The 55682-nt window shown below is 72.2% G+C and carries 52 protein-coding genes (1 of these 52 running past the window's edge); 26 read left to right on the top strand and 26 right to left on the bottom strand.

Translation table 11 applies throughout. From position 1 onward, the window contains the following. Nucleotides 1-129: 129 nt before the first annotated feature. A complete protein-coding gene (locus tag RISW2_RS16115) occupies nucleotides 130-1269 on the bottom strand; it encodes an alpha-D-ribose 1-methylphosphonate 5-triphosphate diphosphatase (protein ID WP_043773151.1) in 1140 nt (379 codons plus the stop codon). Between the two features lie 76 nt (nucleotides 1270-1345). On the opposite strand from RISW2_RS16115, the gene RISW2_RS16120 reads away from it, so the two are divergent. After that, the gene (locus tag RISW2_RS16120; protein ID WP_043773152.1) at nucleotides 1346-2035 is read left to right on the top strand and encodes a DUF1045 domain-containing protein; all 690 of its coding nucleotides are present in this window, start codon (nucleotides 1346-1348) and stop codon (nucleotides 2033-2035) included. Here the strand turns inward: RISW2_RS16120 and phnN are convergent. From phnN to phnG, 7 genes are all read right to left on the bottom strand, one after another. Further along, nucleotides 2017-2559, bottom strand: coding sequence for a phosphonate metabolism protein/1,5-bisphosphokinase (PRPP-forming) PhnN (gene phnN / locus RISW2_RS16125; protein ID WP_043773154.1), 543 nt, complete (start codon nucleotides 2557-2559; stop codon nucleotides 2017-2019). The two genes, RISW2_RS16120 and phnN, sit on opposite strands and share 19 nt — an antisense overlap. Further along, nucleotides 2556-3239, bottom strand: coding sequence for a phosphonate C-P lyase system protein PhnL (gene phnL / locus RISW2_RS16130; protein ID WP_043773155.1), 684 nt, complete (start codon nucleotides 3237-3239; stop codon nucleotides 2556-2558). The genes phnN and phnL overlap by 4 nt, the downstream gene beginning before the upstream one ends. 91 nt (nucleotides 3240-3330) lie before the next feature. Then, nucleotides 3331-4152, bottom strand: a complete 822-nt coding sequence (gene phnK / locus RISW2_RS16135; RefSeq protein ID WP_051492105.1) for a phosphonate C-P lyase system protein PhnK — start codon at nucleotides 4150-4152, stop codon at nucleotides 3331-3333. After that, nucleotides 4149-5027: an alpha-D-ribose 1-methylphosphonate 5-phosphate C-P-lyase PhnJ gene (locus RISW2_RS16140; protein WP_043773157.1), complete on the bottom strand. Its 879-nt coding sequence runs from the start codon at nucleotides 5025-5027 to the stop codon at nucleotides 4149-4151. The genes phnK and RISW2_RS16140 overlap by 4 nt, the downstream gene beginning before the upstream one ends. A 33-nt stretch (nucleotides 5028-5060) precedes the next feature. Next, entirely contained in the window at nucleotides 5061-6164 is a 1104-nt protein-coding gene (locus tag RISW2_RS16145) for a carbon-phosphorus lyase complex subunit (RefSeq protein WP_043773159.1), read from the bottom strand. Next, complete coding sequence (gene phnH / locus RISW2_RS16150) at nucleotides 6164-6733, bottom strand: phosphonate C-P lyase system protein PhnH (RefSeq protein WP_043773161.1); 570 nt, start codon at nucleotides 6731-6733, stop codon at nucleotides 6164-6166. Before phnH ends, RISW2_RS16145 begins: the two co-directional genes overlap by 1 nt. Further along, nucleotides 6733-7194 carry a phosphonate C-P lyase system protein PhnG gene (gene phnG / locus RISW2_RS16155; RefSeq protein WP_043773163.1) on the bottom strand — a complete coding sequence of 154 codons (462 nt, stop codon included), beginning with the start codon at nucleotides 7192-7194 and terminating at the stop codon, nucleotides 6733-6735. The genes phnH and phnG overlap by 1 nt, the downstream gene beginning before the upstream one ends. A gap of 96 nt (nucleotides 7195-7290) precedes the next feature. Between phnG and phnF the strand changes: the two genes are divergently transcribed. Further along, nucleotides 7291-8037 carry a phosphonate metabolism transcriptional regulator PhnF gene (gene phnF / locus RISW2_RS16160; RefSeq protein ID WP_043773164.1) on the top strand — a complete coding sequence of 249 codons (747 nt, stop codon included), beginning with the start codon at nucleotides 7291-7293 and terminating at the stop codon, nucleotides 8035-8037. A gap of 7 nt (nucleotides 8038-8044) precedes the next feature. Here the strand turns inward: phnF and RISW2_RS16165 are convergent, their stop codons facing one another. From RISW2_RS16165 to RISW2_RS16205, 9 genes are all read right to left on the bottom strand, one after another. Then, entirely contained in the window at nucleotides 8045-8662 is a 618-nt protein-coding gene (locus tag RISW2_RS16165; RefSeq protein ID WP_043773166.1) for an LbetaH domain-containing protein, read from the bottom strand. Beyond that, nucleotides 8662-9987 (bottom strand): phosphonate ABC transporter, permease protein PhnE, encoded by a 1326-nt coding sequence (gene phnE / locus RISW2_RS16170; RefSeq protein ID WP_051492106.1) that lies wholly within the window; start codon nucleotides 9985-9987, stop codon nucleotides 8662-8664. The genes RISW2_RS16165 and phnE (RISW2_RS16170) overlap by 1 nt, the downstream gene beginning before the upstream one ends. Next, entirely contained in the window at nucleotides 9984-10856 is an 873-nt protein-coding gene (phnE, locus tag RISW2_RS16175; protein ID WP_043773168.1) for a phosphonate ABC transporter, permease protein PhnE, read from the bottom strand. Before phnE (RISW2_RS16175) ends, phnE (RISW2_RS16170) begins: the two co-directional genes overlap by 4 nt. 63 nt (nucleotides 10857-10919) lie before the next feature. Next, nucleotides 10920-11816, bottom strand: a complete 897-nt coding sequence (phnD, locus tag RISW2_RS16180; protein ID WP_043773170.1) for a phosphonate ABC transporter substrate-binding protein — start codon at nucleotides 11814-11816, stop codon at nucleotides 10920-10922. 67 nt (nucleotides 11817-11883) lie between these two features. After that, complete coding sequence (gene phnC, locus RISW2_RS16185) at nucleotides 11884-12702, bottom strand: phosphonate ABC transporter ATP-binding protein (protein ID WP_043773171.1); 819 nt, start codon at nucleotides 12700-12702, stop codon at nucleotides 11884-11886. A gap of 106 nt (nucleotides 12703-12808) precedes the next feature. Continuing rightward, the gene (locus RISW2_RS16190) at nucleotides 12809-13954 is read right to left on the bottom strand and encodes a WD40/YVTN/BNR-like repeat-containing protein (RefSeq protein WP_043773173.1); all 1146 of its coding nucleotides are present in this window, start codon (nucleotides 13952-13954) and stop codon (nucleotides 12809-12811) included. A gap of 79 nt (nucleotides 13955-14033) precedes the next feature. Further along, nucleotides 14034-14408: a hypothetical protein gene (locus tag RISW2_RS16195; RefSeq protein WP_051492107.1), complete on the bottom strand. Its 375-nt coding sequence runs from the start codon at nucleotides 14406-14408 to the stop codon at nucleotides 14034-14036. A 28-nt stretch (nucleotides 14409-14436) separates the two neighbouring features. After that, nucleotides 14437-15186: a DUF599 domain-containing protein gene (locus RISW2_RS16200; RefSeq protein ID WP_051492108.1), complete on the bottom strand. Its 750-nt coding sequence runs from the start codon at nucleotides 15184-15186 to the stop codon at nucleotides 14437-14439. Between the two features lie 16 nt (nucleotides 15187-15202). After that, on the bottom strand, nucleotides 15203-15613 hold the full coding sequence (locus tag RISW2_RS16205) for a CopD family protein (protein ID WP_043773175.1): 411 nt from the start codon (nucleotides 15611-15613) through the stop codon (nucleotides 15203-15205). A gap of 218 nt (nucleotides 15614-15831) precedes the next feature. Between RISW2_RS16205 and RISW2_RS16210 the strand changes: the two genes are divergently transcribed. The 5 genes from RISW2_RS16210 (at nucleotide 15832) to RISW2_RS16230 (ending at nucleotide 21478) form a co-directional block, all read left to right on the top strand. Continuing rightward, nucleotides 15832-17286, top strand: a complete 1455-nt coding sequence (locus RISW2_RS16210; RefSeq protein WP_043773176.1) for an FAD-linked oxidase C-terminal domain-containing protein — start codon at nucleotides 15832-15834, stop codon at nucleotides 17284-17286. A gap of 133 nt (nucleotides 17287-17419) precedes the next feature. Next, nucleotides 17420-18535 (top strand): FAD-binding protein, encoded by a 1116-nt coding sequence (locus tag RISW2_RS16215; protein ID WP_043773178.1) that lies wholly within the window; start codon nucleotides 17420-17422, stop codon nucleotides 18533-18535. A gap of 42 nt (nucleotides 18536-18577) precedes the next feature. After that, a complete protein-coding gene (gene glcF, locus RISW2_RS16220) occupies nucleotides 18578-19951 on the top strand; it encodes a glycolate oxidase subunit GlcF (RefSeq protein ID WP_043773179.1) in 1374 nt (457 codons plus the stop codon). Nucleotides 19952-20058: 107 nt separating this feature from the next. Then, nucleotides 20059-20859 (top strand): trypsin-like serine peptidase, encoded by an 801-nt coding sequence (locus tag RISW2_RS16225; RefSeq protein WP_043773180.1) that lies wholly within the window; start codon nucleotides 20059-20061, stop codon nucleotides 20857-20859. Between the two features lie 145 nt (nucleotides 20860-21004). Further along, nucleotides 21005-21478, top strand: coding sequence for an Hsp20 family protein (locus RISW2_RS16230; protein ID WP_043773181.1), 474 nt, complete (start codon nucleotides 21005-21007; stop codon nucleotides 21476-21478). Nucleotides 21479-21553: 75 nt separating this feature from the next. On the opposite strand, the gene RISW2_RS16235 is transcribed toward RISW2_RS16230, so the two are convergent. The 3 genes from RISW2_RS16235 to RISW2_RS16245 form a co-directional block, all read right to left on the bottom strand. Then, on the bottom strand, nucleotides 21554-22621 hold the full coding sequence (locus RISW2_RS16235) for a DUF3616 domain-containing protein (RefSeq protein WP_043773182.1): 1068 nt from the start codon (nucleotides 22619-22621) through the stop codon (nucleotides 21554-21556). Between the two features lie 108 nt (nucleotides 22622-22729). Next, complete coding sequence (locus RISW2_RS16240) at nucleotides 22730-24895, bottom strand: esterase-like activity of phytase family protein (protein WP_043773183.1); 2166 nt, start codon at nucleotides 24893-24895, stop codon at nucleotides 22730-22732. Between the two features lie 175 nt (nucleotides 24896-25070). Then, nucleotides 25071-26549: an NAD-dependent succinate-semialdehyde dehydrogenase gene (locus RISW2_RS16245; RefSeq protein WP_043773184.1), complete on the bottom strand. Its 1479-nt coding sequence runs from the start codon at nucleotides 26547-26549 to the stop codon at nucleotides 25071-25073. Nucleotides 26550-26632: 83 nt separating this feature from the next. Between RISW2_RS16245 and RISW2_RS16250 the strand changes: the two genes are divergently transcribed. Next, complete coding sequence (locus RISW2_RS16250; protein WP_043773185.1) at nucleotides 26633-27424, top strand: alpha/beta hydrolase; 792 nt, start codon at nucleotides 26633-26635, stop codon at nucleotides 27422-27424. A gap of 187 nt (nucleotides 27425-27611) precedes the next feature. Then, the gene (locus RISW2_RS16255) at nucleotides 27612-28817 is read left to right on the top strand and encodes an aminopeptidase P family protein (RefSeq protein ID WP_043773187.1); all 1206 of its coding nucleotides are present in this window, start codon (nucleotides 27612-27614) and stop codon (nucleotides 28815-28817) included. A gap of 75 nt (nucleotides 28818-28892) precedes the next feature. Here the strand turns inward: RISW2_RS16255 and RISW2_RS16260 are convergent, their stop codons facing one another. Continuing rightward, nucleotides 28893-29450: a hypothetical protein gene (locus RISW2_RS16260; protein WP_043773188.1), complete on the bottom strand. Its 558-nt coding sequence runs from the start codon at nucleotides 29448-29450 to the stop codon at nucleotides 28893-28895. 273 nt (nucleotides 29451-29723) lie between these two features. On the opposite strand from RISW2_RS16260, the gene RISW2_RS16265 reads away from it, so the two are divergent. From RISW2_RS16265 to RISW2_RS16280, 4 genes are all read left to right on the top strand, one after another. Then, nucleotides 29724-30038 carry a hypothetical protein gene (locus RISW2_RS16265; protein WP_043773189.1) on the top strand — a complete coding sequence of 105 codons (315 nt, stop codon included), beginning with the start codon at nucleotides 29724-29726 and terminating at the stop codon, nucleotides 30036-30038. 82 nt (nucleotides 30039-30120) lie between these two features. Next, nucleotides 30121-30762 carry a DUF1523 family protein gene (locus RISW2_RS16270; protein ID WP_043773232.1) on the top strand — a complete coding sequence of 214 codons (642 nt, stop codon included), beginning with the start codon at nucleotides 30121-30123 and terminating at the stop codon, nucleotides 30760-30762. A gap of 166 nt (nucleotides 30763-30928) precedes the next feature. After that, the gene (locus RISW2_RS16275) at nucleotides 30929-32323 is read left to right on the top strand and encodes a membrane protein (protein ID WP_043773190.1); all 1395 of its coding nucleotides are present in this window, start codon (nucleotides 30929-30931) and stop codon (nucleotides 32321-32323) included. Then, nucleotides 32320-33609: a glycosyltransferase family 4 protein gene (locus RISW2_RS16280; RefSeq protein WP_043773191.1), complete on the top strand. Its 1290-nt coding sequence runs from the start codon at nucleotides 32320-32322 to the stop codon at nucleotides 33607-33609. Before RISW2_RS16275 ends, RISW2_RS16280 begins: the two co-directional genes overlap by 4 nt. A gap of 4 nt (nucleotides 33610-33613) precedes the next feature. Here RISW2_RS16280 and RISW2_RS16285 read toward each other — a convergent pair whose 3' ends face one another. Then, complete coding sequence (locus RISW2_RS16285; RefSeq protein ID WP_051492110.1) at nucleotides 33614-34411, bottom strand: WecB/TagA/CpsF family glycosyltransferase; 798 nt, start codon at nucleotides 34409-34411, stop codon at nucleotides 33614-33616. A gap of 278 nt (nucleotides 34412-34689) precedes the next feature. On the opposite strand from RISW2_RS16285, the gene RISW2_RS16290 reads away from it, so the two are divergent. From RISW2_RS16290 to RISW2_RS16315, 6 genes are all read left to right on the top strand, one after another. Beyond that, a complete protein-coding gene (locus RISW2_RS16290; RefSeq protein ID WP_043773192.1) occupies nucleotides 34690-35823 on the top strand; it encodes a Gfo/Idh/MocA family protein in 1134 nt (377 codons plus the stop codon). Further along, nucleotides 35811-36794, top strand: a complete 984-nt coding sequence (locus tag RISW2_RS16295; RefSeq protein ID WP_043773194.1) for an NAD-dependent epimerase/dehydratase family protein — start codon at nucleotides 35811-35813, stop codon at nucleotides 36792-36794. The genes RISW2_RS16290 and RISW2_RS16295 overlap by 13 nt, the downstream gene beginning before the upstream one ends. Next, nucleotides 36791-38032 (top strand): glycosyltransferase, encoded by a 1242-nt coding sequence (locus tag RISW2_RS16300; RefSeq protein ID WP_043773195.1) that lies wholly within the window; start codon nucleotides 36791-36793, stop codon nucleotides 38030-38032. The genes RISW2_RS16295 and RISW2_RS16300 overlap by 4 nt, the downstream gene beginning before the upstream one ends. Next, nucleotides 38029-39009 (top strand): glycosyltransferase family 2 protein, encoded by a 981-nt coding sequence (locus RISW2_RS16305; RefSeq protein WP_043773196.1) that lies wholly within the window; start codon nucleotides 38029-38031, stop codon nucleotides 39007-39009. The genes RISW2_RS16300 and RISW2_RS16305 overlap by 4 nt, the downstream gene beginning before the upstream one ends. A 10-nt stretch (nucleotides 39010-39019) precedes the next feature. Continuing rightward, nucleotides 39020-41113 (top strand): NAD-dependent epimerase/dehydratase family protein, encoded by a 2094-nt coding sequence (locus RISW2_RS16310; protein ID WP_043773197.1) that lies wholly within the window; start codon nucleotides 39020-39022, stop codon nucleotides 41111-41113. 171 nt (nucleotides 41114-41284) lie between these two features. After that, a complete protein-coding gene (locus RISW2_RS16315; protein ID WP_244437601.1) occupies nucleotides 41285-42427 on the top strand; it encodes a CpsD/CapB family tyrosine-protein kinase in 1143 nt (380 codons plus the stop codon). Between the two features lie 15 nt (nucleotides 42428-42442). Here the strand turns inward: RISW2_RS16315 and RISW2_RS16320 are convergent, their stop codons facing one another. Together RISW2_RS16320 and RISW2_RS16325 are read right to left on the bottom strand one after the other, a co-directional pair. Next, nucleotides 42443-43765: a Wzz/FepE/Etk N-terminal domain-containing protein gene (locus tag RISW2_RS16320; protein WP_043773198.1), complete on the bottom strand. Its 1323-nt coding sequence runs from the start codon at nucleotides 43763-43765 to the stop codon at nucleotides 42443-42445. Between the two features lie 192 nt (nucleotides 43766-43957). Beyond that, nucleotides 43958-45292 carry an amidase gene (locus tag RISW2_RS16325; RefSeq protein ID WP_043773199.1) on the bottom strand — a complete coding sequence of 445 codons (1335 nt, stop codon included), beginning with the start codon at nucleotides 45290-45292 and terminating at the stop codon, nucleotides 43958-43960. A 91-nt stretch (nucleotides 45293-45383) separates the two neighbouring features. On the opposite strand from RISW2_RS16325, the gene RISW2_RS16330 reads away from it, so the two are divergent. Then, the gene (locus RISW2_RS16330) at nucleotides 45384-46631 is read left to right on the top strand and encodes a UbiH/UbiF/VisC/COQ6 family ubiquinone biosynthesis hydroxylase (RefSeq protein WP_051492111.1); all 1248 of its coding nucleotides are present in this window, start codon (nucleotides 45384-45386) and stop codon (nucleotides 46629-46631) included. A 10-nt stretch (nucleotides 46632-46641) separates the two neighbouring features. On the opposite strand, the gene RISW2_RS16335 is transcribed toward RISW2_RS16330, so the two are convergent. Continuing rightward, nucleotides 46642-48198, bottom strand: coding sequence for a DUF2125 domain-containing protein (locus tag RISW2_RS16335; RefSeq protein WP_043773202.1), 1557 nt, complete (start codon nucleotides 48196-48198; stop codon nucleotides 46642-46644). Nucleotides 48199-48353: 155 nt separating this feature from the next. On the opposite strand from RISW2_RS16335, the gene RISW2_RS16340 reads away from it, so the two are divergent. The 6 genes from RISW2_RS16340 to infB all read left to right on the top strand — a co-directional run bounded on the left by RISW2_RS16340 (nucleotide 48354) and on the right by infB (nucleotide 55454). Further along, nucleotides 48354-49103, top strand: a complete 750-nt coding sequence (locus RISW2_RS16340) for an SDR family oxidoreductase (protein ID WP_043773204.1) — start codon at nucleotides 48354-48356, stop codon at nucleotides 49101-49103. Beyond that, complete coding sequence (locus RISW2_RS16345) at nucleotides 49100-49714, top strand: enoyl-CoA hydratase/isomerase family protein (RefSeq protein WP_043773205.1); 615 nt, start codon at nucleotides 49100-49102, stop codon at nucleotides 49712-49714. Before RISW2_RS16340 ends, RISW2_RS16345 begins: the two co-directional genes overlap by 4 nt. Nucleotides 49715-49904: 190 nt before the next feature. Continuing rightward, complete coding sequence (gene rimP, locus RISW2_RS16350) at nucleotides 49905-50492, top strand: ribosome maturation factor RimP (RefSeq protein WP_043773207.1); 588 nt, start codon at nucleotides 49905-49907, stop codon at nucleotides 50490-50492. A 5-nt stretch (nucleotides 50493-50497) separates the two neighbouring features. Further along, on the top strand, nucleotides 50498-52276 hold the full coding sequence (nusA, locus tag RISW2_RS16355; RefSeq protein ID WP_043773208.1) for a transcription termination factor NusA: 1779 nt from the start codon (nucleotides 50498-50500) through the stop codon (nucleotides 52274-52276). 7 nt (nucleotides 52277-52283) lie between these two features. Beyond that, nucleotides 52284-52931, top strand: coding sequence for an RNA-binding protein (locus RISW2_RS16360; RefSeq protein ID WP_043773209.1), 648 nt, complete (start codon nucleotides 52284-52286; stop codon nucleotides 52929-52931). Between the two features lie 9 nt (nucleotides 52932-52940). Next, a complete protein-coding gene (infB, locus tag RISW2_RS16365; protein WP_043773210.1) occupies nucleotides 52941-55454 on the top strand; it encodes a translation initiation factor IF-2 in 2514 nt (837 codons plus the stop codon). A gap of 96 nt (nucleotides 55455-55550) precedes the next feature. On the opposite strand, the gene RISW2_RS25400 is transcribed toward infB, so the two are convergent. Beyond that, nucleotides 55551-55682 carry the 3' portion of a hypothetical protein gene (locus RISW2_RS25400; RefSeq protein WP_043773211.1) on the bottom strand. It continues 6 nt past the right edge of the window, so the window shows 132 of its 138 coding nt (coding positions 7-138); its start codon lies off the right edge, out of view; the stop codon is at nucleotides 55551-55553.

Below are 55682 nucleotides of genomic sequence, written 5' to 3' on the forward strand. Positions count from 1 at the left end.
GGCGCGACTGCGGCGCGCCGACGGCCTTCGGCTCCGACCCTAGCCCAGGACGGGCGCCGCCGACAGCACCGGGCGGATGGAATCGCGCCCCCGCCCGCGCCACCCGGCCTCACCCGTTCGGGCGGGGCCTCAGCCCACCTGCCGGCCCTGCGCCCAGACCCCGCGCACCATCGGCGTGTCGTCGAGCCTGCCCACGCGCACCACGTCGGCGCGCGCGCCGGCGGCGATGGTGCCGCGATCCGTCAGGCCCGCCGCGGCTGCGGGCGCCGCGGTCACCGTGCGGATGCCGCGCGGCAGGTCGCCCCAGAGCGCGCCCAGCCGGAACGCCCCCAGCATGAGCGAGGAGGGGATGTAGTCCGAGGACAGGATGTCGAGCCGGTCCGCCTTCGCCAGCGCCTCGGCCGCCACGTTGCCGGAATGCGAGCCGCCGCGGATCAGGTTCGGCGCGCCCATCATCACCCGGATGCCGTTCTCGTGGCAGGCATGGGCGGCCTCCTCGGTGGTCGGGAACTCGGCCAGCTGCACGCCGTAGCCCGCGCTGACCGCGACCTGTTCGGCGGTGGTGTCGTCGTGGCTCGCCAGCACCGCGCCGAGCCGGCCCGCCGCCGCCACCGCGCCCGCCTCGTGCGCCTGCCCGAAGCGCGCCTGAAGCCCGCGGAGGGTCGCGAGGTGCACCTGGAACTCCTCCTCGCCGAGCCCCTTCTTGCCCATCACGTAGGCGCGCAGCTGGTCCTCGTCGCGGAACTGCCGCTGGCCCGGGGTGTGGTCCATGAGCGACAGGATGCCGACACGGTCCTCGGGGCCGAACTCGTCGAGCTCCTCGAGCAGTGTCTCGGAACAGATCTCCGCCCGCAGGTGCAGGAAGTGGCTGATGCGCAGGGCGCCGCGGTCGCGCAGGTCGAGAAGCTCGCGCGAAACGGGGCGGGCGTACCTGCGGTAATCTGTCCGGTCGCCCGACACCACCGAGCCCACGCGCATGGCGTCGAACACGGTGGTGATGCCGGCGCTGGCGAGCTCGCCGTCATGGGCGAGGATCGCGGTCGCGTGCGGCCAGTCGACCTTGGGCCGCGGCTCGATGTGCCGCTCGAGATTGTCGGTGTGCAGCTCGATCAGGCCGGGAATCAGGTGGTCGCCGTCGCAATCGATCGCGCCCGCCACCGAGGAGGTGCCGCCGATCTCGGCGATGCGGCCGTCCTCGAGGCGCAGCGACCCGTGGATCACCTCGTCGTCCAGCACGATGCGCGCGTTGCTCAGAATGGTCTCGGTCATCTTGCTCTCTTTCCCGCGTCCTGCTTCATGGGACCCTGACACCGGAACGTGACAGAGGACCGTCAGTCTCGCCCCCATGACAGGCTTCGAACGATACGCCCTCTACTATGCGCCCGAACCCGGCGCACTGGCCGATTTCGGCGCCTCCTGGCTCGGCTGGGACGCCGGCGCGGGCATGTCCCGTCCGCATCCCGACCTGCCCGCCCTGCCGGTGCCCGTGGCGGACCTGACCGCCACGCCGCGCAAGTACGGCTTCCACGGCACGCTGAAACCGCCCTTCCGCCTCGCCCCCGGCAGCACGCCCGCGGCGCTGCACGCGGACGCCGCGGCGCTCTGCGCGACGCTCGCGCCGGTCACGCTCGGCGCCCTGCGGCTCGCGCGGATCGGCCGGTTCCTCGCCCTCGTCCCCGAGGGCGGGGAGGAGGGGCTCGCGGCGCTCGCAGCGGCGCTGGTGCGCGGGCTCGACGCCCATCGCGCGCCACCCACCGAGGCCGAGAGCGCCCGGCGCCGCGCCGCGCGCCTCTCGCCGCGGCAGGAGGCCCTCCTCGCGCGCTGGGGCTATCCCTACGTGATGGAGGAGTTCCGCTTCCACCTGACGCTGACCGGGCCGCTCGATCCTGCGACGCGCGACGCGACCGAGGCGGCGCTCGGCCCGGTGCTCGCGCCGCTCCTGCCGCGCCCGTTCCGGATCGGGTCGGCCTGCCTCTTCGGAGAGGCGCCGGACGGCCGCTTCCACCTCGTGCATCGCTACGCGCTCACCGGCTGAAGGGCGGCGAGGAAGGCCGCGATGCCCGCCTCGACCGATCCCGAATTGTCGACCACCGCCACCGGCAGCCCGGCCGGTAGCCCCGCATCCGCGCGGGCAAGCCGCGCCGCGATGTCCGCGGGGTCCTCGCGCCCGCGCGCCGCGAGCCGCGCCGCCAGCACCTCGGGCCGGGCGGTGACCAGCACGGCGCGGAGGCCCGGCAGGCGCTCCCGGGCCTCGCCCAGCGCCTGGCGCGAGCCGTTGAAGAGGACGAGCCGCCCCGCTCGCGCCGCGTCGAGCGGCGCGGCCGGGATGCCGTAGCGCAGCCCGTGCGCCCGCCAGTGGAGCGCGAAATCCCCCGCGCGCACCCGCGCCTCGAAGGCCTCGGGCGTCAGCGCCTCGATGTCCTCGCCGCCCGCGCCGGGCGCGCGGGTCACCACGCGGCGCACCAGCACGATGCCGGGCCGCCGCGCCGCGGCCGCCGCCATCAGCGTGTCCTTGCCCGCGCCCGAGGGCCCGACGACGGCGATGACGCCCCCCCTCATGCCGCGCGGGCCGGTGCGAAGGCGGTCACGTCGACCTCGCGGTCGGCCACGCGGGCCCGCGCCTCCGCGTCGTGGAAGATGCCGATGATGGCCGCGCCCGACGCCTTCGCCTCGTCGATCAGGTCGAGCACGACGGCGCGGTTCACCGGGTCGAGACTCGCGGTCGGCTCGTCGAGAAGGAGCGCGGGGCAGGTGCGCGCGAAGCCGCGCGCGATGTTGACCCGCTGCTGCTCGCCGCCCGAGAAGGTCGTGGGCGACAGCTGCCAGAGCGGCTCGGGCACGTTCAGCCGCGCCAGCAGCTCCTCGGCGCGCGCGAACGCGGCGGCGCGGTCCAGACCGGTGGCAAGGCAGGGCTCGGCCACCACCTCGCGCGTCGGCACCCGCGGCACCACCCGCAGGAACTGGCTCACGTAGCCGAGCGTCGCGCGCCGCAGCGCCAGCACCTCGCGCGGCTCCGCCGAGGCGACGTCGACGCCGTCCACGAGGATCTGCCCCGACGCGGCGCGGTAATTGCCGTAGATCATGCGCATCAGCGTCGACTTGCCCGACCCCGAGGCGCCGGTCAGCGCCACGCACTCGCCGGGCGCCACGCTCAGGGTGGCTCCGCTCATCACCCGCAGCACCGCGCCGCCCTGGTTGTGCAGCGTGAAGGTTTTCGACACGTCCCGTAGCTCGATCATCCCGGTTCCCTTCGCGGGGCGCCGCGGCCCCTGCTTCTTCTTGGCCAAAATATCCCGGGAGCGCGAGGGCAGCGCCCTCGCTCCCCCGCTCTCAGACCTGCAGCACGCTCGAGACGAGGAGCTGCGTGTAGCCGTGCTGCGGGTCGTCCAGGACCTGGTCGGTCAGGCCCGCCTCGACCACGCGGCCGTCCTTCATCACCATGAGCCGGTCGGCAAGCAGCCGCACCACCGCGAGGTCATGGGTCACCACCAGCGCCGACAGGCCCATCTCGCGCACGAGGCCGCGCAGGAGGTCGAGGAGCCGCGCCTGCACGCTGACGTCGAGGCCCCCGGTCGGCTCGTCCATGAAGACGAGGCGCGGCCCGGTCACGAGGTTGCGCGCGATCTGCAGCCGCTGCTGCATGCCGCCCGAGAACGCGCGCGGACGGTCGTCGATGCGGTCCGCAGCGATCTCGACCCGGCCGAGCCAGTCGCTCGCCGTCTCGCGGATGCGCCCGTAATGCCGCGCGCCCACCGCCATCAGCCGTTCGCCCACGTTGCCGCCGGCGCTCACGCCCATGCGCAACCCGTCCCGCGGGTTCTGGTGCACGAAGGCCCAGTCGGTGCGGCCGAGCATGCGGCGCTCGGGTTCGGACAGGCGCAGGACGTCGACGGGCCCGCGGTCGCGGGTGTCGAAGATCACCTCGCCCGCATCGGGCACGAGGTGCCCCGCAAGGCAGTTCAGGAGCGTGGACTTGCCCGATCCGCTCTCGCCGACGATGCCCATGACCTCGCCCGGCCAGAGGTCGAAGCCCACGTCCGTGCAGCCGATCCGCGTGCCGTAGCGCCGCCCGAGGCCGCGCACGGAGAGGAGGGGGGCCGGCGCGGGCACGGCCGTGTCCGCGGGGATGCCGATGTCGGGATGTCCTGTCATGCGCTGTCTCCCGTCTCGCTCGCCTCGCGGCGCGTGGCGCAGTAATCCGTGTCCGAGCAGACGAACATCCGCCCGCCGGTATCGTCGGTGACCACCTCGTCGAGGTAGCTGTCGGTCGCGCCGCAGAGCGCGCAGGCGGCGTCCGCCTTCGTCGCCTCGAACGGGTGGTCCTCGAAATCGAGGCTCACGACCCGCGTGTGGGGCGGGATCGCGTAGATGCGCTGCTCCCGGCCCGCGCCAAAGAGCTGCAGCGCGGCGGTCTCGAGCTTTGGATTGTCGAATTTCGGGATCGGCGAGGGATCCATCACGTAGCGGCCCTCGACCTTCACCGGGTAGGCGTAGGAGGTGGCGATGTGGCCGTGCCGCGCGATGTCCTCGTAGAGCTTCACGTGCATGAGCCCGTATTCCTCGAGCGCGTGCATGCGCCGCGTCTCGGTCTCGCGCGGCTCGAGGAACCGCAGCGGTTCCGGGATCGGCACCTGGTAGACGAGGATCTGCCCGTCGCGGAGCGGCGTCTCGGGAACGCGGTGCCGGGTCTGGATCACCGTCGCCTCGGTCGTGCGCTCGGTGGTCGCGACCCCGGCCATGCGGGCGAAGAAGCGGCGGATCGACACCGCGTTCGTGGTGTCGTCGGCGCCCTGGTCGATGACCTTGAGCGTGTCGTCGGGCGTCAGGCAGGCGGCGGTCACCTGCACGCCGCCGGTGCCCCAGCCGTAGGGCATCGGCATCTCGCGGCTGGCGAAGGGCACCTGATAGCCCGGGATCGCCACCGCCTTGAGCAGCGCGCGGCGGATCATCCGCTTGGTCTGCTCGTCGAGATAGGCGAAGTTGTAGCCCGCGCCGGAGCGGGCGTCGTCGTCCTGAAGGTCACGCATGGCGGCCCCCTTTCGCGGTGTCTCGGTTCCGGGTCATTCCGCGGCCTCCTGTCGGGCGGGGCCCGCCGCGGCCTCGGCCTCGCGGCGCAGCCGGCGCACCAGTTCCAGCTCGGACTGGAAATCGACGTAATGCGGCAGCTTGATGTGCTCGAGGAACCCCGTCGCCTGGATGTTGTCGGCATGGGCCAGCACGAATTCAGCGTCCTGCGCCGGCGCGCCCGTGTCCTCCTCGCCGAGTTCCTGCCAGCGCAGGGCGCGGTCGACGAGCGCCATCGAGATCGCCTTGCGCTCGGTCTGCCCGAAGCTCAGCCCGTAGCCGCGGGTGAACTGCGCGGGCTCGGTGCGCGAGCCCGCGAACTGGTTCACGGTCTCGCATTCGGTGACGACGATCTCGCCGATCTCGACGGCGAAGCCCAGCTCGGGCAGCTCCATCTCGACCGCGACGGTGCCGATGCGCAATTCCCCCACGAAGGGATGGTTGCGCCCGTAGCCGCGCTGCGTCGAATAGGCCATGCCCAGCACGAACCCCTCGTCGCCGCGCGCCAGTGCCTGCAGCCGCAGGGCCCGGTCGGCGGGAAACTCCATCGGCGTGCGCGTCATGTCGGTCGGCGTTTCGTCCGAGGCCGGCTCCTGCTGGATCAGCCCGTCCCGGCCGAGCGTCGCGGTGATGCGGGGCATCGGCGTCCCGGAGGCCTGCGCGGTGGCGGCAGGCTCGGGCGGCGGGACATCCTCTGCCGCCAGCGCGAAATCGAGCAGCCGGTGCGTGTAGTCGAAGGTCGGCCCCAGCACCTGCCCGCCCGGCGCGTCCTTGAACGTCGCGCTGATGCGGCGGTCGCAGGCCATGGCGCCGGTATCGACGGGTTCGGACGCGCCGATGCGCGGCAAAGTGGTGCGGTAGGCCCGGACGAGGAAGATCGCCTCGATCAGGTCGCCCCGCGCCTGCTTGATCGCGAGCGCCGCGAGGTCGGGGTCGTAGAGCGATCCCTCCGCCATCACGCGGTTCACGGCGAGGCTCATCTGCTCGCGGATCTGCGCGACACCCAGCTCGGGCACCTCCGCGTCGCCGCGGCGTTCCTCCGCGAGCCAGCGATGGGCGTTGTCGATGGCGCGTTCGCCGCCTTTGACCGCCACGTACATCAGGACACCTCCAGCCGGGTCGAACGGGGGAGCGCCGCGAGCCGGTCGCCCGCGGTCAGGAACAGGTCGACCCCGAGCGGGAAGCGCGCGGCATTGGCGGCGAGCGCCGCGGGGTCGGGCAGGTCGAGATGCGCGGCGCCGTCGATCCCCGGACCCGTCAGGCGGGTGCCCGAGGCCGAGAGGCCGTCGCGCTCGACGATCAGCGTCGCCGAACGGTCGGGATAGTCGGGCGTGCCGACAGGGAAGGCGTCGAGCGGGCCGAGCGCCTCCCACGTGCCGAGGGCGAAGTGCGCCTCGCCGCGCGGCACCAGCGGGCAGCCGAGGTGGAAGGCCACCCACCTTCGCAGCGCCGGCCCGTCATGGCCGGGCGCGAGGAAGAGCGGCGTCTCGGCGTCGCAGCAGGTCAGCATCAGCGCGGCGGCCGCCGGCGAGAGCGGCGCGGGCCCCCGGGCGCCGGTCACCTGCACGATGCGTCCGGGCCGCGACATGGCGTCGAGCGCGGCGCGGAAGACCAGCGCCGCCTCGCGCGGCGGATCGGCGAAACCGCCGGAAAGCGCGTCTTGCCGCATCAGTCCTCTCCCCTCGCGAGCGTGAAGAAATCGACCTTGGTGGCCGCGGCCTTGCCGGCGCGGGAGGCGCGGCGGTCCGCTTCGGCCCCGGCCAGCGGGTCCAGCACGACGCGGCGCACCTCGTCGGCGCGGCCGCCCTGCAACAGCGCGTCGCACAGGGCCGCGCGCCGGGCATGGGCACGGTCGCGCCCCTGCACGCAGGCATGGCCCACCTCGCCGGTCGCGAGACGCAGCGCGCAACGCGTCACGGTCATCTCGCCGAGGTTGAAGGGCGCGCCGGTGCCGCCCATCCGGCCGCGCACCATGACGGCGCCGGTCTCGGGCGGGCGCAGCCAGTCGGCCTGCGGCATCTCGCCGAGCGCCGCCGCGCAGGCGGCAAGCGCGTCGGGCCGGGCGCGCGCAAGAAGGCCCATCCAGGCCCTGCGGTCCGCCGTCGCGGTGATGTCTTCGGTGCCGTCCATGCCGCTCCTTGCCGTCCCTTGCGATTGCCTATACAACTAGACAAGTCGATACGCCCGGGCACCGAGTCGGGCAAGCCCCTACCGCGTGAAGATTTCATGACGACGCACGACCAAGCGACGCCCGGCACGGCGCGGACACCGATCTGGAAGGCGATCGCCGACCGGCTCGAGGCCGAGATCGCGCAGGGGCTCTATCCCCCCGGCGCGCAGCTGCCGACCGAGGCGGTCCTGTCCGCGCGGTTCGGGGTCAACCGCCACACCGTGCGCCGCGCGCTCGGCGATCTCGGAACCCGCGGCATCGTGCGCTCGCGCCGCGGCGCGGGTGTATTCGTGGCGTCGGTGCCGACCGACTACCCGCTCGGGCGGCGGGTGCGCTTTCACCGCAGCCTCGCCGAGGGCGGACACCTGCCGGAACGCCGCGTGCTGCGCGTCGAGACACGGCCCGCGACGCCGCGCGAGGCCGAGGTGCTGCAGCTCGGCCCGGACGACCCGGTCGTGGTATACGAGGGGCTCTCGCTTTCCGACGGGCAGGTGATCGCGCTTTTCGAGACGGCCTTTCCCTCGGCCCGCCTGCCCGGCATCGCCGAGGCGCTGGCCCGGCACACCTCCGTCACCGAGGCGCTGCGCGCCGCGGGCGTCGACGATTACGTGCGCGCCGAGACCCGCATCACGGCCGAGCGGGCGAACGCCATGCAGGCGCTGCATCTCGGCCTCGACGAGGGCGACCCGATCCTCCGGACGGTGTCCCGCAATGACGACCTCGCGGGCGTTCCGGTCGAGCATGGCAATGCCTGGTTCGCGGGCGACCGGATCGCGCTGACCCTCGCGGGCAGCGGCCCGTGACCGCCGATCAGCCCCCGTAGCGCTCGAGGAAAGCCTCGGCCGACAGCTCGCGGAACTCGGGCAGGCGGGCCCGCAGGGTGTCGTGATCCCAGTCCCACCAGGCGAGGCGGCGCATCCGCTCTGCCACGTCCTGCGGAAAGCGTGCGCGCAGGGGCACCGCGGGCACACCCGCGACGATGGTGTAGGGCGCCACGTCCTTGGTCACCACGGCGCCCGCGGCGACCACCGCGCCGTCGCCCACGGTGATCTCGGGCCGCACCACCGCCCCGTGACCGATCCAGGTGTCGTGGCCGATCCAGGCCCGCCGCGACCGCCGCCGGTCGAAGAAGTCGGCATCGGCCTCCGCGTCGTCCCAGTAATCGCCCGAACGGTAGAGGAAGTGGTGCAGCGAGGCGCGGTCCATCGGGTGATCGGTCGGCCCGATCCGGGTGAAGCTCGCGATGTTGGCGAACTTGCCGACCCCGGTATTGGCGATGTCGGCGTAGCGGTCGCAATAGGAATAGTCGCCGATCGTCGAATGCGCCACGCGGCTGCCGCGGCCGATCTCGCAGAACCGGCCGAACGTGGTGTCCGTGATCTCGCATTCGGGGTGGAGGAAGGGCGCGTCGGCCGTGAGCCGCGCCATCACGTCCCCCGGATCAGCCGGCTGCGCAGCCACCCCGACACGGTGTCCATCACCATGACCATGAGCACGATCAGGACGATGTAGTAGGTGACCTCCTCCCAGTCCTTCTGGGTGATGATCGCCTGCGTCAGCAGGAGCCCGATGCCGCCGCCCGTGATCGCGCCGATGATCGTCGCCGAGCGCGTGTTCGATTCGAGGTAGTAGAGGATCTGCGAGATGAGCACCGGCGTGATCTGCGGGATGACGCCGAACCGCGAGCGCTGCAGCGCGTTGGCGCCGGTCGAGCGGACGCCCTCGATCTGGCGGCCGTCGACGTTCTCGAGCGATTCCGAGAAGAGCTTGCCGAAGGTGCCGGTGTCGGTGAGCAGGATCGCCAGCGTGCCGGTGAGCGGCCCCGGCCCGAAGGCGCGGGACAGAAGGATGGTCCAGATCAGCGCGTCGACCCCGCGGGCGAAGTCGAAGACGCGCCGCACCGCGAAGCGGAGCGCCACGAGCGGCGCGAAGTTGCGGGCGGCGGCAAAGGCCAGCGGCAGCGCCACGAGCGCCGCGCCCATCGTGCCGAGGAAGGCCATCAGGATCGTCTCGCCCAGCGCCCAGACCACGTCCGCGTGCCGCCACATCGGGTTGCCCCAGAAATCCTGCCAGGCGCCGGCGATGTTCGACCGATCGGGGTCGATCCGGTCGCCGAAGAGGATCTCGAGCGGCCCGTGTCCGTGATAGGGTGAGGACAGCGTGAAGAAGAACAGCTCCCACCCCGCGAAGTAGCGGAAGACCTCGTTGCGGGTGCGGGTCAGCGACACGCGTCCGGCCTCGGTCGTGATGTCCACCCGCGCGTTCGAGGCGGAGATGAAGTCGGGCACGCTGCCGTCGGGGGTCTCGAGGACGATCCGCCGGCCGTCATGGCCCGCGGTCACGAGCCCGTAGCCCGGGATGTCGTAGCGCACGTCCGCCCCCTCGAAGACGACCACGTGGCCGTCGTCGAGAACGATCTCGGTCCGGTCGCTGCCGAGGCTCACCCAGTCGGGCGCCTCGCCCGCGGGATAGGTGCCCTGCCGTTCGCCCTCGATCGCCACCTCGACGTCGCCCGAGCGGTTGTCACGCGTCACGTGGGTCTTGTAGCTCCACGTGTCCGACAGGAGCGTCACCATGTTGTCGACGCGCAGCCGGTTCGCGAGGCCCGCGATGTCGAAGGCGAAGAAGATGTAGACCAGATAGGCGAGGATCGCCGCGGGGATCGCGAGGGCCACGAGCCGCTGGCGCGCGATCCGCGCCACAGCGAGCGCGCGCAGGTCGGGTCCGGTGGCGACGTCTGCGGAATGGGTCATGCCTTGCCTCCGTGCACGAGCCTGTGGCGCGCCATGCTCGACAGCTGGTCGAAGAGCACGATCGTCGCGAAGAGCATGAGGAAGATCGCGGCGCTTTCGGCGAACTGCCCCTGCCCCCAGGTGATGGCGTTCTTGAGCTCGTAGCCGATGCCGCCCGCGCCCACGAAGCCGAGGATCGCCGAGGCGCGCACGTTGATCTCGAAACGCAGAAGCGCGTAGCTCAGGAAGTTCGGCGCCACCTGCGGCAGGACGCCCAGATGCATCTGCTGGAGCCACCGCGCGCCGGTCGAGCGCAGGCCCTCCACGGGCTTGAGGTCCGCGTTCTCCGCCACCTCGGAAAAGAGCTTGCCCAGCGCGCCGGCGGTATGGATGGCGATGGCGAGCATGGCCGGGACGGGCCCGACCCCCATGAGGAAGATCAGCACCAGCGCGATGACGATGTCGGGGATCGCGCGCATGATGTCCATCAGGCGGCGGAAGACCGGGATCGCCCGGGGCCAGAGCGCGAGCCCCCGAGTGGACAGAAGCGCCAGCGCGATGGCGACCGACGCGCCGATCAGGGTCGAGACGGCGGCGATGTTGATGGTCTCGACGAGCGCCGGGAAGAAGTCGACGAAATGGCCCGGAAGTTCCGACACGTTCTGCCATGCCTCGCCGACCACGTCGGCGGGAAAGTCGAGGATCTGCGGGAAGCCCTGGATGAAGCCGCCGGCGTTGCGATCGTTCGCGACGCTGAAGCCCGCGACCATGAGCGCGACGAACACGATCAGCAGCGCGAAGGAATAGGCACGCTTGCGCCGCACCATCGCCAGGTAGGTCTCGTGGATGTTCGCGGATGCCGGCGCACCGCGGTCGGCAATGTCAGCCATGGTGGGTCCCGAAAAAAGGACGGCGGGCCCCGCGTCGCGGGACCCGCCGAAAGGTTTCGTCGATCAGTTGGACTCGGCCCGGCGGACCTCGATGATGGTCTCGTAGGCGTCGTGGCCGATCGGGGTGAAGCCCGCGGTCTCGCCCGCCGCCACGCCGTAGGCGCAGTCCGCGTCCGTCTCGTGCAGGTTCTGGACCAGCTCGATCATCGTGGTCTTCACGTCCTCGGGCAGCGCCTTGCGCAGCACGACCGGGCCTTCCGGGATCGGCTTGGACTTCCAGATTTCCTGGATCGAGTTCATGTCGACGATGCCCGCGTCGGCCGCCTTGCGCAGCGCGCCGGAATTGTAGCCGTCTTCCCACGCGCCGAGGCCGTCGGCCCAGGTCACGCCGGCGTCGATGTCGCCGTTGGCGACGGCGACGATGGTCTGCTCGTGGCCGCCGGTGAACTTCACCTCGCCGAAGTATTCCTCCATCGGCGCGCCCAGCTCCTGCGGGATCTCGACCTGCGGGATCAGGTAGCCCGAGGTGGAGTTCGGGTCACCGAAGCCGAACACCTTGTCCTTGGCGTCCGCGAGGCTCTCGATGCCGCTGTCGGTGCGGGCGAAGCCGATCGAATGGTAGGAATAGGAGCCGTCGAGGTTGGTCTTGACGAGCACCGGCTCGACCGCCTCGGGGTCCTGAACGTAGACGCCGGCATAGGCCGAGGCGCCGAGCCACGCCATGTCGATGGTGCCGCCGAGGAGGCCCTGCATCACGCCGTTGTAGTCGGCGGGCGCGAAGAGCTTGACCGGGACGCCCAGAGCCTCTTCGGCGTAGCCGCGCAGGCATTCGTTCGATGCGAGCCGGTCCTGGGCGTTCTCGCCGCCGAGCAGGCCGATGTTGAATTCCTGGACGTCCTGCGCGGCGACGGGCGCGGCGAGCGCGGTGCTGGCGAGGGCTGCTGCGATCAGATGCTTCATGGATCACTCTCCGTTGGTTGCCGGCCCGGCCGATGCGGGTCCGGTCAGTGAAATCGGTTCGTAGGGTTCAGACCACGGCCGCGGCGTCGCGCATGGCGGCCTCGGCATAGGGGTCGCGGATCTCGGTCGAGGTCGCGGCCTCGGAGAAGTCCGCGCCGGCCCCGTAGATCTCGCGCGCGACGCTTGTGGTCAGCTGTTCGGGCACACCGTCGAAGACGATGCGGCCGAGGCGCATCCCGATCACGCGGTCGCAGTAGCGCCGCGCCGTGTCGAGCGTGTGCAGGTTGGCGATCACGGTGCGGCCGTCTTCCTCGTGGATCCGCCGCAGCGCTTCCATCACCGTCTGCGCGTTCATGGGGTCGAGCGAGGCGATCGGCTCGTCCGCAAGGATCATCCGCGGGTCCTGCATCAGCGCGCGGGCGATGGCGACGCGCTGCTGCTGGCCGCCCGACAGCGCCTCGGCCCGCTTCGGCGCATGCTCGGCGATGCCCAGCCGGTCGAGGATGTCGATGGCACGGTGGATGTCGGCGCGCGGGTACAGGTTGAACATCGTGGCGACGGTCGAGCGGCGGCCGAGAGTGCCGTGCAGCACGTTCGACACCACGTCCATGCGCGGCACGAGGTTGAACTGCTGGAAGATCATCGCGCAGTCGGACTGCCAGTCGCGGCGCTCGCGCCCCGTCAGGCGCAGAACGTCGCGGCCCTCGAACAGCACGCGGCCCTCGGTCGCGTCGGTCAGCCGGTTGAGCATCCGCAGAAGCGTGGACTTGCCGGCGCCGGACGCGCCGATCACGCCGATCATCATCGGCCGGTCGACCGTGAAGGTGGCAGCGTCCACGGCGGTTGCCGCGCCGAAGCGCTTCGTCAGATCGTGGACTTCAAGCATGCATCCCCCGAGCGTTACGGGGGGCTTATGCGTCGGCGGCCATGAACCTCGTGTGTCGGTTGCTTGAACTTATTGTAACGGAAGGCCGCCGCCCGGACGCGCCCGTTCAGGTGCGTGACAGCGTCTCGACGCTCAGGATCGTCGGCAGGTGGCGCGCGATCTCGGACCAGTTCTTGCCCGCGTCCAGGCTGGCGAAGACCGATCCCGAATTCGTGCCGAAATAGACGCCGGCGGGCTCGGCGCGGTCCGTCGCCATCGCCTGCCGCAGCACGGTGAAGAAGCAGGACCGCTGCGGCAGGCCCGCGCGCTGGGCGGTCCAGCTGTCGCCGGCATCCTCGGACTTCCAGACCGCCGCGGCGGCGTCGGGCGGGTAGCGGCCGGCGGAGTCGCCGTTCAGCGGCAGCGTCCAGATCGTCCCGGGGCGCGCGGGATGCACCGCCACCGGAAAGCCGAAGGTCGAGGGCAGCCCGGGTGTCACGTCGTCCCAGCTGCGCCCGCCATCGCGCGAGCGGAACACGCCGTGGTGGTTCTGCTGGTAGAGCAGGTCGGTTTCGCCCGACGCCCGGACGATGTTGTGCACGCAATGCCCGATCTCGTGCCCATCGCCGCCGGCGGGATGGTCGGGGGGCGGCACCGCGTTCGAGCGACGGTTGCGACGCTCCCACGTGGCCCCGCCGTCCTCGCTGGCGAAGACGCCCGCGGCCGAGATGCCGAGCCAGATCCGCCCGGGCGCCTCGGGCGCGGTGACGATGGTGTGCAGGGTCAGGCCCGCCCCGCCCGGCTGCCATTCGGCGGCGGAGGGATGGTCGGTCAGCGCCTCCACCCGCTGCCAGCTGTCGCCGCGGTCGCGGCTGACGAAAAGCTGCGCGGGCCGCGCCCCGGCCCAGAGCGCGCCGTCGGCCCGCGCGAGCGACCAGATCGAATCGAGAAGCCCGCTGAACGGCGCCTCGGGCGCGGGCGTCATCCCGAAGGTCCTGGCCATCTCGGGATCCGCCGCGATCCAGGCGTCCATCTTGCCGTCCGACAGCTTGGCGAGCGTCCACGACGCGCCGCCGTCGGTGGAGCGCCAGATGCCCGCCCCGGTCCAGTCGTTGCCGCCGCCCGCCCAGAGCGTGCCGCTGTCCGGATCGCCGATCACATGGTTGACGGACCAGCCGTCGCAGAACGGGCCGCGCACGGACCAGTCCGCCGCCCCGTCGATGAGGAACGCGCCCTTCGTGGTCCCGACGAGCACCGTCACGTCCCGCGCCATCGTCCCGCACTCCCGCTGCCGCGACGGCGAGCCTACCACGCGGAAGCGAGTCGCGGGCGCGCTAATGCGCCCTGCCTGGTCAGTCGCCGCGCGTGACGGGAAAGGCGCGCGTCGTCTCGTTCCAGCCGTCGACGCTGCAGCGGGCACGCACGTGCAGCTCGCTCGTGCCGTCCGGCATCATCACCGAGGACAGCGAGCGGGTGAACGGCTGCTCCGTCAGGTGCGGGTGCAGAAGCTCGCGCGTGCCGAGCACGCGGCCTTCCGCGTCCTCGATGCGCCAGGCATCGGCGTAGTGGTCCCAGCCCGTGTCCGCGTGGCGCAGCGTCACCGACACCCGCCAGCCCATCCCGGTCTTCTCGGCGGACATGGCCACCACCTCAACCGGGTCGGCCCCGGCACCGGTGCCGGCACCGAGCAGCGTCGCGAGCCCCGTCGCGATCAGCGCAAGTTTCATGGCCTTTCCCCCCGGCCTTGTTTCGTCGTCACTTAGCACCGCCTGCCGCGCCATGCCCGTCACCTTTGCGTGTCGCGTGCCGGGGCGCGCGGGCCAGCAGAACCTGCCGGGATTCCGACGCGAACTCGCGGCGCAGGATCACCGCGAGCGTGGCGACCGTGGCCGCCAGCAACGCCAGCGGCCCCAGAAGCCATGCCGACGCGGCGATGCCGAAATAGACCGACCTCAGCCCGCGGTTGTAGCCCCGCGCGGCGGTGATGTTGATCTCGGCCGCCTGCGCGGCGCGCGGATAGGCGTCGGGATCGTCGGGATTGTTCGGCACCGCCGCCATCAGCACCGCGCAATATCCGAAGAGACGGTGCGCCCACACGAACTTGAGGAACGCGTTGGCGGCAAAGACCAGCATGAGGATCACCTTGACCTCCCACACGAAGGTCGGGTCGGTGGCGAGCCTCAGGTCCTCGGCCACCCCGCCGAGAAGGTCGGCATTGCCGATCAGGGCGAAGCCGCCGCCGATCGCGATCATCGAGGCCGAGGCGAAGAAGGCCGTGCCCTGCCGCAGGTTGGACACGATCTGGGAATCGAAGATCCGCGGCTGTCGCGTCACGAAATGCACCATCCATTCGCGCCGGAACGCCGCCATGAGCTGCGACACCGAGGGGCGCGCGGCGGGCGGATGCTCGATCACCCGCGTCACCGCCACCCAGGACACGAACAGGACCCCGAGCGCCACGAGGTCGAGGGTCGAGAAGATGTCGATGCGGTCCGCCAGTGTCATGCCGCCCCCTCGCGCCTCAGAACGGCTTGGCCACCACGACCCACAGGACCGCCACGACGCCCACCACGCTGACCTCGTTGAAGATGCGCAGGAAGCGGTCGCTTTCGCGGAACTCGCCGCGGCGGCCGCGCAGCACCATCACCCCGGTCCAGCCGTAATGCACGACAAGGAGCCCCACGAGACCGAGCTTGAGCCACGCCCAGCCCGGCATGCCGAGCAGGCCCGCGAGCCAGAGCCCGGTGACGAGCGCGATCACCCCGAGCCCGGCGGAAAAGCGGTAGAGCCGGATCGTCAGGTCGCCGAGCGGCCCGAACTCGCCGAGCCGCGCCTGTTCGCGCTTCCAGTAGATGAGCGCGCGCGGCACCGCGAAGATGGAGGTCATCCATCCCATGACGCACAGAAGATGCACGATCTTGATCCAGGTCATGGCGCTAGACGTGCGCGAAAGCGACAGGGGGCGCAAGAGGCAGGAGGGTGCCTCTGGCCGCCGGGGCGATCCGGCGGGGCGCGCGGCACGGTGCGGGGGGCTCCGCGTCGCGCGCCACCGGGCGGCGCGCCTGTCCCCCCGGGTATCCCGCGGCGCCACAACGCGGTGGCCAACCCCGGGGTCGGGAGATACATTCGGCAGGCAGGGAGGGACCGCTGATGCAGATGCCAGAGCCCGATGCCGCGATCCTGGCGCGCAAGGACGACATCGTCGCCAAGCTGTGCCGGATCCTGCCGCCGGACGCCGTGATCTCGGACGAGGCGGAGACGCGCGCCTACGAGTGCGACGCGCTCACCGCCTATCGCTGCCCGCCGCTCGCCGCGGTGCTGCCGCGCACGACCGAGGAGGTCGCGGCGGTCCTGCGGCTCTGCCATGCCGAGGGCGTGCCGGTCGTGCCGCGCGGGTCGGGCACCTCGCTCGCCGGCGGCGCGCTGCCCACCGCGGATTGCGTGATCCTCGGGGTCGCGCGCATGACCGAGGTGCTCGAGACCGATTACGACAACCGCTTCATCCGGGTGCAGACCGGGCGCACCAACCTGTCGGTCACCGGCGCGGTCGAGGAGCGCGGCTTCTTCTACGCGCCCGACCCCTCCTCGCAGCTGGCCTGCGCCATCGCCGGCAACATCGCCATGAACTCGGGCGGCGCGCATTGCCTGAAATACGGCGTGACGACCAACAACCTCATGGGCGTGACGATGGTGCTGATGGACGGCACCGTCGTGGAGCTCGGCGGCGCGCATCTGGATGCGCCCGGGCTCGACCTTCTCGGCCTCGTCTGCGGCTCGGAGGGGCAGCTCGGCGTCGTCACCGAGGCGACGCTGCGCGTCCTGCCCAAGCCCGAGGGCGCGCGGCCGGTGCTGATCGGCTTCGCGTCGAACGAGGTGGCGGGCGCCTGCGTCTCGGACATCATCCGCGCGGGCGTGCTGCCGGTGGCGATCGAGTTCATGGACCGCCCCTGCATCCGCGCCTGCGAGGCCTTCGCCAAGGCGGGCTATCCCGACTGCGAGGCGCTGCTGATCGTCGAGGTCGAGGGCAGCCCGGCGGAGATCGACCACCAGCTCGGGCTCATCGCGGAGATCGCGCGCGGCCACGACCCGGTCGAGCTGCGCGAGGCGCAGGACGCCGACGAGGCGGGCCGCATCTGGCTCGGGCGCAAGTCGGCCTTCGGCGCCATGGGCCAGATCAACGACTACATGTGCCTCGACGGCACGATCCCGGTCTCCGAGCTGCCGCACGTGCTGCGCCGCATCGGCGAGATGTCCCGCGCCGCGGGGCTCGACGTGGCGAACGTGTTCCACGCGGGCGACGGCAACATGCATCCGCTCATTCTGTTCGACGCCAACCGGCCCGGCGACCTCGAACGCTGCGAGGCGCTCGGCGCCGACATCCTGCGGCTCTGCGTCGAGGTGGGCGGCTGCCTGACCGGCGAGCACGGCGTCGGCATCGAGAAGCGCGACCTCATGGGCGACCAGTACGCGCCCGCGGACCTCGAATGCCAGATGGCGGTGAAGGACGTGTTCGATCCGCGCTGGCTCCTGAACCCGGCGAAGGTGTTCCCGCTCGCGGTGTCGGGGACCCGGCGCACCGGCGCGGCGCGGATGGCGGCGGAGTGAGCCGTCCCGACCGCTGCGCGCCCCGCGGCCGCCGACCGGGGCGCTGCCCCGGACCCCGGGATATTTCGACCAAGAAGAAGCGGCGGGCCGGTCCTGCGGGGACCCGGTCCGCCGGCGAAGGGAGGGCAGCGGCATGCGTCCGGAGAGCGAGGAAGAGCTGAGCGCGATCGTCGCCGGCGCGCGGGGACCGATCCGCGTGCGGGGCGGCGGGACGCGCGGTCCCGGCGAGACGGCACCGGGCGAGGTGCTGGAGACCGGCGGGCTGTCCGGCATCGTGCTGCACGAGCCGGGCGCTCTGACGCTGGTGGCACGGGCAGGCACGCCGCTCGCCGGGATCGAGGCGGCGCTTGCCGCCGAGGGGCAGCGGCTGGCCTTCGAGCCCCCGGATCTGCGCGGGCTCCTCGGCACCGCGGGAGAGCCCACGATCGGCGGCGCGGTCGCCACGAACGCCTCGGGGCCGCGGCGCATCCAGGCGGGCGCCTGCCGCGACTTCCTCCTCGGGGTGCGGTTCGTCGACGGCACCGGCGCGGTCGTGCGCAATGGCGGGCGGGTGATGAAGAACGTCACGGGCTACGACCTGGTGAAGCTCATGGCCGGGAGCCGCGGCACGCTCGGGGTGCTGACGGAGGTGGCGCTGAAGGTGCTGCCGGTGCCCGAGACCGAGGCGACGCTGGTGCTGCACGGTCTTCCGGATGCCGCGGCGGTCGCGGCGCTCGCCACCGGGCTCTCGGCGCCCTACGAGGTCACCGGCGCGGCGCACCTGCCCGGCGCGGGCCGCACGCTGCTGCGGATCGAGGGCTTCGCGGCCTCGGTCGCCTACCGGGCGGACCGGCTGCGGGCGCTCTTTCCCGAGACGGCGCAGGAGGTCGAGGCCGACCCCGGGGCGTCGCGCGCGCTCTGGGCCGGGGTGCGGGACGTCGCGGCGTTCCACGGACGGGCGGGCGATGTCTGGCGGCTGTCGGTCAAGCCGTCGGACGCGCCGGCGCTCGCGGCGCGGCTCGGGGCCGAGGCTCTGGTCTACGACTGGGGCGGCGGGCTGGTCTGGGCGCTTCTGCCCGAAGGCACCGATGCGCGGGCGCGGCTCGGCGCGTTCGCGGGCCACGCGACGCTGGTGCGCGGCAGCGCGGCGACGCGCGCCGCCCTGCCGGCCTTCCATCCCGAGCCCGCGCCGGTGGCGGCGCTGTCGCGCGGCCTGCGGCAGCGGTTCGACCCGCGCGGCGTGCTCAATCCCGGGCTGATGGACGCCTGAGGCGCGCCGCGACCCCGAAAGCGATGAAGAAGACCTGACGACATGCAGACCACATTCACCAAAGAGCAGCTGGCCGATCCCGACACGCGCCGGTCGAACGAGATCCTGCGGGCCTGCGTGCATTGCGGGTTCTGCACCGCCACCTGCCCGACCTACCAGGTGCTGGGCGACGAGCTCGACAGCCCGCGCGGGCGCATCTACCTGATCAAGGACATGCTCGAGAACGCGCGGGTCCCGGACGAGAAGACCGTGCGCCACATCGACCGGTGCCTCTCGTGCCTCGCCTGCATGACCACCTGTCCCTCGGGCGTGCACTACATGCACCTCGTCGACCATGCCCGCGCCTATATCGAGGACCATCACCGGCGGCCCTGGCGGGACCGCGCGCTGCGCTGGGTGCTCGCGCGCATCCTGCCGCATCCGCGGCGCTTCCGGGTCGCGCTGCTGGCGGCCCGGATCGGCCGGCCGTTCCGGCGGCTGATGCCCGACGCGCGTCTGCGCGCGATGCTCGACATGGCGCCGGCGACAATCCCGCCGGTCAGCCGCAACGACGACCCGCAGACCTTTCCGGCGCAGGGCCCGCGGCGGATGCGGGTGGCGCTGATGACGGGCTGCGCGCAGCGCGCGCTCAACACCGACATCAACGACGCGACGATCCGGCTGCTGACGCGGCTCGGCTGCGAGGTGGTGATCGCGGACGGCATGGGCTGCTGCGGCGCCCTCACGCACCACATGGGCAAGACCGGCGAGAGCCACGCATCGGCGGCGCGCAACATCCGCGCCTGGACGCGCGAGATCGCGCGCGGCGGGCTCGACGCCATCGTCATCAACACCTCGGGCTGCGGCACGACGGTCAAGGATTACGGCCACATGTTCCGCACCGGGCCCCTGGCCGGGGACGCCGCCCGGGTCGCGGGACTGGCGCGGGACGTGAGCGAGGTGCTGGCAGAGCTGGTCGAGGCCCGCCCGGACGGCGCGGAGCAGCCCGCGCGCGCGGGCATCGCCGGGACCGACGCCGCGCCCGGGCGGGGCGTGTTCGGGCCCGAGGCGGCCGAGGGGCGCGGGCTGCGCGTGGCCTACCACGCCGCCTGCTCGCTGCAGCACGGCCAGAAGATCAAGACGCAGCCCAAGGACCTGTTGCGGCGCGCGGGCTTCGAGGTGGTGGAGCCCGCGGACAGCCATCTCTGCTGCGGCTCGGCGGGCACCTACAACCTGATGCAGCCCGAGATCTCGGCCAGGCTCGGGGCGCGCAAGGTGCGCACGCTCGAGGCCCGCGCGCCGCAGGTGATCGCCGCCGGCAACATCGGCTGCATGATGCAGATCGGCGGCGGCACCGACATCCCGGTCGTGCACACCGTCGAGCTGCTCGACTGGGCGACCGGCGGGCCGAAGCCTGCGGCCCTGACACGCGGCTGAGGGCCCCGCGGACGGGCCGGCGGAATGCCGCCGCCCGCCCCCGGCCGCGCCGCATTTTCGCCCAAGCGCCGGGATAGCCTAGGGGGAACAGGAAGAGAGGGACAGGCGTGCGGCGACTGGCGATGGGTCTGGGGTTGGCGATGGCGATGGCGACGGGCGCGAGCGCGGCGGGCCTGCTGTCGCTCGGGTCGTTCGAGAAGGGGCGCGCCTGGGACGCGGTGGGCCGGCTCGAGATCGGCGGCACGGCGTTCTGCACCGGCGCCCTCGTGGCACCCGACCTCGTCCTGACCGCCGCGCACTGCCTCTACGACCAGGCCACGGGGACCCGCGTGCCGCCCGAGGACATCCAGTTCCTCGCGGGCTGGCGGAACGGGCGCGCCTCGGCCTACCGGCACGTGCGCCACGCGGTGCACCTGCCGCAGTACCGCTACGACGCGCCCGCCGACGCGGCGCGGGTACGCAACGACGTGGCGCTGCTGCGCCTGCAGCACCCGATCCGCAACACCACGATCGAACCTTTCGGCACCGAGGCGCAGCCGGAGAGCGGTGCGGAGATCGGCGTCGTCTCCTACGCCCACGACCGCGCCGAGGCGCCGAGCCTGCAGGAACGTTGCGCCGTGCTGTCGCGGCAGGAGGGCGTCGTCGTCATGTCCTGCAGCGTCGACTTCGGCTCGTCCGGCTCGCCCGTCTTCTCCTTCGCGAGCGGAACGCCGCGGATCGTGTCGGTGGTGTCGGCCAAGGCCGACGCGGAGGGCCGGCCGGTGTCGCTGGGCGTGGCGCTCGACGGGCCGCTCGACACGCTGGTGGACGAGCTCGACCAGCTGTCCGGCCTGACCGGCATCCCCGGCACGCGCACGGTGACCGCGGGCAGCCGGACCGGCACCGCGGCCAAGGTCGTGCGCCCCTGACCGCGCGTCCGTCCCGCTCTTGACAGGCCGGGGCGCCGTTCCCACATCGCCACCGCGAGACGCCGCAAGGGTCTCGGACCACAGGGCGCCTGTCCCATCGCGGGAAGGCGCGTCACCATACGTTATCGCTCATCGGAGGATGACCATGCGCAGCTTCGACTTCGCACCGCTCTATCGGGCCACCGTCGGTTTCGACCAGATCGCCGACCTCATGGACCGTGTCCTGGCCAACGACGTGGGCCAGCCCACCTACCCGCCCTACAACATCGAGAAGACCGCCGACGATGCCTACCGCATCTCGATCGCGGTGGCCGGCTTCTCGGAATCCGACCTCGGCGTCGAGGTGAAGGACCACGCGCTGGTCGTGTCCGCGCGCAAGGCCGAGGACGACCAGGACCGGACCTACCTGCACCGCGGCATCGCGACCCGCGCCTTCGAGCGCCGCTTCCACCTCGCCGACCACGTGCGCGTCACCGGGGCGAGCCATGTCGACGGCATGCTGCACATCGACCTCAAGCGCGAGATTCCCGAGGCGCTGAAACCGCGCCGGATCGAGATCGCCAAGGCCGACACGGTCACGACCGGCAAGGACGTGGTGGACGCAGACACCGTCAACTGACGCGTCGCGCCCCGATCCGCAGACGAAGCCCCGGCGGACGCGCCGGGGCTTTTCCGTGTCGCAGGTCGCGCGGCGTCAGCCCGGCAGCTTCCAGACGTCGGCGAGGATCTTCTCGGGCTCGGGCAGGCGCGCCTCGGCCGGCGCGTCGTAGAGCACCAGCACGCCCTTGTCCTCCTCGGGCCAGTTCACGAGGCCCTCGGGATGGTCGACCGCACCGCGATAGGGCATCTCCATCACGTGGGTGACCCGCTCGGGCGGCACGCAGGCGGACCGGGTCTCACCCATGAAACCGTGCCAGCGCAGGATGTCTGACCGCCCGTCGCCGGCCCCCGTGGGCCCGGTCAGGATCAGCAGGTCGTCGCCGTCCACCTCGAGGTCGCGGATGCCCTCGCCCGCGGTCGGCACCAGGTGCTTTCGGTAGCGGCGATCGCCGTCGATGCGCCGCGGCTTGAGGAACCCGTCGCCGTCGACCTTCATCTCCAGCTCGAGGATGACCGCGTGGTCGCGCAGCACGGGCCCGCGCAGGCCCAGCCACACCCGCATGCCGCGCCCGACCATGCCTTCGATGTCGAAGCCGTATTCCTTGGACGGGATCGTCAGGCTCGGCCCGAGATGCGGGTCGTCCTCGAGCCAGCCGATCAGCTTCGACGACTTCTTCTTCAGCTCGATCCAGGTGGCGCGGCGCGCACCGTCCTCGCCCACGGGCGCGTAGCCGTCGGGGTTCGCCTTGAGCGGGATGCGCCCGAGGAAGTACCGGTTCGGGTCGCGCTTGATCTTCGCCATCTGGGCGAGCCCCTCGACGGGGTCGTGCTCGGCGGGCTTGAACTTGCCCCGCTTCAGCGAGTGCGAGCCGGTGATCCAGAGCCACTGGCCGTCGCAGTCCAGGCCCTCGATATCCATCTCGCCGCCCGGTCCGTCCGGCAGGTCGATGAAGTCGCCGAGGTTGAAATGCGTGTGGTTGCCCCAGCCGCCGTCGGGGGTCAGCCGGTCGACACCCGCGGTCTCGTCGCAGCAGACGAACAGGCTGTCGCCGCAGCGCGTGGCGGACGAGATGTCCTTGTGGATCGCGTCGTCGACATGCTCGATGTCGTCCATGTGCTGGAACGACAGCGTGATGGTGCGGTGCGGCTTGAGCTCTGCCATGGCGATCCCCCTCGGTGCGCGTGCAGCCTTCTCAACGACCCCCGCCGCCGCGCGGTTCCGCGGGAAGGGCAGGGCGCCCGGCACGGGGGCCGGGCGCCCGCGCGGGCGTCAGTCGAGCGCCACCGACCAGAGGAAGGTCTCGCCCGAGCTGTCGTCGACGCCGTCGTTGTCGGTCGAGACCCACATGCGGCCGTCCCCGGTGAAGGCCAGGCCCTCGACCTTGTCGACGATGTAGCCGTTCCACGCGGCGAGATCGGGGACGAGGTCGCGCACCTCCTCCTTGCTCACCACAGGCAGGGCGCCGTCGAGCGGGGCCGCCTGCATCTCCGAGGCGGGGATGCGGTAGACCTTCTTGGTCACCGCCGCGGCGCCGATCTGGTTGTCGCGCTCGACGACGTAGACCCAATCGCCCTGCGCGACGATCTCGGAAAGACCGACCCAGCCCGTCTCGGGCGCGGCCTTCTCGTAGTGGACGCCGCCCCAGGTGCTGGTCGCGGTGTCGTAGGCCAGGAGCTTGACCATGTTCTCGGGGTCGTCCGCCCATTCGCGCTGCACGGCCATCCACAGGACGTCGCCGATCCGCGTGATCCCCTCGAACCCGTAGCGGGTCTCGTGCGCGAGCAGCGAGGCGGGCAGCGCCACCTCTTCCACGATCTCGCCCTCGGCGTCGATGCGGTAGAGCGCGTGGGGCACGAGCCGGTCGGTGCGGCCCTCCGAGGCGACCCAGAAGCCGCCCGCGCCGTCATGGGTGATGCCTTCCATGTCGAGCTTCTGCGCCGGCATGCCCGCGCGGGTGACGTCGAGCGCGCCGGTGATGCGCGCGGGCGTCTCCGTCGTGTCGATGGTGAAGATGCGCGGCTGGTACCCGTAGAAGCTGTCGTTGACGGCATGGAGGATGCCGTCCTCGCCGCCCACCATGCCCGAGATCGCGCCCCAGCCGATCAGCGGGTCGCTGCCGGACGAGGTGAGCGTCGGGTAGTCGGCGGGGCCGTCGCCCAGCGCGTAGAGCATCACGTGCGCCCGGACGCCCCCGTCCTCCACGAGGTCGGTCTCGTTCGCCACGGCGAGGAGGTTCCGCCCGGGGATCGCGACCGCGCCTTCCGGCGAGATGCCCGCGGGCAGGAGCTGGCGCAGCACCGGGGCCGCGGGGTCGGACATGTCGTAGACGCCCACGACCGAGGCACGCTCGGACAGCAGGAACATCATCGGCGTGCCGTCGAAGGTGGCGATCTCCATGCCCTCGGGCTCGACGCCCTTGGCATCCGAGCGGCGGTCGGGATAGTGACCGATCGCGGCGACCGCGTGCTCGAAGGACGCGCCGCTCTCGAACACGACCTGGCCCTCGCGGTCGAAGACGGTGAAGCCGCGGGCGCCGCCGTCCATGTCGCCCTCGTTGGCGGTCACGAGGTGCGTGTCGCCCAGCCATTGCACGGCGTCGGGCTCGCGCAGGCGGCCCTCCTGCGTGCCGTCGAAGACGATCGCGGCGCGCTCGTCGACGACATCGATCCCCTCGAGGTCCACGGCGCCCGCGGCGAAATGCGACAGGACCGTGCCGTCGCGGCCGACGATGGCCAGGTGGTTGTTCTCCTGCAGCGTCACCGCGACCTCGCCCTGGCCGTTCACGTCGGTGAACTCGGGCTCGGGATCCTCCGCCGCGATGCCGGCGAGCCCCGTGAGGTCCGCGCGGCGCAGGCTCGCGCAGTCGGGCGTGCCCTCCGCGAGGTCGACCATCACCAGCGTGCCCGCGGGCATCTGCGGCACGCGGCCGTCGCCCGCCTCCTCGTCGCGCTCGTTCTCGATCGCCACCGCGAGGAAGCCCCCGTCGGGCGCGAGCGCGGTCGAATCCGGCTGGCCGCCCAGGTCGCAGCGCGCGAGCTCCTCGCCCGACGCGATGTCGATGGCGGCGAGATGGCCGGACGGCGCGGTGTAGCTTTCGGAGGTGTTCACCGCGACGAGCGCCGTGCCGCCGGCGATGCTGACCGCGGTCGGCTCGCCGTCGAGCGCCACGTTGCCGAGCGGCCGGGGCGCCTCGGGATCGGTGATATCGACGCGGCCCAGCACGCCGAGCGGGCTGTCGGTGTAGACCAGCGTCATGCCGTCGGCGCTCGCGGCGATGATCTCGGCCGAGCTCACGCGCGCGGTGTCCTCGCCCTCCGCCATGTTGGCGACGGTCGGAAAGCTCGCGATGCGGTTGAAGACCTTCTGGGTGTCCGCGTGGCCTGTGCCCGCGGCGAGCGCCAGCGCCGAGGCGAGGCAGGTCAGTCGTGTCTGCATGTCGTGTCCCCCATCTGTCGGAAAGAAGTCTGCCGGAGGGGACCTGCGCCCGTCGGATCACGGGCGCATGACGCTTTTGCGAAGGATCGGTGACGGCGTGGCGCCGGCCGACGGGACGGCGGGCGGGGCGACGCTCCGGAGGAGCGAGCGGCGCCCGTCGTCCCCGGCCCGGACGTCAGACCGTCAGGCAGACATACTTCATCTCGAGGTAGTCCTCGATGCCGTGGTGGCTGCCCTCGCGGCCGAGCCCAGACTGCTTGACGCCCCCGAAGGGCGCGAGCTCGGTGGAGATGAGGCCGGTGTTCACGCCGACGATGCCGTATTCCAGCTCTTCGGCCACCTTCCACACGCGGCTCAGGTCCTTCGCGTAGAAATACGAGGCGAGACCGAAGATCGTGTCGTTCGCCATGGCGATCACGTCGTCCACGTCCTCGAACCGGAAGAGCGGCGCGAGCGGGCCGAACGTCTCCTCCTGCGCGAAGGCCATGTCCTGCGTGGCGCCCTTGACGATCGCAGGGCGGAAGAAGTTGCCGCCCGCCTCGTGCGCATCGCTGCCGAGGATCAGCTCCGCGCCCTTCGAGGTCGCGTCGCGGATGTGCTCCTGCACCTTGTCGATCGCGTCCGCGGTGATCATCGGCCCGAGATCCACGTCCTCGTCCTCGAGCCCGTCGCCGACCTTGAGCTCGGACACGCGCTTGGCGAGCTTCTCGGCGAACTGGTCGTAGACGCCCGCCTGCACGTAGATGCGGTTCGCGCAGACGCAGGTCTGGCCGTTGTTGCGGAACTTGCAGACGATGGCGCCCTCGACCGCCGCGTCGATGTCGGCGTCGTCGAAGACGATGAAGGGCGCGTTGCCGCCCAGTTCCATCGAGCACTTCATCACCTGGTCGGCGGCCTGCTTGAGCAGGATGCGCCCGACCTCGGTCGATCCGGTGAAGGTGAGCTTGCGCACCTTCGGGTTCTCGCAGAACTCCTTGCCGACCTCGGAGGACGAGGACGAGGTGACCACGTTGAAGACCCCCGCGGGAAGCCCGGCGCGTTCCGCGAGCACCGCGATGGCGGTCGCCGAGAGCGGCGTCTCCTTCGCGGGGCGCGCCACGAAGCTGCAGCCTGCCGCCAGCGCCGGACCGGCCTTGCGGGTGATCATGGCGTTGGGGAAGTTCCACGGCGTGATCGAGGCCGCGACGCCGATCGGCTGCTTCATCACGAGGATGCGCTTGTCGCGGGCATGGCCCGGGATCTGCTCGCCGTAGACGCGCTTGGCCTCCTCGGCGAAGAACTCGATGAAGGACGCGCCGTAGGCCACCTCGCCGCGGCTCTCGCGCAGCGGCTTGCCCTGCTCCGCGGTCATGATCTTGGCCAGGTCCTCCTGGTTCGCCATCATCAGGTCGAACCACTTGCGCAGGACCGCCGCGCGTTCCTTGCCGGTCCACGACGCCCATTCCTTCTGCGCGGCATAGGCCTTGGCGATGGCCTCCGCGACCTGCGCGCGCGAGAGGTCCTGGACCTCGGCGATGACGTCGCCGCGGGCGGGGTTGTGCACCTCGAAGGTGCCGTCGTCGCCCTTGATCCACTCCCCGCCCACATAGGCGCGCGGCTCCAGCAGCGACGGGTCCTTCAGAAGCCCCGAGAGGTTGGTTGCCTGGTCGAGCATGTCATGAACCTTTCACGTTTTGGGGTGCCGCGCGGGCCGGATTTGCCTAAAGCTGTAGACCGAGGCACCCGAAGAGGAAAGCGATGGATCCCGACGCCGCGTACGACAACCAGGCCCATGTTCCCGACTCCGACCGCTATCCCCCCGCATGGTCCGCGGAGGCCGAACGGTTCCGCAAGCGCATGGGTGCCTGCAACCGGGCGCGGCTCGGTCTGATGTACGGTCACGGAACGCGCCAGGCCATGGATTTGTTCACGCCGGTCGGGCGGCACGAGGGCCTCGCGGTCTTCGTGCACGGCGGCTACTGGCGGCGCTTCGGGCGCGAGCAGTTCTCGCACTTCGCCGACGGGCTGATCCTGAACCACTGGGCGGTGGCGATGCCGTCCTACGACCTCTGCCCGCGGGTCAGGGTGTCGGACATCACGCGGCAGGTGGCGGCGGCGGTGTCGGCGGCGGCGCGCGAGCTTCCCGACCTGCCGATCCGGCTCGTCGGGCATTCGGCCGGCGGGCACCTCGTGGCGCGCATGCTCTGCCCGGGCGTCCTGCCGGCGGACGTGGTGGCACGCATCGAGCATGTCATGCCGATCTCGCCGGTCAGCGACCTGCGCCCGCTCATGAAGACGCGCATCAACGACGACCTGAAACTCGTGCCCGAGGAGGCGGAGGCCGAGAGCCCCGCGCTCTGCCCGCCGCCGCGCACGCGGGTCACCGCCTGGGTCGGCGCCGAGGAACTGCCGGCCTTCGTCGAGCAGGCACGGGGACTGGCGCGGGCGTGGTCCTGCGACCTGACCGAGGCCCCCGGCCGGCATCATTTCGACGTCATCGACGACCTCCTCGACCCCGAGAGCCAGATGGTCGGAACGCTGCTCTCCTGACCGCCGCACGCGGCGCTTGCGCGGAACGCGGGCGCCGCGCTACTTTTGTCGCCGGGAAGGGCGATGGCGTCGCCCTGCCGTCTTCCGACATGTCGTCCTGTACGCCGGGACCTATCCTTGCCGCGACGCGCGCGGGGAAGGCAGGTCCTCCCCCGGATTGCGTTCGCGGCCCCCTGGAGGGCCACCCATGCACCGTCCCGTCACCTACCGGTTCCACAACGGCACCAAGGCGCCCCTGCCCTTCGCGGCAGGGGAATATGCCGCGCGGCTCGCCGGCCTGCGCGGCATCCTGTCCGAGGCCGGGCTCGACGCCTGCCTGCTCACCTCGATGCACAACGTCGCCTACTATTCCGGCTTTCTCTACTGCAGCTTCGGCCGGCCCTACGGGCTCGTCGTCACCGCGACCGACGCGGTGGTGATCGGCGCCGGCATCGACGCGGGCCAGCCGTGGCGGCGCAGTGCCGGCGACGCGCTGACCTATACCGACTGGCAGCGCGACAATTACTGGCGCGCGGTGGCCGAGATCGCCGGCACCGGCGGCGCGATCGGCTACGAGGCGGACCACCTGAGCGTCGAGGGGCTGGGCAAGCTCGACACGTATCTCGCGCCGACACGCACATCGCCGGTGAACGCGGCGCTCATGGCCCAGCGCATGGTCAAGTCGCCGGCCGAGATCGCGCTGATCCGCGAGGGCGCGCGCGTCGCCGACGCGGGCGGGCACGCCATCCGCGAGGCGGTGCGGATCGGCGCGCGCGAGATCGACGTGGCGATGGCCGGGCGCGACGCCATGGAGGCCGAGATCGCCCGCGCCTTTCCCGACGCTGAGTACCGCGACACCTGGGTGTGGTTCCAGTCGGGGCCGAACACCGACGGCGCGCACAACCCCGTCACCGCCCGCGAGATCGCCCGCGGCGACATCCTGAGCCTGAACACGTTTCCAATGATCTCAGGCTATTACACGGCGCTCGAGCGCACGATGTTCGCGGGCGAGGTGGATCCGGCGTCGCTGGCGCTCTGGCAGGCGAACGTCGCCGCGCACGAATACGGCATGGCGCTGCTGAAGCCCGGGGCGCGCTGCTCGGACGTGGCGCAGGCGATCAACGCCTTTCTCGCGGAGCGCGACCTGCTGCAGTACCGCACCTTCGGCTACGGCCATTCCTTCGGCATCCTGTCGCATTACTACGGCCGCGAGGCGGGGCTCGAGCTGCGCGAGGACATCGTCACGGTACTCGAACCGGGCATGGTCGTGTCGATGGAGCCGATGCTGACCATTCCCGAGGGCCAGCCGGGCGCGGGCGGCTACCGCGAGCACGACATCCTCGTCATCACCGAAGACGGGGCCGAGAACATCACGGGCTATCCATACGGGCCCGAGTTCAACGTCGTGGGCTAGGGCCGGCAGGCGTCTGGCTTGCGCATGGCAACCGGGCGGGCCGCCTCGGATCCGCCCGGCCTTCGCGTCACCGGGTCACTGGCCGAACGTCGCCAGCGCGTCGTAGTCGATCCGTTCGGCCACGGCGCGCATCGCCTCTGCGTCGGCGCCCTCGATCTGCACGAGGATCCGGTTGCCGACGAGCGCCATCATCTGGCCGTCCTGCACGGCGAAGCGCTGGCGGCCGATGCGCTCCACCTTCATGCCCATGGCCGAGGCGCCGGCGATCATCGCCGACATGCTCGCGACCATCGGGTTGTCCGCCATCAGCGTGACCTTGTAGCTGTCCCCGTCCGGGCCCGCATAGGAGGCCGCGGCGCCGACGCCGCCACCCATCATGGCGAGGCCCGCATTCATGTCGGTGTCGACCTCGCGGGTCCAGCCCTCGGGCGCCTCGGGCAGCCAGGCGCCCAGCGCGTCGGTCTTTCGCTCGAGGAGCTTCGCGCGGGCGAAGTCGAGCTCGTCGAGCGCGTACTGGATGTCGCCGTCGGCATAGGCCTCCTGCGCGGCGGTGAGCGCATCGGCGATCTCGTCCGCCAGAAGCGGCGCGGGCGCGAGCGCCAGAACGAGCGCGACTGTTGCTGCACGAACCATGTGTGAACCCCTTATCTTCTGTCCCAAAGTGCGCGCATCCTGACCGCCGGCCCATGACCGGTAAAGGCAGGAATACCGGACGTGCCCGTCCGCGCGGGCCGCGCGCCGTATGCTACAGCGTTGAAACGATGCGTGAGGCGCCCCCGGGGCGCCTGCCGGAACCCGGTCACTGCAGGCGACGTTTGCCACGGGTAGACGCCGGACGCCGCTCCCGACGCCAGATGCGGGGTGCGATCGGCATTTGAAAACGTCAGACTGTTAAGGATTACTGCCATGACCCGGACCACCCTGACCTTCGCCGCTGCCGCGCTTGCCTGCACTGCCGGTATCGCCGGTGCCCAGACCATGACCACCACGACCACCACCACCACGACGCAGAACGTCGCGGTCGTGGAACCCACGTTCGACCCGCTGTCGCTGTCGTGCCTCGCCAGTGCCGAGGACCGGTTCGGCACCAATGCCGCGACCGTGATCGACCGGACGCCGATCCCCGGGGGCGTGCAGTTCACGCTGGACGTGCCGGGACAGGACGAGCCCTATGTCTGCGAGGCGCTGAACGGCGAATCCTACCTGCAGCGCGGCAACTGATCGCGCGCCGCCGGGCTTTGCGCCGGAGAGCCATCCGGGCTATGTCCCGGGACGACGCGATGCGAGCGAGGCCCCGGTAATGCTGCGATACGTGAAATGGAGCGCCATCGTCCTGTTCTGGGCGGTGGCGCTTGCCGTCCTGCACTACACGCTGCCGCAGAACGACGTGGTGCGGGTGACCGACACCTACGAGAAGCGCGAGGATTTCGGCCGGCTGAACCGGTTCTTCTGGACCCGCGCCGACGGATCGGTGACGGCGCAGTCGAACCGTGACGTGTTCTTCATCCAGACGCGGGAAGCGGGCGGCGACGTCATGGTCTACCGCAACGAGGACACGGGCTGGGGCTGGCCGCCCTACTTCAAGTTCGACAGCTCGAACCTGCAGGCGATCGCCGCCGACGCCCGGTCCTCGGCCGAGACGCCGCAATGGATGGCGATCACCCATTACGGCTGGCGGCTCGAATACCTGTCGATCTTCCCGAACGCGCTGTCGATGCGGCCGGTCGAGGGGCCGGACGTGACGCTGGTGCCGTGGAAGGCGATCATCATCCTGGTCCTGCTCGCCGCCTTCGCCTGGGCGGTCTGGGTGCGCTGGCGGCGGTTCCGCGCGGCGCGCATCGATCCGGTGCTCGACGACGTGGGCGACAGCTTCGACGCGGCGGGGGACCGGCTGTCCGCGCGCCGGCGGCGGATCGGCGACTGGTGGCGGGGCCGGCGGGACTGAGCCTGCGGCCCGCGCCGCCACAATTGTTTCCGGCTACGTCACATTCCCCCCCTTTTCCCGTGCCAATCCGCGGCACGGGGGCGGCGCGTCGCGCGCGACAGGCGCACGCCCGCCTGCTATGAGGCGGCGCGGCGCCTGCCGCGGACGTAACGAGTGCACGGGGACGATGCCAAACCCTCTGGCCTACCTGATGCTGGCCGCGTGGCCTGTGGTGACGATCGTGCTGTTCCGGCGGCTTCCGCCGGCGCGGGCGATGATCGCCGCCATCCTCGGCGGCTACCTCGTGCTGCCGGAGCCGCCGGCGGTGTTCGACCTGCCGCTCTTTCCGCCCTTCACCAAGCACAACATCCCCGCGCTCTCGGCGCTTCTGACCTGTCTCTGGATGTACGGGCGCACCGGGCCGCTCCTGCCGCAGAATCTGCTCGCGCGGGGGCTGCTCGCGGTCTTCGTGCTGTCGCCGGTGCTGACCGTCTTCGCCAATCCCGAACCGCTGGTGTTCCAGGCGGCGTTCGTGCCGGGGCTCGGGGTCAAGGACGCGATCGCCCTGCCGATCCAGCAGGTGCTGCTGGTGATCCCCTTCCTGCTGGCGCGGCTTCTCCTGAACGGGGCGGAGGCGCAGCGCGACCTGCTCGTGGCGCTGGTCTGGGGCGGGCTCGCCTATTCGGTGCTGATGCTGATCGAGGTGCGGCTGTCCCCGCAGCTCAACGCGTGGATCTACGGCTATTACCAGCACTCGTTCGCGCAATCGATCCGCGCCTCGGGATTCCGGCCTGTGGTGTTCCTCTACCACGGGCTGTGGGTCGCGTTCTTCTGCATGACGGCGATGGTCGCGGCCTTCGCGCTCTGGCGGCGGGACCGGGTCGGCAACCGGGCGGTGTGGCTGCTTGCGGCGCTCTACCTCGCGGCGGTTCTGGTGCTGGCGAAATCGCTGGGCGCGCTGGTCCTCGCGGTGGCGCTGGTGCCGCTCGTGGTGCTGCTGGGCCCGGTCATGCAGATCAACGTGGCGATCGTGGTGGCGTGCCTGTCGCTCGCCTACCCGCTGATGAAGGGCGCGCACGTGGTGCCCGAGGCGCGCATCCTGCAGCAGGCGGCGGCGATCGACCCCGAGCGGGCGCATTCGGTCGCCTTCCGATTCGACAACGAGAACACGCTTCTCGACCGGGCGGCGGAAAAGCCGCTTTTCGGCTGGGGCAGCTGGGGGCGCAACCACGTGCACGACCAGGTGACCGGCACCATGCTGACCATCGCCGACGGGCGCTGGATCATCACCATCGGCGTCTTCGGCTGGATCGGGTTCCTCGCGGAGTTCGGCCTGATCGCGCTGCCGGTCTTCCTGCTCTGGCGCGAGACGGTGAAGCGGCGCGACGGCCGCGTCGCGGTCTCGATCGCGCCGCTGTCGCTGCTTCTCGCGTTCAACCTCTTCGACATGCTGCCGAACGCGACGCTGACGCCGCTGACCTGGCTCATCGCGGGGGCGCTCACGGGCTATGCCGAGGTGCTGCGGGCCGAGCGTCTGCGGGCGGCGGACCGCACGCCGTTCACCTGGAAGCCGATCCTGTGACCGGCCGGCCGCGCGTGCTCGTCATTGCCGAGGCGGCCAATCCCGAATGGGTGTCGGTGCCGCTGGTGGGCTGGTCGCTTGCCCGCGCGCTGGCGGCGGTGGCGGACACCCATCTCGTGACGCAGGTGCGCAACCGGGACGCCATCCTGCGCGCGGGACTGGTCGAGGGGCGGGATTTCACCGCCATCGACAGCGAGGTGCTGGCCGCGCCGGCGTGGAAGCTGGCGCAGGTCCTGAGGATGGGCGAGGGCAAGGGCTGGACCATGGTGCAGGCGCTGAACGCGCTGTCCTATCCGTGGTTCGAGCGTCTGGTCTGGCGCCGGTTCGGCGCCGGGATCGCGCGCGGCGACTGGGACGTGGTGCACCGCGTCACGCCGCTGTCGCCCACGGTGCCGTCGCCGCTGGCGGCGCGCGTCGCGGGCACGGGCGTGCCCTTCGTGCTGGGGCCGCTCAACGGCGGGGTGCCGTGGCCGGAGGGATTCGACGCCGAGCGGCGGCGCGAGCGGGAATGGCTGAGCTACCTGCGGGGCGCCTACAAGGCGCTGCCCGGGCGCGACGCGACGCTGCGCCACGCGGCGGTGATCCTTGCCGGGTCGCGCCACACGGCGTCGGAAATCCCCGCGCGCTACCGGGACAAGGTGATCTACCTGCCCGAGAACGGCATCGATCCGGCGCGGTTCTCGCGCGCCGCCTACGCGCCGGCGGAGGGACCGCTGCGCGCGGCCTTCGTCGGGCGGCTCGTGCCCTACAAGGGGGCCGACATGCTGATCGAGGCGGCGGCGCCGCTTCTCGCCGCGGGACGGATGCGGCTCGACATCGTGGGCGACGGGCCGATGGGGCACGCGCTGCGGGCGCAGGCGGGTCCCACGGGCGGCGTCACCTTCCACGGCTGGCTCGCGCATGGCGCGGTGCAGGACGTGCTGGCCGGGGCGCATCTCCTGGCCTTTCCGTCGATCCGCGAGTTCGGCGGTGGCGTGGTGCTCGAGGCGATGGCGCTGGGCGTGCCGCCGCTCGTGGTCGACTACGCGGGGCCCGGGGAACTGGTGGTGCCGGGCACGGGACTCACCGTTCCCTGCAGCACGCGGGCCGGCATCGTCGCGGCGCTGCGGGCGCAGCTGACCGGGCTTTGCGCGGACCGGAGCGGGCTTGCGGATCTGGGGCACGCGGCGCGGGCCCGGGTGGCCGGGCGGTTCACATGGGCACGGAAGGCGGCGCAGGTGGCCGAGATCTACGACTGGGTCCGGGGCGACCGGCGCGGGCCCGCGCCGCAGCCCATGGCAGAGTGACGGCTCAGGGCGCGTCCTGCCGGGCGGCGTCGTCGCGCCCCGCAGGCGCGCCGCGCCGGCGCAGCACCAGCGCGTGCAGGACGAGACCGGGCAGCGCCGCGATGCAGGCGCCGTAGCGGGGCCCCATGCGGCGCGGATCCCGGACGAGCCGCCAGACCCATTCGAGCGCCAGCGCCCGCACCGCCGCGGGTGCGCGGCGCTGCGCCCCGCCGAAGAAATCGAGCCCCGCCCCGATCGAGGCGAAGCCCACCGCCGGCGCCAGCGTCCGGCCGCGGATGGCGAGACGTTCCTGCCGCGGTGCGCCGAGGGCGAGGAAGCAGAGCCGCGCGCCGCTCGCCGCCACGCGGTCGAGGAGCGCCGCCGCCGCCGGCCCGTCCGGGTCGAAGCCCATGGGCGGCGCCTCGCGCAGGGCGATGCGCAGGCCCGGCACCCGGGCGGCGAGGTGGTCGGCGGCGGCCTCGAGCGTCGCCGCGGTGCTGCCGACCAGCGCCACCGGCACGCCCTCGCGCGCCGCGAGCGTGCAGAGCGGCAGGATGGAATCCGAGCCGGCCACCAGCCGCACGGGGCGGCCCGCGAGCCGCGACAGCCACACGACCGGGTTGCCGTCGGCGGTGACGATGTCGTGCGCGGCGTAGGCCTTCCGGAAGGCCGGGTCGGCCCGCACCTTCACCAGGTGGTCGAGGTTCAGCGTGGCGAGCGCGAAGCCGCGTCCGGCGCGCCAGCGCTCGGTCACGGCGCGGGCGAGCGCCGGCCAGTCGGGTGCCGTCACGCGGATCGTGTCGCCCTCGGTCTGAAACTGCATCGCGCGCCTGACACCTCGGTCGTCCCGTCCGGGCCGGGCTAGCACATCGCCGGCGCGCACGTCAGGTCCAAGCTGCGCGCGTCCGTGTTCCGGCTACAATAGCGCCGCGTCGCGGGGATCGTGGCGGGTTGCGGCGCCCCGCCGAAATGAGGCCATCATTGCGTGCGAGCGGGGCTCGCGCGGTCGGGAGTACCGCGAATCGGGGACAGGACGGGCATGGAACGAGCGAACCGGGCGGGCACCCGGCGGCCGCGCATCCGCGGCGGGCACGGGGCGGCATGAACGGCGGCACGGTCTCGATCGTCGGCTGCGGCTTCGTCGCGGACCTCTACATGCGCTCGCTCGCCACCTTTCCGGGCATCGTCGTCCGCGGAGTCTGGGACCGCGACCCCGCGAGGCTGGCGCAGTTCGCGGCGCACTGGAAGGTGCCGGCGGCAACGGGGCTCGCGGCACTGCTCGACTCGCACCCGGCGGACGGGCTGGTCCTGAACCTGACGAACCCGGCCGCGCATCTCGAGGTGAACCGCGCCTGTCTCGAGGCCGGCGCGCATGTGTACTGCGAGAAGCCGCTCGCGCTCGACGCGGCGGAGGCCGAGGCGCTGGCGGCCGAGGCTTCGGCGCGGGGGCTGCAGCTCGGCTCCGCGCCCTGCTCGGTGCTGGGCGAGGCGGCGCAGACCCTGGGCCACGCCATCCGCAGCGGCATTGGCGGGCGACCGGCGGCCATCTATGCCGAACTCGACGACGGCTACGTGGCGCAGGCGCCCTACCGCCGCTGGCGGACGGAAAGCGGGGCGCCCTGGCCCTGGGAGGACGAGTTCCGCACCGGCTGCACGCTGGAACATGCGGGCTACTACCTGAGCTGGCTCATCGCGTGGTTCGGCGGCGTGCGCAGCGTGGTCGCGGCCTCGGCCGAAGTCGTGCCGGACAAGGGCGGTCTCGACCGCCCGACCGCGCCGGATTTCTCGGTCGCGGCGCTATTCTTCCACGACGGGCCGCCCGCGCGGCTGACCTGTTCCATCGTGGCGCCGCACGACCACCGGATCCGCGTGATCGGCGAGGCCGGCGTGCTGGAATGCGATGCCGCCTGGGACAACGGCGCGCGGATCGGGCTGCGCCGGCGCAGGACCGTGCGGCGGCGGCTCGTGGAGGGTCCGTTCACCCGGCGCGTGCGGCTCGGGCGGCCGACCCATCCCAAGGTCGGGCGCTGGGGCGCAGCGTCGATGAACTTTGCCCTCGGGCCGGCCGAGATGCTGGAGGCGATCCGCGAGGGCCGCGAGAGCCGGCTGGGTGGCGCCTACGCGGTGCACCTGACCGAGGTGACCCTGGCGATCCAGAACGCCGGAGAGGATGCGGGCGCGCAGCGGATGCGCACCACCTGCGCGCCGATGGAGCCGATGCCGTGGGCCCGCTAGGCCGCATCGTGGTCACCGGCGCCGCGGGCTTCGTCGGGCGCGCGGTGGTGGCCGAGGCGCGGCGGCGCGGGCATCCGGTCGTGGCCGTGGTGCGCGGCGCGCCGGTCGCGGACTGGTCGCGGGACGCGGGCATCGAGCCCTGCCGCTGCGATCTCGCCGATCCGGGCGCAGCGGCGGTGCTGGCGCGCGCCTGCCGGGGCGCCGACGCGGTGATCCATGCCGCGGCGCATCTCGATGCCGGCGTCGACGCCGCGCGCGAGACGGCCGCCGGGACCGCGCACCTCCTCGCGGCGATGGCGGAGGCGGGCACGCGGCGGCTGGTCCTCGTGAGCTCGATCGCCGTCTACGACACCGCGGCGCTGGCACCCGGCAGCGCCATCACCGAGGCGACGCCGGTCGAGCGCGAAGGCGCCGCGCGGGACGGCTACGTGGCGCAGAAGCTCGCCCAGGAGCGGATGGCGCGCGCGGCCGCCGAGGCCGGCGGGCCGGGCGTCTGGATCCTGCGGGTCGGCGCGATCTACGGCGCGGGGCGGCTCTGGAACGCGCATCTGGGCGTCAGGGTCGGGCCGGTGCTGATCCGCGTCGGCACCGGCGGCGAGGTGCCGGTGGCGCATCTCGCGCTGGTGGCGCGCGCGCTGGTCGACGCCAGCGCCCGCGATCCGGCCGGCGAGCGGGTGCTGAACGTGACCGACGACGTGCGACCCGATCGCGACGCCTACCTGCACGCGTTGCGGCGGTCTGGCTGGCCGTCGGTCGTGGTGCCCCTGCCCTGGACATTGTGGCTCGCCGCGGCACGGCTGCTGCGCCCGCTCGAGCCACGGCTGCCGGGGCTTCTGCGCGCGCGCATCCTGCGGGCGCGCATGCTGCCCTTCCGCTATCCCAACACCGCGCTGCGCCGCACCTTCGGCGGCGCGCAGGCCCGCGCCTTCGAGGACCGGTTCGCGCAGGCGATCGCGGAGGGCGGCGGATGAGGCTCGGCTACCTGACCGGGGAATATCCGCGGGCCTCGGACACCTTCATCCAGCGCGAGGTCGCGGGCCTGCGCGCGCTCGGCCACGTGGTCGAGACCTGCACGGTCCGGCGCACCGGGCCCGAGCACCTGGTCGGGCCCGAGCAGCGGTCCGAGCAGGCGGGCACGTTCCACGTGCTCGAGGCCGCCCGGCGGCCCGCGCGGCTGGCCAGGGCGCATCTGCGGTGGATGCGCCGGCCGGGGCGCTACCTGCGGGCCCTGGCGCTCGCGTGGCGGACGGCGCCGGAGGGCTGGCGCGGCGCGCTCTGGCAGGCGTTCTACTTCGCCGAGGCGGGCGTGCTGGCCGATCACCTCGCGCGGCGGGGCGTGAGCCACCTGCACAACCACATCGCCGAGGCGTCGTGCACGGTGGCGATGCTGGCCTCGGCGCTGTCGGGCATCCCCTACAGCTTCACCATCCACGGGCCCGGCATCTTCTTTGCGCCCGAGCGCTGGCGCATCGACGAGAAGGCGGCGCGCGCGGCCTTCGTGGCCTGCATCTCGGACTACGCGCGGGCGCAGCTCATGTGCTTTGCCGCGCCCGAGCACTGGGGCCGGCTGCATGTGGTCCATTGCGGGGTGACGCCGGACATCTATGCCGGCGGCCCGCGCGGCCGGGGCGCGGACCTGCTGTTCGTCGGGCGGCTTGCCCGGGTCAAGGGCGTGGCGCTGCTGCTCCGGGCCGTCGCGGCGCTGGCCGAACGGGTCCCGGACCTGCACCTGACGCTGATCGGCGACGGGCCCGATCGCGCGGGCCTCGAGGCAGAGGCGCGGGCGCTCGGGATCGCGGAGCGCTGCACCTTCCTCGGCTACCGTGGGCAGGCGGAGGTCGCCGAGGCGCTGGGCCATGCCGACCTATTCGTGCTGCCGAGCTTTGCCGAGGGCGTGCCGGTCGTGCTGATGGAGGCGATGGCGGCGGGGCTGCCGGTCGTGACCACGCGCATCGCGGGCGTGCCGGAACTGGTCGAGGACGGCGTGTCGGGGCTGCTGGTGGCGCCGGGGGACGCGGGCAGGCTGGCCGATGCGCTGGCGCGGCTCCTGGCCGATCCCGGGGAACGCGCCCGGATGGGCGCGGCCGGGCGCGCGCGCGTCGCGGCGGAACATGACGCAGCCATCGAGGCCGCGCGGCTCGCGGCGCTGTTCGAGGGCTATGCCGCAGGCCGGCGCGACCTGCAGAAGCGGCCGGAGCCCGTGTCGTGAGCGGACCCGCGGACGTGGCGCTGGTGCTCATCGGGCGGAACGAGGGCGCGCGGCTCGTCGCGGCGCTCGAGGCGGCGCGGGGCCAGGCGGCCCGGCTCGTCTACGTCGATTCGGGGTCGACCGACGGCAGTATGGCGGCGGCCACGGCCGCGGGCGCGGAGGTCGTGACGCTCGACGTCTCGGTGCCGTTCACGGCCGCGCGCGCGCGGAACGCCGGGTTCGCCCGGCTCGAGGAGACGGGCGGCGCGCCCGCCTGCGTGCAGTTCATCGACGGCGACTGCGCCATCGTGCCGGGCTGGACCGGGATCGCGCGCGCCCGCCTCGCCGCCGATCCGGGGCTTGGCCTGGTGACCGGCTGGCGCGCCGAGGTCGCGCCCGAGGCGTCGGTCTACAACCGCCTCTGCCAGTGGGAATGGCGCCGCCCGGCAGGGCCCATCGCGGCCTGCGGCGGCGACATGATGGTGCGGGCCGAGGCATTCCGGTTGATTGGCGGCTTCGACCCGGCGGTGATCGCCGCCGAGGACGACGAGTTCTGCCAGCGACTCGCCAAGGCCGGCTGGCGGCTCGAGCGGCTCGCGGCGGAGATGACGCGCCACGATGCCGCCATGACGCGCCTCGGCCAGTGGTGGCGGCGGGCGGAACGGACCGGCCACGGCTTCGCGCAGGTCGGCCGGCTGCATCCCGGCTACTTCGCGACCGAGCGGCGGCGGGTGAAGGTCTACGCGCTGGCCCTGCCGGTGGCCATCCTCGGGTCGGTGGCGGTGTCGCCCTGGCTCGCGCTGCTGCCCGCGATGGCCTACCCGGCGAGCTGGGCCAGCGCCGCGCGGGGGCTGCGCCGCGACGGCGTTCCGCGCGGCGACGCCCGCGCCATGGCAGTGCTGCTGACCCTGTCCAAGTTTCCGAACCTCATCGGCATGGTGCGCTATCACCTGCGCCGGCTGCGCCGCGCGCCCATGCGCCTCATCGAGTACAAGTAGGAGGGCCCTCATGCCCGCAGAGACCCGCATCGGTCTGATCGGCGCCGGCTACATCGCGCGCTGGCACGCGGAGGCCATCGCCGCCACCCGGGGCGCGCGCGTCGCGGCCGTCTGCGACACCCATCGCGGCGCCGCCGAGGCGCTGGCGCGGGCGTACGGCGTTCCGGCCCACGAGGACGTGGAGGCGCTGATCGCCTCGGGCAGCTGCGACGCGGTGCACGTGCTGACGCCGCCCGGATCGCATGCGGCCCTCGCCATCCGCTGCCTCGAGGCGGGGCTCGACGTGCTGGTGGAAAAGCCGGTGGCGACCAGCGCGGAGGAGACGCGCGCCATCGCGGAAGCCGCGCGCGCCGCGGGGCGGCGGTTTGCGCCGGGCCACAATTTCCTCGGCCTGCCGTCCTGGGAGCGGCTGACGCGACATGTGGCGGCGGGCGCGCTCGGCCGCGTCTCGGGAATGGAGATCGTCTGGGCCCTGCCGCTCGCGCCGCTGCGCTCGGGGCCCTACGGGCTCTGGCTCATGCGCGAGGCGCGGAACCTGCTGCTCGAGATCGGGCCGCATCCCATGGCCTTTGCCGTCGATCTTTTCGGCGCGCCCGAGATCCACGCCACGCTGCTGTCGAAGCCCGTGGCGCTGCCCGGTGGCGACACCCGGCCGCAGGGCGTCCGCATCCTCGCCACGGCCGGCGGGGTCGACATCACGCTGACGATCAGCCTCGTCGAGACGGTGGACGACAGGTCGGTGACGCTGCGCGGCTCGTCGGGGCGGGCGCGGCTCGATTTCGCCGCCGACACGCTGGTGGTCGAGCGCGAGAACGCGTCGGACCTGATCGTGAACCCGCTGCGCCGGCAGCTCGACATGGCGGGGCAGCACGCGCGGGAGGGACTGCGCAACGCGGCGGTGCAGGTGCGGTCGCTCAACACCCGCAATCCCTACGGGCAGAGTTTCCGAGGCATGTGCGCGGAGCTCTACGGGCAGCGCGCGGCCGATCCGCGCTGGACCGCCGAGGCGGCGGTGACGGTGATGCAGGCGCTCGACGACGCGCTGGCGCTGGTCCCGGCGGAGCGTCTCGCACAGGCCGCGCCCGTCGCGCCGCGCCGCGCGCCGAACCCCAAGGCACTGGTGATCGGCGGCACGGGCTTCATCGGGCGCGCGCTGGTGCGCCGGCTGGTCGCGGGCGGCACCGACGTGCGGGTCCTGTCGCGCGGGCGGCATGGTCCCTTTCCCGACCTGCCCGACAGCGTCGAGACGGTGGGCGCGTCGCTGACCGACCGCGCGGCACTGGTCGCGGCGATGGACGGGATCGACGAGGTCTACAACCTTGCCCGCGCGCTCGGGTCGAGCTGGGAGGAGTGCCTCGCCGAGGACGTGGCGCCCGCGGTCGCGGTCGCCGAGGCGGTGCTCGAGGCGGGCGTCGGGCGCCTTGTCTACACCGGGACGATCGCCAGCTACGACATGTCCGACCCCCGCACGCGCATCACCGAGGAGACGGGCTTTGCACCCGACATGTCCGACCGCAACCTCTACGCCCGGTCCAAGGCGGAATGCGAACGGCGGCTGATGGAGATGCACCGCAGCCGCGGCCTGCCCGTGACCATCGCGCGGCCGGGCATCGTGATCGGCCCGGGCGGGCCGCTGCAGCACTGGGGCATCGGGCGCTGGCACGGCGCGGGAGCTGTGCGCATCTGGGGACCGGGCACGAACGTCCTGCCCTTCGTGCTGAACGACGACGTGGCCGACGGGCTGATCCTCTGTGCCCGGGTGCCCGAGGCACTGGGCGAGGATTTCAACCTCGTGGGCGACCCGATGCTGACGGGGCGCGGCTATTTCGACGCGATCCGCCAGACGACCGGCGCGCGCATCCGCGTGTCGTCGGGCAACCTCACCGCGTTCTGGGCGGCGGACGCGCTGAAATACGTGCTGAAGCGCCACGCGCTCGGCCGGCGCGACGCGGTGCGGCCGTCGCGTGCCGACTGGCGGAGCCGGGCACATTTCGCACGATTCGTGAACGACAAGCCGAAGGCGGTGCTGGGCTGGACACCGGAGGCCGACCGCGACCGGCTGGTGGCGCGCGGCATCGCCGAGGCGAACCTCTTCGGGTTCTGATGCGGCCCGCGCGTCGACAATCCCCGCCTTTCGACCGTATTCTTGACAGATTTTCGGGTATTCTCGTCGATCGAGCAGTCCAGGTTCCGCAAAAGGCCGTGCCGTGCCAGTGATCCAGTGGTCCCCCTTCCGTGCGCCCGTCGCGGCGCCCTGCCCCGCGGGATCCGCGTGATGGCTGCCGGGCCGCGCTTTCGCCGCCGCAAGGGCCGTGCCGCGCCTGCGGAGGACGACCTGCGCCCGGTGCCGCCGCTCGCCAGCCGCGAGGAACGCCTGGCCCGCCGCGCCGAGGACATGTCGGCCACGGAGAGCCGCAGCGCCGCGGCCGAGGAGGCCCGCGCACGCGACGGGCAGGCCGCCGAGGCCGAACGCGCGCGGCACGCGGCCGAGGCCGAGGCAGAAACGGAACGGCTGCGCATCGAGCGGGACGCGGAGCGCGCCCGGATCGCGCGGGAGCTCGCCGAGGCGCGGGAGGCGGAGCGGGCGCGCGCCGCCGAGGCCGAACGGCCGCTGCTCCTGCGGGCGGCGGAGCCCGCGCGTGAACCGGCCCCGGCCCCCGAGGCGCCGCCGAGCGTCCCGGGCGACGGGTCCGCGGCGGCCTGGGAGCGGCTCGCGCGGTTTTCGGTCGACGAACGCGAGCTCGACCGGCACCGGGTCGTCACGGCCAGCCGTCACGACCCGGCGCACGTGGCCTTCGACGTCCTGCGCACGCGGCTTCTGCAGGCGCTGGCGGAACGGGGCTGGAGCCGCGTCGCCGTGACCTCGCCCACGCAGGGCTGCGGCAAGACCTTCACCGCCGCCAATCTCGGCATCTCGCTTGCCCGGCAGGAAAACGCCCGGACGGTGGTGCTGGACCTCGACCTGCGCCGGCCCACGCTGCACAAGGTGTTCGGCCTGCGCGAGGTCGGGAGCATGGGCGACGTTCTGCGCGGGCGGACACCGCCCGAGGCGCATCTGCGCCGGCTCGGGCCCAACACCTTTCACGCCGGCGGCTGCATCGCCTTCGGCTTCAACGACGCGCCCGAGACCTATGCCGCGGAGCTGCTGCAGGATCGGCGCAGCCGCGCGGCGCTCGACCTGCTCGAGGCTCGGTTCGCTCCCGACGTGGTGCTGATCGACCTGCCCCCGGCGCTGGCCTCGGACGACGTGCTGGCGCTGCGCCCGGCCTTCGACGCGGTTCTGCTGGTGGTGGGCGGCGGGCTGACCACGCAAGCGGAGATCCGCGAGGTGCAGAAGCGGTTGGGCGAGGACACGCCCCTGCTGGGCGTGGTCCTGAACCGCGCCGAGGGCGTGAACACCAGGAAATACGCCTACTGAGGCGCGCGCCCCGGATCAGGATTCGACGCGCCGAGGCAGCAGGCGGTCGAAGATGCCCGCATCGAGCAACGCCCCGCCGAAGGTGCGGAAAGCCGCCCATCCGAGGAGCGCGAGACCCGCGAGGCCGCCCAGCCAGATCAGCTTGCGCCGGCCGTTCCCGCGGCGGCTGCGCACCGGCGGGATGGCGGCGACGGGGGTGATGCCGAGCTGCCGTTCGAGCTGCGCGGCGGTGCGGATCGCGGGGTTCATCACCTCGGCCAGGAAGGCCACGCCCACGGCGAGAAGCACGCTCGCCACCCCGCCGGCAAGTGCCACCTTCTTCTTCGAGCGCGAGATCGACGTCTCGGGCACGAGCGCGGTCTCGAGCACCTCGAACCGGTCGGCCTGTTCGCGGTCCTGCAGGATCTGGCCCATCTCGGCATCGGCCTTGCGGCGGGTGATGACGGCGTAGCGTTCCTGCAGCTGGGTCAGGTCGCGCTCGAGCGCGCCCAGGTCACGTTCCACGTCGGGCGCGCGGGCGAGGTCGGCCTCGATGGCCGCGATGCGCGCGCGGATCAGTGCCTGCTGGTCCTCGTAGAGCGCGACCTGCCGGGCAAGGTCGCCCTCGCGGATGCGCGCGGAATTGTTGCGCAGCGCGATGATCTCCTGCTCGAGCGACAGCGCGCTCTGGCGGTAGGTGTTGAGCTGGTCGCGCAGCGCCGCGAGGCCGCCGGGCAGGGCATCGGCGTTCGCGCGCTTGAACTCGGCGATGGCGGCCTCGGCCGCGGCGATGTCCTCGGACACGCGGGCGACCTCGGCATCGAAGAAGTCGAAGGTGGCCTGCGCGCGGGTCAGGCTGCGCTCGCGGGCCTGCTCGATGACCGAGGTCATGAGCTCGTTGGCGACGGCGGCGGCCTTCCCGGCGTCGTCGAGGCGCACCGAGATGCGCAGGCCCGAGGGCGCGATGCCGGTCTGCCACGGCTCGGCGTTGCCGCGGATTTCCTCGAGCGTGACCGCCTCGCGCAGCGCGGAGATGCGTTCGACCACCGATTCCTCCTCGGGGAAGAGCGCGTAGGCGTCCATGATGCCGAGGAGGTTGTCGCGTGCCATGAGGCGCTGCTCGATCAGCCGGACACGGCGGCCGGCATCGGGTTCGGGGGCCGCGGGCGTGGTCGCGGCGAAGGGATCGGGAACGCGGGCATCCTCGATCTGAACGACGGCGGTCGCCTCGTAGAGCGGATCCTGCCGCAGCGCGACCTGCACCGACAGCAGGCAGCCCAGGAGCGTCAGCCCCAGGATCAGCCAGAAACGGCGGCGGACGGCGGCGAGCACCTCGTCGAAACTCTGGAACTGGTTCATGTCACTGATCCCGCAAAGGTGCCCCCGATGCGTGCAGACGGGGCAGAGCACGTGCCACGCCCCGGTCTTGCCTCAATCCAATACGCGCCGGGCCGCATTTTCGCCACAGATTTTCCGGGAGCTTTCTGGAAACAACGCGTTTCCACCCGGGCCTGCGGGCGGCCCGGGCACCGGATCAGGGCGGTACCTGCCTCACTCCGACAGGGCGCGTTCGGCAGCAGCGGCGACGTGCAGGAGTCGCGCCTCGCCCAGGGGCGCCCCCATCAGCGAGAGCCCGCAGGACGGCGTGCCGGTGGGCAGGGTGATGGCGGAGAGGCCCATGAGGTTGCCGACGCGGGTGTTGCGCAGCGTCAGCAGGTTCTCGGTCACGTAGTAGGGGCCGTCCTCCATCAGCCGGTCGGCCTTGGGCGGCAGGTTCGGCACGGTCGGGCAGAGCACCGCGTCGAAGCCCGCGGTGCGCGCGACCCAGAGCCGGCGCACGTCCTCGAGGCGCCGCCACGCCGCGACATAGGCGCCGCCCGTGACCTCGGCGCCGCTCTCGAACCGTTCGCGGATGGGGCGGAACATGACGTCGGGATTGGCGCGGATCGCCTCGCCCCAGATCCCCCACGCCTCGGTCGTGTAGAGGATGCCGGCATCGGCCATGGGGCCCTGCAGCTCGGGCACCGCGAGCGGCTCGATCCGGGCGCCGGCGGCGCGCAGGCGGTCGAGCGACGCCTGCCACGCGGCGGCGGGCTCGGGGCGCAGGTCGTCGGTGACGATGGTGTCGAGGACGGCGAAGCGCATGCCGGCGACCGAGGGCGCGCCGCCCGTATCGGGAGCCCGGCGTCCCTCGAGTGCGGCGAGCATCAGCGCGGCGTCCTCGACCGTGCGGCAGAGCGGTCCGATCGTGTCGAATTTCTCGGCCAGCGGCACCGCCCCGTCGAGGGGGATGCGGCCCGCGGTGGTCTTGAGCCCGACGAGGTCGTTCCAGGCGGAGGGCACGCGCACCGACCCGCCGGTGTCCGAACCCACGGCGGCCGCGGCGAGGCCGAAGGCGACCGAGGCCGCGGCGCCCGAGGACGACCCGCCCGAGACCGCGTCCGGTTCGTTGACGCAGGGCGGCGTCGCCGTCACGGGATTGAGCCCGAGCCCCGAGAAGGCCAGTTCCGACATGTGCGTCTTGCCGAGGCAGACGAGCCCCATGGCGGTCGCGTCGCGCAGGACGCGCGCGTCACGGTCGGGCACGCGGTCCTTCAGCAGTGCGGTTCCCGCCTCGGTCGCGATGCCGGCGGTGTCGAAGAGGTCCTTCCAGCTGACCGGGACGCCGTCGAGGGGCGAGCGGCGGCTGCCGGCGCGGGCGCGGGCGGCGGCGGCGCGCGCCTCGGCCCGGGCACGTTCGGGGGTCAGCCGGGCGTAGATGCGCGGCGCGGCGGGATGCGCCTCGATCGCCGCCAGGAAATGCTCGGCGAGGTCCACGGGGTCGATGTCGCCGCGACCGATGCCCCGCCCCAGATCCGCCGCGCTCATCCGCTGCCAGTCGTCCATGTCCGGTCCCCTCTGTCCTGTGCCCTTGGCCGATTGGTAGCGGCGGCGACGATTATGGACAATGGCGCGGCGCGAGCCATAGTGAGGAGCGATGACGAACGCGACTCAAGAGACGGGCCCCGGGACGGCACACCGGACCGACGTGGCCATCGTGGGCGGCGGCCTGAACGGCCTCGGGCTGGCGCTGGCGCTGGCGCGCGCACCGCTCGACGTGACGGTGATCGACGCGCAGCCCGCCGAGACGCGCGCCTCCGACGGTTTCGACGGGCGGTCCTACGCGTTGGCGCTGTCGTCGGTGCGGCTCCTGACCGCGCTCGGGCTGTGGGAGACGCTGGGCGACACCGCGCAGCCCATCCGCGAGATCAAGGTGAGCGACGGGCGGGTTCAGGACGGCGCGGCGGTGCTCGGGCTGCACTTCTCGTCGGCCGAGATCGAGGAAGGCCCGATGGGCCAGATGGTCGAGGACCGCCACCTGCGGCGCGCGCTGCTCGACGCGGTCGCCGCGCATCCGCGCATCACGCACCGCGACAGCGCCACGGTCACGGCGCAGGAGAGCGGCCCCGCGGGCGCGGTCCTGACGCTTGCCGGCGGCGAGACGGTCGCGGCGCGGCTCGTGGTCGGCGCCGACGGGCGGCAGAGCGGCGTCGCAAGCCGCGCGGGCATCGGCCGGGTGGGCTGGCGCTACGGCCAGACGGCGCTCGTCTGCGCGATCGCGCACGAACGGCCGCACGGTGGCATCGCACACCAGCTTTTCCTGCCGGCGGGGCCGCTCGCCATCCTGCCGCTGACCGGCAACCGTTCCTCGATCGTCTGGACCGAGAAGACGGGGCTGGCCGAGGCGGTGAACACGCTGCCCGACGACGGCTACCTGCAGGTGCTGCGGCCGCGTTTCGGCGATTTCCTGGGCGACATCGACCTTGCCGGCGCGCGCTACTGCTACCCGCTTGCGCTGTCGCTGGCCAAGGCCTTCACCGCGCCGCGCGTGGCGCTGGTGGGCGACGCGGCGCACGGCGTGCACCCGATCGCCGGGCAGGGCCTGAACGCGGGGCTCCGCGACGTGGCGGCGCTGGCGCAGGTGGTAACGCAGGCCCGGGCGCGCGGCGAGGACATCGGCGCAGCGCAGGTGCTCGAGCGTTACGCGCGCTGGCGGCGCTTCGACACGGCGACGCTGGCGGCCGCGACGGACCTCTTCAACCGGCTCTTCTCGAACGACGTGGCGGGGCTGCGGGTGCTGCGCGATCTCGGCATGGCGGCCGTGAACCGCGCGCCGGGCCTGCGCCGCGCCTTCATCCGCGAGGCCGCCGGCCTGACCGGCGACCTGCCCGAACTGATGCGCTAGGCACGGACCGTCAGCGGATGCGCTGGCCGTTCGCGCGCACGTGGCCCTCAGGCGTCACCTCGATGGTCGACCGCAGGCTGTCGGGGCCGTCGCCCGGCACCGCGAACATGGTCATCATCATGCGCGCGCCCATCGCCTCCTGCGGGCCGACGAAGCCCATCTCGACCAGCGTGTCGATGAGCGTGTCCGCGCCGCTGAGATCGAGCCGCAGCTCGCCCTCGGGGGCCGGCATGCCGTCGAAGCTTTCGGTGTCGGTGTTGTCGAAGGTGAACTCCCCCTCGCCCGTCAGCTCGGCGCCCACGGCACTGAGGCGCAGGTTCTCGACCGTCAGCGCGTTCAGCTCGCCCGGGGCGACGCCGGTGGCCTCGGCCTCGGCCACGGCGGCGGGGTCGAGGAAGTCGATGAAGGGCGTCGCCCTCCCGGCGAGGTCGATGACCAGCGTCGCGGGATCGCGCGGCAGGCGGCCCTCGGGGTCGAAGATTCCCCAGATCATGTCCGACACCGTGAGGTCCGAGAACGTGATGCCGAGCGCGAAGTCGCGGGGTTCCTCCGCCGCGGCCACCGGCACCTCGAGGTCGAAGGCCGCGCGGTCGATCTCGGCCGTGACCGGGAACGGCAGGTCGGGAACCGCCACCGCATAGGCGACGCCCTCGGTCGAGAGGTCGTAGGCCAGCGCCTCGGGCGACATCCGGACCGAGAGCACGCCCTCGCGCGACGCGCTCTGGCCCGACGTGCTTTCGCCGTCGGCCTCGGCGGTGAAGCTCGAGGCGCCGTCGCGCCACGAGATCGAGCCGCTGCCTGTCATCCCGGCGCGCAGCAGGGCGGCCATGTCAGTGCCGGCCTCGGCCTCGGGCAGCGTCGCCTCGGACCGGACGCGCAGGCCCGCCATGGTGCCCGACAGCGTCACGCGGTCGGCCGTGGCATCGGCCGGCGCATCCTCGGGCAGCGGTTCGGCGAAGGCCGAGTCATAGCTCACCTCCTCGGCGGTCACGTCCTGCATGTAGTCCGTCGTGCCGTCGCCCGAGAGCCGGGTGACCCCCTCGACCGCGCGCAGCACCATGTCGAAGGCGGCGTCGTCGCGCGGGATCACCTCGCCATCGACCACCATGCGGGCGAGGCTGAGCGACAGCCGGTCGGCGGTGTAGTCGAAGGTGATGTCCTCTGGATCGCCCGAGGCGGTCAGCGCGAAGTCGCCGAGCAGGTAGTCGATGCGCGCCTCGACGGGATCGCCGTCCGCGGGGGTGGCGTCGATCTCGATGGGCATCGAATCGGACATGACGACGTCGACGCCGCCGCTGCCGTCGGGTTCGAGGCGCATGTCGCCGGCATCGATGCGCACCGTGCCGGAATCTTCGGGCAGCGTCATCACCAGCGCGAGACCGAGGATCTCGAGCGTGTCGCCGGAGCGCGTCTCGCTGCCCTCGACGGCGTAGCCGAACCGCTCGAACCAGGCCGAGAGCGCCTGCCAGACATCGTCCGGCGTCACGTCGGCGGAAACGGGCGCGGCGCCCGCGGAAAGCGCGATCGCGGCGGCCGCCGCGCGGATCGCATGCCGGTTCTGGAACATGGGAATCGGGTCCTTTCTGCCGGGCGGCCACCCCGTCCGGGCGGCCGTGCCGTTGCGCGAAGCTTCGGCCCGGACCGCGCGGGGGTCAAGGGTCTGGACCGGTGGCCGGCGCTTCGTTACCACCCTCGTGGAAAACCACAAAGGGATGGCCCGCCATGGACATGACCGGACGCGCAGTGATGATTACCGGGGCAAGCCGCGGGATCGGCGCTGCGGCGGCGCGCGCCTTCGCCGCCGCGGGCGCGCAGGTGGCGCTGGTCGCGCGCAGCGCCGACCCGGTGGCCGAGCTCGCCGGCGAGATCGGCAGCCAGGCGGTCGCCATCCCCTGCGACATCTCGCGCTACTGGGAGGTCGACCAGGCGGTGCAGAACTGCCTGTCCGCCTTCGGGCGGCTCGACGTGCTGGTGAACAACGCCGGGGTGATCGAGCCCATCAGCCACCTGTCCGAGGCCGATCCCGGCGCCTGGGGCCAGGCGATCGACACGAACCTCAAGGGCGTCTTCCACGGCATGCGCGCGGCGCTGCCGGCCATGCTGGCGCGGGGCGGCGGCACCATCCTGACCATCGGGTCGGGCGCGGCGCACGGGCCGGTCGAGGGCTGGTCGCATTACTGCGCGTCGAAGGCGGGCGCACTGATGCTGACGCGCATGGCCGACAAGGAGAACCGCGCGGCGGGCATCCGCGCGCTGTCGCTGTCCCCCGGGACGGTGGCCACGCAGATGCAGAAGGAGATCAAGGCGTCGGGCATCAACCCGGTCAGCAAGCTCGACTGGTCGGACCACATCCCGCCCGAATGGGTGGCGCAGGCGCTTCTGTGGCTGTGCGGCCCCGAGGCCGACGCGCATCTCGGCGACGAGGTGTCGCTGCGCGATCCCGACATCCGCGCGAAGGTCGGCGTCGCGTGATCCGCGCCGACGAGGCGGGCGGGCTGCTGACGCTGACGCTCGACCGGCCGGACAAGGCCAACGCCCTGACCGAGGAGATGCTGACCGCGCTTGCCGACGCGGTGGACGGCGCGCACGCCGCGCGCACCGTCGTGCTGACCGGCACCGGCCGGGTGTTCTGCGCCGGTGCCGATCTCGAGGCGGCGCGCGCGGGCCTCGCCGTGTCGCCGGCCTGGGAACGGCTGTCGGCCGCGGTGGCGGCGCATCCGGGGCTGACGATCGCGGCGCTGAACGGCACCGTGGCGGGCGGCGCCATGGGCATGGTGCTGGCCTGCGACCTGCGCGTCGCCGTGCCCGAAACCAAGGTGTTCTACCCGGTGATGAAGCTCGGCTTCCTGCCGCAGCCCTCCGATCCCGGACGCCTCTCGGCGCTGGTCGGGCCCGCGCGCGCCAAGATGATCCTGATGGCCGGCGCCCGCATCGGGGCGGAGGAGGCGCTCGCCTGGGGCCTGATCGACCGGATCGTGCCGCCCGAGCGCCTGCGCGAGACTGTGGAGGCGCTGGCCGCCGATGCGGTCGGCGCCGCGCCCGAGCACGTGGCGGCGATCAAGGCGATGATCGAGGCGCGCTGAGGGCTGGCTGCCCGGGGCCCTTGCAGACTCGGGCCGGGGAGCGTATATGCCTGCCAACAGCGGCGCGTCGGGCACTGTTCCGAGGCACCACCGGGAGTGATCGACGGGCCGCGCGCCCGTTTTTTTGTGCCCGCGCGGCCCGGCCCGCGCGAGCCCCCGCACCCGAGCTAGAGGATACCGCGAAACCGCCATGACCGACCTCGTCGCCAAGACCGCCATGGACAGCCGACTGGCCGAAATCGTGCGCCCCGTGATCGAGGACATGGGGTTCGAGCTCGTGCGCATCCGGCTGCAGGGCGGCAAGTCGCCGCTTCTGCAGATCATGGCCGAACGTCCCGAGGGCGGGATCGAGGTGGACGAATGCGCCGCGATCTCGACCGCGCTGTCGGCGGTGCTGGACGTTGAGGACCCGATCCTCGACGCCTACACGCTCGAGGTCGGGTCGCCCGGCATCGACCGGCCGCTGACCCGGCTCAAGGATTTCGACACCTTCGAGGGCTACGAGGCCAAGCTCGAGACCCACGAGCTGATCGACGGGCGCAAGCGATTCAAGGGCATCCTGGCCGGCGTGGAGGGCACCGAGGTGCTCGTGAACGTCGAGGAGGGCACGATCGGGCTCGAGTTCGAGTGGCTGGCCGACGCCAAGCTCGTGCTGACCGACGAGCTGATCCGCGAGATGCTGAAGGCGCGCAAGGCGGCCGGCGTGGCCCCCAAGGACCTGGACGAGACCCAATTCGACGAGATCGCGGCGGACGACGACGCCGCGCAAGAGGAGTAACGAGAATGGCCATCACCTCTGCCAACCAGCTCGAGCTGCTGCAAACCGCCGAGGCTGTCGCGCGCGAGAAGATGATCGACCCCGGCCTCGTGGTCGAGGCGATGGAGGAGAGCCTCGCCCGCGCCGCGAAGTCCCGCTACGGCGCCGAGATGGACATCCGCGTGAAGATCGACCGCAAGACCGGCCGGGCGACCTTTACCCGCGTGCGCACCGTCGTCGCCGAGGACGCCCTCGAGAACTTCCAGGCGCAGATGTCGGGCGCCGACGCCGCCGACGCGGTCAAGCACGCGCGTCCCGACCTGGTCGTGCTGTCCGGCGTGGCCGAGATCCCCGAGGAAGAGGGCGGCGGCACCCGCCGCATCCGCCGCTTCCTGATGCGCAAGCCCACCGAGCTCGACCGCCGCCTGATGGAGGGCGTCGACCAGGACGCGCCCCCGGCGGAGTTCGACGAGCTGGTGGACGAGGTTCCGCCGGTCGAGATGGGCCGCATCGCCGCGCAATCTGCCAAGCAGGTGATCCTGCAGAAGGTCCGCGAGGCCGAGCGCGACCGCCAGTACGACGAGTTCAAGGACCGCGCGGGCACCATCATCAACGGCGTGGTGAAGCGCGAGGAATACGGCAACGTCATCGTCGACATCGGCCGCGGCGAGGGCATCCTGCGCCGCAACGAGAAGATCGGCCGCGAGGCGTACCGCCCGAACGACCGGATCCGCTGCTACATCAAGGACGTGCGCCGCGAGACGCGCGGGCCGCAGATCTTCCTGTCGCGCACCGCGCCCGAGTTCATGGCCGAACTGTTCAAGATGGAAGTGCCCGAGATCTACGACGGCATCATCGAGATCAAGGCGGTGGCGCGCGACCCGGGCAGCCGGGCCAAGATCGCGGTCATCTCCTACGACAGCTCCATCGACCCGGTCGGCGCCTGCGTCGGCATGCGGGGCTCCCGCGTGCAGGCCGTGGTGAACGAGCTGCAGGGCGAGAAGATCGACATCATCCCGTGGAACGAGGACGTGCCGACCTTCCTCGTGAACGCGCTCCAGCCGGCCGAGGTGTCGAAGGTCGTCCTCGACGAGGACGCCGAGCGAATCGAGGTCGTCGTGCCCGACGAGCAGCTGTCGCTGGCAATCGGCCGGCGCGGCCAGAACGTGCGTCTCGCCTCGCAGCTGACCGGCCTCGACATCGACATCATGACCGAGGAAGAGGAAAGCAAGCGCCGGCAGGCCGAGTTCGAGGAGCGCACGCGCCTGTTCATGGACGCGCTCGACCTCGACGAGTTCTTCGCGCAGCTGCTGGTGGCCGAGGGCTTCACCAACCTCGAGGAGGTCGCCTATGTCGAGATCGACGAGCTGACGGTGATCGACGGCGTCGACGAGGACACCGCCGAGGAGCTGCAGGCGCGCGCCAAGGACGTGCTCGAGGCCCAGGCGCAGGCGGCGCTCGACAATGCCCGCGCACTCGGCGCCGAGGACAGCCTCATTGACTTCGAGGGCCTGACACCCCAGATGGTGGAGGCGCTCGCGAAGGACGGCATCAAGACGCTCGAGGACTTCGCCACCTGTGCCGACTGGGAACTGGCCGGCGGCTGGACCACGGCGAACGGCGAACGCGTCAAGGACGACGGCCTGCTCGAACCCTTCGACGTCTCGCTCGAGGAAGCGCAAACCATGGTCATGACCGCGCGCGTCCTCCTGGGATGGGTCGATCCGACCGAGGTCGAGGACGACGCCGACGCGGATGAAGATGCCGACGCCGACGGCGACCCGGAAGAATCCGAGGAGGCCTGAGACAGGAATGAGCCGCGGCGGAGCGATCAAGGAGCGGCCCGAGGGCCCGGAGCGCAAGTGCATCGCCACGGGCGAGGTGCAGCCCAAGCACGGGCTCGTCCGCTTCGTCGTGGGTCCCGAGGGCACGCTGGCACCGGATCTCGCCGGCAAGCTGCCCGGTCGCGGCATATGGGTGGCGGCGGATCGCGCCGCCATCGACCGCGCGGCGGCGAAGAACCTCTTCGCCCGCGCGGCCCGCCAGCCGGTGACCGTGCCCGAGGACCTCGGCGAGGCGCTGGAACGGATGCTGGCGCGGCGTGTTACGGACCTCATCAGCCTGGCGCGCAAGTCCGGCGATGCGGTTGCGGGCTACGAGAAGGTGAAGGACTGGCTGCAGACCGAGCGCGCGCGGGTGCTGATCCAGGCCGAGGACGGATCGGCGCGTGGCAAGTCGAAATTGTCGACCCCGCACTTCGGGGACTATATCGGCTGGCTGACCGCGGACGAGCTCGGATTGGCGTTCGGGCGGGAAACTGTGATACACGCGGCGCTCGGCGCTGGCGGACTCACGAATCGTGTTGTAGACGAGGCCCGACGTCTGAAGGGCCTGCGCATCGGAACGGACAGGGGTCCGGCCGGTGCAGCGGACGGCGGCAACGGCCGCCGGAAAGGATAAGAGAGCTTCATGAGCGATAACGACGGCAAAAAGACTTTGGGTTTGCGTGGTGGCGGGTCCCGTTCGGGGAACGTGAAGCAGAGCTTCAGCCACGGCCGCACCAAGAACGTCGTGGTGGAGACGAAGCGCAAGCGCGTCGTGGTTCCCAAGGCCGGGACCGGCGGCGGCAAGGGCACGGGCGGACAGACCAGCATCCAGGCCGCGGCGGCCAGTGCCAAGCGGCCCGCCGGCATTTCCGACGCCGAGATGGAACGGCGCCTCCGGGCCCTGCAGGCCGCGAAGGCCCGCGAGGTCGAGGAAGCCGCGCAGCGCGAGGCCGAGGAGAAGGCCCGCGCCGAGGAGCGCGAGCGCCTGCGCGCCGAGAAGGAACAGAAGGAGCGCGAACAGCGCGAGGCCGAGGAGCGCGCACGCGCCAAGGCCGAGGAAGAGGAGCGCCGGCAGCGCGAGGCCGCGGAAGCCGCACGGCGTCCCGCCGAGGCCCCCCCGGCCGAGACCACCCCGGACGCCGCGCGCAGCGCGCCGGCCAAGACCGGCGGCCCCGTGGCCAAGGAGCAGCCCCGCAAGGCGGAGCGCGAGCGCGAGGAGCGCGGGCGCTCGGCCAAGGGTCGCGACGGCGGTGGCCGCCGCACCGGCAAGCTGACCGTCAACCAGGCCCTGCAGGGCGGCGAAGGCGGCCGGCAGAAATCCATGGCCGCCATGAAGCGCAAGCAGGAGCGCGCCCGCCAGAAGGCGATGGGCGGTCCCGTCCAGCGCGAGAAGGTGACGCGCGACGTGCAGCTGCCCGAGGCGATCACGGTCGCAGAGCTCGCCAACCGGATGGCCGAGCGGGTCGGTGACGTCATCAAGGCGCTGATGCAGAACGGCGTGATGGCGACGCAGAACCAGTCGATCGACGCCGACACCGCCGAGCTCATCATCGAGGAATTCGGCCACAACGTGACCCGCGTTTCGGATGCGGACGTCGAGCAGGTCATCCACACCGTGGAGGACAAGCCCGAGGACCTGCAGTCGCGGGCGCCGATCGTGACGATCATGGGCCACGTCGACCACGGCAAGACCTCGCTCCTCGACGCGATCCGCAAGACCAAGGTCGTGGCGGGCGAGGCCGGCGGCATCACGCAGCATATCGGCGCCTACCAGGTGACCACCGAGAGCGGCTCGACGCTGACCTTCCTCGACACGCCGGGCCACGCGGCCTTCACCTCGATGCGCTCGCGGGGCGCGCAGGTGACGGACATCGTGGTGCTGGTGGTCGCGGCGGACGACGCGGTGATGCCGCAGACCGTCGAGGCGATCAACCACGCCAAGGCGGCGGGCGTTCCGATGATCGTGGCCATCAACAAGATCGACAAGCCGTCGGCGAACCCCACCAAGGTGCGCACCGACCTGCTCCAGCACGAGGTCGTGGTGGAACAGATGTCGGGCGAGGTGCAGGACGTCGAGGTGTCGGCGATCAGCGGTCAGGGGCTCGACGAGCTGCTGGAGGCGATCGCGCTGCAGGCCGAGATTCTCGAGCTCAAGGCGAACCCCGGGCGGTCCGCCCAGGGCGCGGTGATCGAGGCGCAGCTCGACGTGGGCCGCGGCCCCGTGGCCACGGTCCTCGTGCAGAACGGCACGCTGCGGCAGGGCGACATCTTCGTCGTCGGCGAGCAGTGGGGCAAGGTCCGCGCCATGGAGAACGACCAGGGCCAGCGCGTGAAGGAAGCGGGCCCGTCGGTCCCGGTCGAGGTTCTGGGCCTGAACGGCACGCCCGAGGCGGGCGACGTGCTGAACGTCGTCGAGACCGAGGCGCAGGCACGCGAGATCGCCGAGTACCGCCAGCAGGTCGCCAAGGACAAGCGTGCCGCGGCCGGTGCCGCGACCACGCTCGAGGCGCTCATGCAGAAAGCCAAGGAAGACGAGAACGTCTCGGAGCTTCCGGTGCTGATCAAGGCGGACGTGCAGGGTTCGGCCGAGGCCATCGTCCAGGCGATGGAGAAGATCGGAAACGACGAGGTCCGGGTGCGCGTGCTGCACTACGGCGTCGGCGCCATCACCGAGACCGACGTGGGGCTCGCCGAGGCGTCCGGCGCGCCGATCCTGGGCTTCAACGTCCGCGCCAATGCGAGCGCGCGGAACTCGGCCAACCAGAAGGGCGTGGAAGTGCGCTATTACAGCGTGATCTACGACCTCGTGGACGACGTGAAGGCCGCAGCCTCGGGCCTCCTGTCGAACGAGATCCGCGAGAAGTTCATCGGCTACGCCGAGATCCGCGAGACCTTCCGCGTCACCGGCGTCGGCAACGTGGCGGGCTGCCTCGTGACCGAGGGCATCGCGCGCCGGTCGGCCGGCGTTCGGCTCCTGCGCGAGGACGTGGTGGTCCACGAGGGCACCCTGAAGACGCTCAAGCGCTTCAAGGACGAGGTCAGCGAGGTCCAGTCGGGCCAGGAATGCGGCATGGCCTTCGAGAACTACGACGACATCCGCAAGGGCGACGTCATCGAGATCTTCGAGCGCGAGGAGGTCGAGCGCAAGCTCGCCTGACCCGCGCCGGGCTCCCGCCCGGCGCCCCGGAACGACGAAACCGCGCGCGTGGCGATACGCGCGCGGTTTTCTTTCCTCAGGTGCGTCCCGCCCGGATCAGACGGCGCGCGACACCACCGGAAGGCCCACGAAGAGCTTCTTGCCCACGCGGATGGCGATCCGCCCGTCCGGCAGGGTCCGTTCGAGGATGCCCTGCACCGAGACGCAGGATCCCAGGATGATGGTCCG

The sequence above is a fragment of the Roseivivax isoporae LMG 25204 genome, from assembly GCF_000521865.1.
GTDB classification, from domain to species: Bacteria; Pseudomonadota; Alphaproteobacteria; order Rhodobacterales; family Rhodobacteraceae; genus Roseivivax; species Roseivivax isoporae.

Bases quoted from the DNA above. Each gene is read 5' to 3' on its own strand.
- infB (WP_043773210.1), top strand. From the start codon at position 52,941: ATGAGCGATAACGACGGCAAAAAGACTTTGGGTTTGCGTGGTGGCGGG.
- RISW2_RS16320 (WP_043773198.1), bottom strand. From the start codon at position 43,765: ATGAACCAGTTCCAGAGTTTCGACGAGGTGCTCGCCGCCGTCCGCCGC.
- RISW2_RS16250 (WP_043773185.1), top strand. From the start codon at position 26,633: ATGGATCCCGACGCCGCGTACGACAACCAGGCCCATGTTCCCGACTCC.
- phnN (WP_043773154.1), bottom strand. From the start codon at position 2,559: ATGAGGGGGGGCGTCATCGCCGTCGTCGGGCCCTCGGGCGCGGGCAAG.
- RISW2_RS16205 (WP_043773175.1), bottom strand. From the start codon at position 15,613: ATGACCTGGATCAAGATCGTGCATCTTCTGTGCGTCATGGGATGGATG.
- RISW2_RS16340 (WP_043773204.1), top strand. From the start codon at position 48,354: ATGGACATGACCGGACGCGCAGTGATGATTACCGGGGCAAGCCGCGGG.
- rimP (WP_043773207.1), top strand. From the start codon at position 49,905: ATGACCGACCTCGTCGCCAAGACCGCCATGGACAGCCGACTGGCCGAA.
- RISW2_RS16275 (WP_043773190.1), top strand. From the start codon at position 30,929: ATGCCAAACCCTCTGGCCTACCTGATGCTGGCCGCGTGGCCTGTGGTG.
- phnK (WP_051492105.1), bottom strand. From the start codon at position 4,152: ATGACAGGACATCCCGACATCGGCATCCCCGCGGACACGGCCGTGCCC.
- RISW2_RS16115 (WP_043773151.1), bottom strand. From the start codon at position 1,269: ATGACCGAGACCATTCTGAGCAACGCGCGCATCGTGCTGGACGACGAG.
- glcF (WP_043773179.1), top strand. From the start codon at position 18,578: ATGCAGACCACATTCACCAAAGAGCAGCTGGCCGATCCCGACACGCGC.
- RISW2_RS16300 (WP_043773195.1), top strand. From the start codon at position 36,791: ATGAGGCTCGGCTACCTGACCGGGGAATATCCGCGGGCCTCGGACACC.
- RISW2_RS16310 (WP_043773197.1), top strand. From the start codon at position 39,020: ATGCCCGCAGAGACCCGCATCGGTCTGATCGGCGCCGGCTACATCGCG.
- phnG (WP_043773163.1), bottom strand. From the start codon at position 7,194: ATGGACGGCACCGAAGACATCACCGCGACGGCGGACCGCAGGGCCTGG.
- RISW2_RS16215 (WP_043773178.1), top strand. From the start codon at position 17,420: ATGCGTCCGGAGAGCGAGGAAGAGCTGAGCGCGATCGTCGCCGGCGCG.
- phnE (WP_043773168.1), bottom strand. From the start codon at position 10,856: ATGGCTGACATTGCCGACCGCGGTGCGCCGGCATCCGCGAACATCCAC.
- phnE (WP_051492106.1), bottom strand. From the start codon at position 9,987: ATGACCCATTCCGCAGACGTCGCCACCGGACCCGACCTGCGCGCGCTC.
- RISW2_RS16290 (WP_043773192.1), top strand. From the start codon at position 34,690: ATGAACGGCGGCACGGTCTCGATCGTCGGCTGCGGCTTCGTCGCGGAC.
- phnL (WP_043773155.1), bottom strand. From the start codon at position 3,239: ATGATCGAGCTACGGGACGTGTCGAAAACCTTCACGCTGCACAACCAG.
- RISW2_RS16240 (WP_043773183.1), bottom strand. From the start codon at position 24,895: ATGCAGACACGACTGACCTGCCTCGCCTCGGCGCTGGCGCTCGCCGCG.
- phnF (WP_043773164.1), top strand. From the start codon at position 7,291: ATGACGACGCACGACCAAGCGACGCCCGGCACGGCGCGGACACCGATC.
- phnH (WP_043773161.1), bottom strand. From the start codon at position 6,733: ATGCGGCAAGACGCGCTTTCCGGCGGTTTCGCCGATCCGCCGCGCGAG.
- RISW2_RS16330 (WP_051492111.1), top strand. From the start codon at position 45,384: ATGACGAACGCGACTCAAGAGACGGGCCCCGGGACGGCACACCGGACC.
- nusA (WP_043773208.1), top strand. From the start codon at position 50,498: ATGGCCATCACCTCTGCCAACCAGCTCGAGCTGCTGCAAACCGCCGAG.
- RISW2_RS16235 (WP_043773182.1), bottom strand. From the start codon at position 22,621: ATGGCAGAGCTCAAGCCGCACCGCACCATCACGCTGTCGTTCCAGCAC.
- RISW2_RS16210 (WP_043773176.1), top strand. From the start codon at position 15,832: ATGCAGATGCCAGAGCCCGATGCCGCGATCCTGGCGCGCAAGGACGAC.
- RISW2_RS16325 (WP_043773199.1), bottom strand. From the start codon at position 45,292: ATGGACGACTGGCAGCGGATGAGCGCGGCGGATCTGGGGCGGGGCATC.
- RISW2_RS16245 (WP_043773184.1), bottom strand. From the start codon at position 26,549: ATGCTCGACCAGGCAACCAACCTCTCGGGGCTTCTGAAGGACCCGTCG.
- RISW2_RS16285 (WP_051492110.1), bottom strand. From the start codon at position 34,411: ATGCAGTTTCAGACCGAGGGCGACACGATCCGCGTGACGGCACCCGAC.
- RISW2_RS16255 (WP_043773187.1), top strand. From the start codon at position 27,612: ATGCACCGTCCCGTCACCTACCGGTTCCACAACGGCACCAAGGCGCCC.
- RISW2_RS16260 (WP_043773188.1), bottom strand. From the start codon at position 29,450: ATGGTTCGTGCAGCAACAGTCGCGCTCGTTCTGGCGCTCGCGCCCGCG.
- phnD (WP_043773170.1), bottom strand. From the start codon at position 11,816: ATGAAGCATCTGATCGCAGCAGCCCTCGCCAGCACCGCGCTCGCCGCG.
- RISW2_RS16315 (WP_244437601.1), top strand. From the start codon at position 41,285: ATGGCTGCCGGGCCGCGCTTTCGCCGCCGCAAGGGCCGTGCCGCGCCT.
- RISW2_RS16190 (WP_043773173.1), bottom strand. From the start codon at position 13,954: ATGGCGCGGGACGTGACGGTGCTCGTCGGGACCACGAAGGGCGCGTTC.
- RISW2_RS16265 (WP_043773189.1), top strand. From the start codon at position 29,724: ATGACCCGGACCACCCTGACCTTCGCCGCTGCCGCGCTTGCCTGCACT.
- RISW2_RS16200 (WP_051492108.1), bottom strand. From the start codon at position 15,186: ATGACACTGGCGGACCGCATCGACATCTTCTCGACCCTCGACCTCGTG.
- RISW2_RS16335 (WP_043773202.1), bottom strand. From the start codon at position 48,198: ATGTTCCAGAACCGGCATGCGATCCGCGCGGCGGCCGCCGCGATCGCG.
- RISW2_RS16360 (WP_043773209.1), top strand. From the start codon at position 52,284: ATGAGCCGCGGCGGAGCGATCAAGGAGCGGCCCGAGGGCCCGGAGCGC.
- RISW2_RS16195 (WP_051492107.1), bottom strand. From the start codon at position 14,408: ATGAAACTTGCGCTGATCGCGACGGGGCTCGCGACGCTGCTCGGTGCC.
- RISW2_RS16140 (WP_043773157.1), bottom strand. From the start codon at position 5,027: ATGCGTGACCTTCAGGACGACGACGCCCGCTCCGGCGCGGGCTACAAC.
- phnC (WP_043773171.1), bottom strand. From the start codon at position 12,702: ATGCTTGAAGTCCACGATCTGACGAAGCGCTTCGGCGCGGCAACCGCC.
- RISW2_RS16145 (WP_043773159.1), bottom strand. From the start codon at position 6,164: ATGTACGTGGCGGTCAAAGGCGGCGAACGCGCCATCGACAACGCCCAT.
- RISW2_RS16120 (WP_043773152.1), top strand. From the start codon at position 1,346: ATGACAGGCTTCGAACGATACGCCCTCTACTATGCGCCCGAACCCGGC.
- RISW2_RS16165 (WP_043773166.1), bottom strand. From the start codon at position 8,662: ATGGCGCGGCTCACGGCCGACGCGCCCTTCCTCCACCCCGAATGCGAG.
- RISW2_RS16230 (WP_043773181.1), top strand. From the start codon at position 21,005: ATGCGCAGCTTCGACTTCGCACCGCTCTATCGGGCCACCGTCGGTTTC.